This is a genomic window from Hyalangium gracile, from assembly GCF_020103725.1.
Lineage (GTDB): Bacteria > Myxococcota > Myxococcia > Myxococcales > Myxococcaceae > Hyalangium > Hyalangium gracile.
Map to the genome: position 1 here is coordinate 230687 of NZ_JAHXBG010000012.1, position 57671 is coordinate 288357.

The 57671-nt window shown below is 68.6% G+C and carries 46 protein-coding genes (1 of these 46 cut by a window edge); 24 read left to right on the forward strand and 22 right to left on the reverse strand.

The annotated features are described in order from the left end of the window. Positions 1-56 precede the first annotated feature (56 nt). Complete coding sequence (locus tag KY572_RS24995; protein WP_224245468.1) at positions 57-1139, reverse strand: trigger factor; 1083 nt, start codon at positions 1137-1139, stop codon at positions 57-59. A gap of 24 nt (positions 1140-1163) precedes the next feature. Next, positions 1164-2378 carry a hypothetical protein gene (locus KY572_RS25000; protein WP_224245469.1) on the reverse strand — a complete coding sequence of 405 codons (1215 nt, stop codon included), beginning with the start codon at positions 2376-2378 and terminating at the stop codon, positions 1164-1166. Positions 2379-2500: 122 nt separating this feature from the next. On the opposite strand from KY572_RS25000, the gene KY572_RS25005 reads away from it, so the two are divergent. Continuing rightward, complete coding sequence (locus KY572_RS25005; protein WP_224245470.1) at positions 2501-3409, forward strand: LysR family transcriptional regulator; 909 nt, start codon at positions 2501-2503, stop codon at positions 3407-3409. Here KY572_RS25005 and KY572_RS25010 read toward each other — a convergent pair. Then, positions 3406-3927, reverse strand: a complete 522-nt coding sequence (locus KY572_RS25010) for a GFA family protein (RefSeq protein ID WP_224245471.1) — start codon at positions 3925-3927, stop codon at positions 3406-3408. The genes KY572_RS25005 and KY572_RS25010 overlap by 4 nt on opposite strands. Before the next feature lie 493 nt (positions 3928-4420). Here KY572_RS25010 and KY572_RS25015 point away from each other — a divergent pair, with 493 nt between their 5' ends. After that, positions 4421-5008, forward strand: coding sequence for a Tll0287-like domain-containing protein (locus tag KY572_RS25015; RefSeq protein WP_224245472.1), 588 nt, complete (start codon positions 4421-4423; stop codon positions 5006-5008). A 29-nt stretch (positions 5009-5037) separates the two neighbouring features. Here the strand turns inward: KY572_RS25015 and queE are convergent, their stop codons facing one another. Continuing rightward, positions 5038-5685, reverse strand: a complete 648-nt coding sequence (gene queE, locus KY572_RS25020; RefSeq protein WP_224245473.1) for a 7-carboxy-7-deazaguanine synthase — start codon at positions 5683-5685, stop codon at positions 5038-5040. A 324-nt stretch (positions 5686-6009) separates the two neighbouring features. Here queE and KY572_RS25025 point away from each other — a divergent pair, with 324 nt between their 5' ends. Further along, on the forward strand, positions 6010-6657 hold the full coding sequence (locus KY572_RS25025) for a cyclase family protein (protein WP_224245474.1): 648 nt from the start codon (positions 6010-6012) through the stop codon (positions 6655-6657). Between the two features lie 377 nt (positions 6658-7034). Here KY572_RS25025 and KY572_RS25030 read toward each other — a convergent pair whose 3' ends face one another. Next, entirely contained in the window at positions 7035-8420 is a 1386-nt protein-coding gene (locus KY572_RS25030) for an aspartate kinase (protein WP_224245475.1), read from the reverse strand. A gap of 318 nt (positions 8421-8738) precedes the next feature. Between KY572_RS25030 and KY572_RS25035 the strand changes: the two genes are divergently transcribed. Both KY572_RS25035 and KY572_RS25040 read left to right on the forward strand, forming a co-directional pair. Further along, a complete protein-coding gene (locus KY572_RS25035; RefSeq protein WP_224245476.1) occupies positions 8739-9152 on the forward strand; it encodes a hypothetical protein in 414 nt (137 codons plus the stop codon). 140 nt (positions 9153-9292) lie between these two features. Next, positions 9293-10777: a serine/threonine protein kinase gene (locus tag KY572_RS25040; protein ID WP_224245477.1), complete on the forward strand. Its 1485-nt coding sequence runs from the start codon at positions 9293-9295 to the stop codon at positions 10775-10777. Positions 10778-10834: 57 nt separating this feature from the next. Here the strand turns inward: KY572_RS25040 and KY572_RS25045 are convergent, their stop codons facing one another. Next, a complete protein-coding gene (locus tag KY572_RS25045) occupies positions 10835-11713 on the reverse strand; it encodes an alpha/beta fold hydrolase (RefSeq protein WP_224245478.1) in 879 nt (292 codons plus the stop codon). A gap of 235 nt (positions 11714-11948) precedes the next feature. Between KY572_RS25045 and KY572_RS25050 the strand changes: the two genes are divergently transcribed. Beyond that, a complete protein-coding gene (locus KY572_RS25050; protein ID WP_224245479.1) occupies positions 11949-13277 on the forward strand; it encodes a family 16 glycosylhydrolase in 1329 nt (442 codons plus the stop codon). A gap of 43 nt (positions 13278-13320) precedes the next feature. Here the strand turns inward: KY572_RS25050 and KY572_RS25055 are convergent, their stop codons facing one another. From KY572_RS25055 to KY572_RS25065, 3 genes are all read right to left on the reverse strand, one after another. Continuing rightward, on the reverse strand, positions 13321-14634 hold the full coding sequence (locus KY572_RS25055) for a metal-dependent hydrolase family protein (protein WP_224245480.1): 1314 nt from the start codon (positions 14632-14634) through the stop codon (positions 13321-13323). 67 nt (positions 14635-14701) lie between these two features. Continuing rightward, the gene (locus KY572_RS25060; protein WP_224245481.1) at positions 14702-15835 is read right to left on the reverse strand and encodes a hypothetical protein; all 1134 of its coding nucleotides are present in this window, start codon (positions 15833-15835) and stop codon (positions 14702-14704) included. 118 nt (positions 15836-15953) lie between these two features. Further along, positions 15954-16685 carry a class I SAM-dependent methyltransferase gene (locus KY572_RS25065; RefSeq protein ID WP_224245482.1) on the reverse strand — a complete coding sequence of 244 codons (732 nt, stop codon included), beginning with the start codon at positions 16683-16685 and terminating at the stop codon, positions 15954-15956. Between the two features lie 251 nt (positions 16686-16936). Here KY572_RS25065 and KY572_RS25070 point away from each other — a divergent pair, with 251 nt between their 5' ends. Next, complete coding sequence (locus KY572_RS25070; protein WP_224245483.1) at positions 16937-17995, forward strand: hypothetical protein; 1059 nt, start codon at positions 16937-16939, stop codon at positions 17993-17995. Positions 17996-18005: 10 nt separating this feature from the next. After that, the gene (locus KY572_RS25075; protein WP_224245484.1) at positions 18006-18947 is read left to right on the forward strand and encodes a pentapeptide repeat-containing protein; all 942 of its coding nucleotides are present in this window, start codon (positions 18006-18008) and stop codon (positions 18945-18947) included. Between the two features lie 63 nt (positions 18948-19010). On the opposite strand, the gene KY572_RS25080 is transcribed toward KY572_RS25075, so the two are convergent. After that, positions 19011-21716 carry a Ca2+-dependent phosphoinositide-specific phospholipase C gene (locus tag KY572_RS25080; RefSeq protein WP_224245485.1) on the reverse strand — a complete coding sequence of 902 codons (2706 nt, stop codon included), beginning with the start codon at positions 21714-21716 and terminating at the stop codon, positions 19011-19013. Positions 21717-22035: 319 nt separating this feature from the next. Here KY572_RS25080 and KY572_RS25085 point away from each other — a divergent pair, with 319 nt between their 5' ends. After that, the gene (locus tag KY572_RS25085) at positions 22036-23112 is read left to right on the forward strand and encodes a TolB-like translocation protein (RefSeq protein WP_224245486.1); all 1077 of its coding nucleotides are present in this window, start codon (positions 22036-22038) and stop codon (positions 23110-23112) included. A 7-nt stretch (positions 23113-23119) separates the two neighbouring features. Here KY572_RS25085 and KY572_RS25090 read toward each other — a convergent pair whose 3' ends face one another. Further along, on the reverse strand, positions 23120-23464 hold the full coding sequence (locus tag KY572_RS25090; protein ID WP_224245487.1) for a hypothetical protein: 345 nt from the start codon (positions 23462-23464) through the stop codon (positions 23120-23122). A gap of 154 nt (positions 23465-23618) precedes the next feature. On the opposite strand from KY572_RS25090, the gene KY572_RS25095 reads away from it, so the two are divergent. From KY572_RS25095 to KY572_RS25110, 4 genes are all read left to right on the forward strand, one after another. Beyond that, the gene (locus KY572_RS25095) at positions 23619-25085 is read left to right on the forward strand and encodes a beta-1,3-glucanase family protein (protein WP_224245488.1); all 1467 of its coding nucleotides are present in this window, start codon (positions 23619-23621) and stop codon (positions 25083-25085) included. A 51-nt stretch (positions 25086-25136) separates the two neighbouring features. Then, a complete protein-coding gene (locus KY572_RS25100; protein WP_224245489.1) occupies positions 25137-28343 on the forward strand; it encodes a glycoside hydrolase family 3 protein in 3207 nt (1068 codons plus the stop codon). A 12-nt stretch (positions 28344-28355) separates the two neighbouring features. Next, complete coding sequence (locus tag KY572_RS25105; protein ID WP_224245490.1) at positions 28356-29717, forward strand: glycoside hydrolase family 16 protein; 1362 nt, start codon at positions 28356-28358, stop codon at positions 29715-29717. 108 nt (positions 29718-29825) lie between these two features. Then, complete coding sequence (locus tag KY572_RS25110; protein ID WP_224245491.1) at positions 29826-31553, forward strand: DUF3616 domain-containing protein; 1728 nt, start codon at positions 29826-29828, stop codon at positions 31551-31553. 41 nt (positions 31554-31594) lie between these two features. Here KY572_RS25110 and KY572_RS25115 read toward each other — a convergent pair whose 3' ends face one another. From KY572_RS25115 to cglD, 3 genes are all read right to left on the reverse strand, one after another. Then, positions 31595-32026, reverse strand: coding sequence for a hypothetical protein (locus KY572_RS25115; protein WP_224245492.1), 432 nt, complete (start codon positions 32024-32026; stop codon positions 31595-31597). 52 nt (positions 32027-32078) lie between these two features. Then, the gene (locus KY572_RS25120; RefSeq protein WP_224245493.1) at positions 32079-32714 is read right to left on the reverse strand and encodes a hypothetical protein; all 636 of its coding nucleotides are present in this window, start codon (positions 32712-32714) and stop codon (positions 32079-32081) included. Positions 32715-32918: 204 nt separating this feature from the next. Continuing rightward, positions 32919-35798 carry an adventurous gliding motility lipoprotein CglD gene (cglD, locus tag KY572_RS25125; protein WP_224245494.1) on the reverse strand — a complete coding sequence of 960 codons (2880 nt, stop codon included), beginning with the start codon at positions 35796-35798 and terminating at the stop codon, positions 32919-32921. 218 nt (positions 35799-36016) lie between these two features. On the opposite strand from cglD, the gene KY572_RS25130 reads away from it, so the two are divergent. The 4 genes from KY572_RS25130 (at position 36017) to KY572_RS47355 (ending at position 40867) form a co-directional block, all read left to right on the forward strand. Next, positions 36017-36268 carry a mersacidin/lichenicidin family type 2 lantibiotic gene (locus tag KY572_RS25130; protein WP_224245495.1) on the forward strand — a complete coding sequence of 84 codons (252 nt, stop codon included), beginning with the start codon at positions 36017-36019 and terminating at the stop codon, positions 36266-36268. A 99-nt stretch (positions 36269-36367) separates the two neighbouring features. Then, positions 36368-36574 (forward strand): hypothetical protein, encoded by a 207-nt coding sequence (locus KY572_RS25135; protein WP_224245496.1) that lies wholly within the window; start codon positions 36368-36370, stop codon positions 36572-36574. 49 nt (positions 36575-36623) lie between these two features. Then, a complete protein-coding gene (locus KY572_RS25140; protein ID WP_224245497.1) occupies positions 36624-39071 on the forward strand; it encodes a helicase-related protein in 2448 nt (815 codons plus the stop codon). A gap of 59 nt (positions 39072-39130) precedes the next feature. Further along, on the forward strand, positions 39131-40867 hold the full coding sequence (locus KY572_RS47355) for an LVIVD repeat-containing protein (protein ID WP_263451963.1): 1737 nt from the start codon (positions 39131-39133) through the stop codon (positions 40865-40867). A 19-nt stretch (positions 40868-40886) separates the two neighbouring features. On the opposite strand, the gene KY572_RS25150 is transcribed toward KY572_RS47355, so the two are convergent. The 3 genes from KY572_RS25150 to KY572_RS25160 form a co-directional block, all read right to left on the reverse strand. Further along, on the reverse strand, positions 40887-41594 hold the full coding sequence (locus tag KY572_RS25150) for a hypothetical protein (protein WP_224245498.1): 708 nt from the start codon (positions 41592-41594) through the stop codon (positions 40887-40889). Between the two features lie 13 nt (positions 41595-41607). After that, the gene (locus tag KY572_RS25155) at positions 41608-42717 is read right to left on the reverse strand and encodes a hypothetical protein (RefSeq protein WP_224245499.1); all 1110 of its coding nucleotides are present in this window, start codon (positions 42715-42717) and stop codon (positions 41608-41610) included. A gap of 89 nt (positions 42718-42806) precedes the next feature. After that, positions 42807-43799 (reverse strand): metal-dependent hydrolase, encoded by a 993-nt coding sequence (locus KY572_RS25160; RefSeq protein WP_224245500.1) that lies wholly within the window; start codon positions 43797-43799, stop codon positions 42807-42809. A gap of 84 nt (positions 43800-43883) precedes the next feature. Here KY572_RS25160 and KY572_RS25165 point away from each other — a divergent pair, with 84 nt between their 5' ends. After that, the gene (locus KY572_RS25165; RefSeq protein ID WP_224245501.1) at positions 43884-44699 is read left to right on the forward strand and encodes a nucleotidyltransferase domain-containing protein; all 816 of its coding nucleotides are present in this window, start codon (positions 43884-43886) and stop codon (positions 44697-44699) included. A gap of 91 nt (positions 44700-44790) precedes the next feature. Here the strand turns inward: KY572_RS25165 and KY572_RS25170 are convergent, their stop codons facing one another. Together KY572_RS25170 and KY572_RS25175 are read right to left on the reverse strand one after the other, a co-directional pair. Further along, complete coding sequence (locus KY572_RS25170; protein WP_224245502.1) at positions 44791-45681, reverse strand: hypothetical protein; 891 nt, start codon at positions 45679-45681, stop codon at positions 44791-44793. Positions 45682-45802: 121 nt separating this feature from the next. Beyond that, positions 45803-47449: a pilus assembly protein gene (locus KY572_RS25175; RefSeq protein WP_224245503.1), complete on the reverse strand. Its 1647-nt coding sequence runs from the start codon at positions 47447-47449 to the stop codon at positions 45803-45805. Positions 47450-47618: 169 nt separating this feature from the next. On the opposite strand from KY572_RS25175, the gene KY572_RS25180 reads away from it, so the two are divergent. From KY572_RS25180 to KY572_RS25190, 3 genes are all read left to right on the forward strand, one after another. Continuing rightward, positions 47619-48284 carry a LysM peptidoglycan-binding domain-containing protein gene (locus KY572_RS25180; RefSeq protein WP_224245504.1) on the forward strand — a complete coding sequence of 222 codons (666 nt, stop codon included), beginning with the start codon at positions 47619-47621 and terminating at the stop codon, positions 48282-48284. Between the two features lie 253 nt (positions 48285-48537). Beyond that, the gene (locus tag KY572_RS25185) at positions 48538-49422 is read left to right on the forward strand and encodes an MbnP family copper-binding protein (protein ID WP_224245505.1); all 885 of its coding nucleotides are present in this window, start codon (positions 48538-48540) and stop codon (positions 49420-49422) included. A gap of 9 nt (positions 49423-49431) precedes the next feature. Further along, positions 49432-50583 (forward strand): methanobactin export MATE transporter MbnM, encoded by a 1152-nt coding sequence (locus KY572_RS25190; RefSeq protein WP_224245506.1) that lies wholly within the window; start codon positions 49432-49434, stop codon positions 50581-50583. A gap of 3 nt (positions 50584-50586) precedes the next feature. On the opposite strand, the gene KY572_RS25195 is transcribed toward KY572_RS25190, so the two are convergent. Together KY572_RS25195 and KY572_RS25200 are read right to left on the reverse strand one after the other, a co-directional pair. Then, complete coding sequence (locus tag KY572_RS25195; RefSeq protein ID WP_224245507.1) at positions 50587-51678, reverse strand: cytochrome-c peroxidase; 1092 nt, start codon at positions 51676-51678, stop codon at positions 50587-50589. After that, a complete protein-coding gene (locus tag KY572_RS25200) occupies positions 51672-52790 on the reverse strand; it encodes an MbnP family protein (RefSeq protein WP_224245508.1) in 1119 nt (372 codons plus the stop codon). Before KY572_RS25200 ends, KY572_RS25195 begins: the two co-directional genes overlap by 7 nt. A 278-nt stretch (positions 52791-53068) precedes the next feature. Here KY572_RS25200 and KY572_RS25205 point away from each other — a divergent pair, with 278 nt between their 5' ends. Together KY572_RS25205 and KY572_RS25210 are read left to right on the forward strand one after the other, a co-directional pair. After that, the gene (locus KY572_RS25205) at positions 53069-53788 is read left to right on the forward strand and encodes a response regulator transcription factor (protein ID WP_224245509.1); all 720 of its coding nucleotides are present in this window, start codon (positions 53069-53071) and stop codon (positions 53786-53788) included. Continuing rightward, positions 53785-55227 (forward strand): sensor histidine kinase, encoded by a 1443-nt coding sequence (locus tag KY572_RS25210; RefSeq protein ID WP_224245510.1) that lies wholly within the window; start codon positions 53785-53787, stop codon positions 55225-55227. Before KY572_RS25205 ends, KY572_RS25210 begins: the two co-directional genes overlap by 4 nt. Here KY572_RS25210 and KY572_RS25215 read toward each other — a convergent pair. Beyond that, positions 55208-57136 carry a TolB-like translocation protein gene (locus KY572_RS25215; protein WP_224245511.1) on the reverse strand — a complete coding sequence of 643 codons (1929 nt, stop codon included), beginning with the start codon at positions 57134-57136 and terminating at the stop codon, positions 55208-55210. The genes KY572_RS25210 and KY572_RS25215 overlap by 20 nt on opposite strands. A gap of 299 nt (positions 57137-57435) precedes the next feature. Here KY572_RS25215 and KY572_RS25220 point away from each other — a divergent pair, with 299 nt between their 5' ends. After that, positions 57436-57671: the 5' end (the start) of an AAA family ATPase gene (locus KY572_RS25220; protein WP_224245512.1), read on the forward strand. Its footprint extends 1579 nt past the window's final position; the window shows 236 of its 1815 coding nt (coding positions 1-236); it begins with the start codon at positions 57436-57438; the stop codon falls past the right edge of the window.

Here is a 57671-nt window from a genome sequence, read left to right on the forward strand (position 1 = left end):
TGCTGCGCCTGCTGGAGCCGCTCAACGAGCAGACCAGGGCTGGCAACGTCCGGGACTCAGGCGCCCTCGAACTCGATCTTCGCCTGCTTCATGACGTGGTCCACCGCCAGGAGGTGCCAGGCCACCTGCTCGATACGGGCATGTTGCTGGGGCTCGGCCTTCAGGGAGGCAACGACCGCGGCCGGTGACAGCCCCTGGGATGCAGCCTCGTCGAACAGCAGCTTCTCCACGCGCTCGGGGGTGAGCGTCAGGTGGTCACGCTGGATGATCGCGCCCAGCGCCAGGGCGATGCGCAACCGGAACTGCATCTCCTGGCGCATCGACTCGTCCTGGAGCCATGTGTTGAGTGACTCCTCCTGCTCCTCGTCGGAGAAGTTCAGCTCGGCCACCGCGGCGCCCTCGGTGGCGCCCCAGCGCCGGCGGATCTCCTCGTCCACCACCTCGCGGGGAAGCTCCACCGCCGTACGCCGGGCCACCTCGGCCAGCACCAACTGTTGCGCCTGCAGCAGCAGCAGCTGGGTATGCTCCTCCTTCATCTGCGCGACGACGCTCTGGGTGGCCTCTTCGATGGTCTTGCCGCGGCCGAAGGCCTGGAGGAACCCGGGGCTGTCCAGCACCGGGTACGTCACCTCGCGCGCCGCCAGGATCTGAATCGGGAAGCGCGCGGAGGCGCCCCGGAGCGAAGCGACCGGGTAGTCGTCCGGCAGGGTGACGTCCGCCACGAGCCCCTTGACGGGCGCCTGACCCACGATGGCCTCGTACAGCCCGGGCAGCAGCGGCTCGGGCTCCATCAGCAGCCACTCCCTCGTCTTCACGCTGAAGGGGATGAGGCGCCCCTGGCAGTAGCCCGCCAGGTTGAGCAGCACCTCGTCTCCCCAGGCGAGCTTCTCGGTGGGCAGGCGCGCACGCTCGGTGGCCCAGGGGCGCGCCAGCTCGAGGAAGCGCTTGCGAACCTGGGCCGCCGTGAAGCCCTTGGGGGCAGGGACCTTGACGGCCAGTCCCTCCAACGAGGGGGCTTGCACCTGCGGCAGCTGCACCTGTCTGCCCTGCGCCGCCTTCTTCGCGGGGGAGACGTAGAGTGGAATATCGGAGGACTTCCAGCCGGAGAGGATTCTCGATGCGTTCTTCTTGGATTCCATTCCGTGCGCTCCCTGGCGTCGAGATTACCAGCCGCTGAAGAAGTTCTTGAAGCCTTCGGCGATGTCCTTCCCGATCTTCTCGAGAGCCGCGCCAGCTTGCTCGATGACGATCCCCACGACCGAGGAGACGGCGGAGATGACCGCCCCCACCTGGGACACGACGGGGATGTTGGTGGCGGCCAACACCGAGCCCGCGGCGGTGATGCCCGAGGTGACCTTCGCGGCGATGCTCGCGTTGGGGTCCGCGATGGTCTTGGCGGCGATCCCCACGTCCAGCGCGGCGGCGGCCACGTTGAGGCCCGGGGTGAAGCGGCCCACGGCCTTGGTGAGGGTGCCCACGCCCGTGGCGGCGGCGTCGGCGACCTTGGCGGCGGTACTCACGCCCGTGGTGGCGGCGTCGGCGGCCTTGGCGGCGGTGCTCGCGACCGTGGAGGCGGCGTCGGCGGCCTTGGTGGCGGTGCTCGCGACCGTGGTGGCGGCGTCGGCGGCCTTGGTGGCGGTGCTCGCGACCGTGGAGGCGGCGTCGGCGGCCTTGGCGGCCGTCTCGACCGTCTCGGCCGTCTTGAGCGCCGTGGTGCTCACATCACTCACGACGTCCGCGGACTTGGCCGCCTGGCTCAGCACGTCCACCTTGGTCAGGTCCGTGCCCGCGTCCACGGCGTCCGCGGCCTTGGTGGCGATGTCGCCGCTCAGCTTGCTGCTGTCGCCGATGGCCGTGGTGGCCGCCTTCTCGATGTTCACCAGGTTCGACTCGACGGCGGCGGCCATGGACACGGTACCCTTGGCGATGTCCAGCGCGCCCTTGGTGGTGTTCATCACCCCGCCAGCGATCTTGGACGCGTCACCCTCCCGGATGCCCTCGGCGGCTTCATTCACGCCGGAGTACATGCCGTAGACGCCGGTCCCCACGCCGACGCTGTTCAGCTTGAGGTTGTGCGTGCCCTTGGTGCCCGCGGCCAGCTCCTGGGTGGCCGTGTCCACCGCGCCCTTGTGCCAGTTCTTCGCCGCATCCTTGAGCCCGCTGAACGATTTGCCCGAGGAGGCAGCGGCGGAGAGCTTCGGGTCGGCCGCCGGGGCCTTGTCGAAACCGTCCTTCACCTGGGGGGGCTTGGACTCGATCCGCGGTGGCGCGGTGTTCGCGCGCTGGAGCTGCCGGGTGGACTCACGAGTCCTCACAGGGGAGGAATCGGCGCGGTGGAGGTTGGGACGGTGGCGGTAGTTGTTATCGACCTTGCTCATGGGAGGGTCCTGTGGGGTTGCGCGCGAGAGGGTGGAGGGGTTGCAGAAGTATCCGGGTAACCCTGGCGAGAGTTGTTTTCCAGGTACATTACGTCTGGCTATGGCTGTCATAGTGGAGGCCTATGGACCTGACGCACCTGCGCTACTTCCAGCTCACCGCCACCTGCCAAAGCATGTCCGCGGCCGCCAGGAAGCTCGGCATCAGCCAGCCCACGCTCACCGTGGCCATCCGCCAGCTCGAGAAGCATCTGGGCACCACGCTGTTCCTCCGCGAGCGCAAAGGCGTGCGCCTGACGAGCACGGGCGAGGTCCTCCTGCGCCACGCCACTCAGATCACCTCCCTGGTCGAGCACGCCGAGCAAGACGTCCGCGATCTGGAGTCCGACGAGGTGGGCAGCTTCGTCCTCGGCTGTCATGAAGCGCTCGGCGCGTACTTCCTCCCCGGCTTCATGCCCGCCTTCCTCCGGCACGCCCCCCGCATCGAGCTCAACCTGTGGAACGGCACGTCCCCCGCTGTCACGGAGGCCATCCTCGACCGGCGCGTGGACTTCGGGCTCGTGGTCAACACCCGCCCCCATCCCGAGCTGATCATCCTCCCGCTCTTCGAGGATGCCGTGGACTTCTTCGTCGCAGCTCCCCAGCCGGGTGAGCCCGAGGTGACGGAGGAGGAGGCGCACCGGCGCCTGCGCGTGGGCCCCCTCATCTTCGCGGCCCACATGGCCCAGTCCCAGAAGCTGCGCGATCAGCTCGCGGCGGAGAAGTTGCTCCCAGGCCGCATGCTGCCGTGTGGAGACCTCGAGCTGGTCAAGAGCCTCACCCTCGGCGGGCTAGGCGTTGGCATGCTGCCCCGGCGCGTGGCCGCCTATGGCCAGGAGGGCCGGCTGCGCAGGCTCCACCCCTCCCTGCCCTTCTTCCACGACGCCATCTCCCTCGTGTACCGCGCCGATGGCCACCGCACCCTGGCCGCGAAGCGACTCAAGGACGCCTTGGTCCGCTATGGCCGAGGCCTGGGTTTCTCCACGAGCTCTTAGGTCGGGTTCTTGAGCGAGGCCTGATACGCCTCGATCCTCGGTAGCAGGAGCTGCCGTCGCGACAGGCTCTCCGCGGGCCAGTGCTTCTCGCGCTCGTAGTACTCGGGCACGGCGGGGACGCCGGGCGGGAGCACCACCCAAGGCTGCTTGGACGCCGTGAAGATGTGGATGTCGGGCGGCAGCCTGTCCGGCTCATCGAGCGTCCCGACTCGCACGAACTTCACGAGCGGCCCGGCGCCCGCGTAGTGGCTCCAGACGGCGATGCGGCACTCGGGGCACCGGGCGATCCACTGCCCCTGGCCACTCTCCGAAGGAGTGCGGACGAGCGCGGGCTCGGCACTCAGGTTCGTCACCCGATCCGACTCGATCATGGCATTGAGAGCGAAGGAAGCGCCCGTCTCGCGCTGGCACCAGCGGCAATGGCAGCAATGCACGAAGAGCGGTCGGGTCTCCATGCGGTAGCGGATGAGGCGGCAATCACAGCCGCCTTCGAGCGGAAAGGGCGAGGTGTCGGTCATCGGTCGCGCATGGTACCCGGCGCGCTCTGGGCGGCAAGCCGGAGTCAGGCTCCGCCGCCCAGTGCGCGGTCCACCCGCAATCGGAGCGGCTGCGCGCCTGCGGCCGCTCGTGCGAGGCCCTGCAGTCGTCAGGCCCTGGTTTCGCGGCTCAGGGCGCGGGCGTGTGCGCGAGCTGCGCCTCGCGGAGGGCACGCGTGGGCGCCCCTGGCTCGTGGAGCGGGCCGCTGCCTGTCGGCCGGACAGGTTGCGAACTGGTATGACAAGCATACCAGTAGGCGGCGCTCTGGCCCGACACGGGCACCTCCCCGGCAGGCGGTGGGAGTTCGTAGGTGGTGTGTGCCTCGCGCACCGGGGCCCGAGGGTCGAGCAGCGGCTCATCGGCGGCCTTCCGCAGCGCCGCGAATCCTTTTCCGTGTGCCCTGGCTCTCAGACTCAGAGAGCATGATTTCTTCCCTCCTCTTTTCTCTCCAGGGGATGGCAAGGAGACTCATTCATGAAGATGGAAGCCTGGATGACGGGTGCGCTGCTGTTCCTCGGTGGATGCACGAAGCCGCCGACCGCGTCTGGCACCCCGAAGGTGGTGGACTCGCTGCCTCCCGAGCTCGTGGGGAAGGCCCAGGCCGCGGAAGGGGCGATGCAGGCGCTCCAGGTTCGCCTTTTCCAGCGCCTGACCCAGGAACTTGAGCGCGGGGGGCCTGCAGGCGCCGTCACCGTCTGCCGTGACGAGGCACAGGCCCTCACGGCCGAGGTGGCCAAGGAGCAGGGGATCGAGGTGGGGCGCACGAGCTACCGGCTGCGCAACCCGAAGAACGCGCCAAGGCCCTGGGCCGAGCCGTTCGTCACCGCCGCCGCCACCCGGAAGAGCTCGGAGGTGAAGCCGCTCTACGTAGACCTGGGGGACCGCCTGGGTCTCCTGAGGCCCATCCCCATGGGTGGGGTGTGCATGACGTGCCACGGTGCTCCGGACTCCCTCCCGCCGGAAGTCGTCCGCGTGTTGAAGGAGGGCTATCCCGAGGATCGCGCCGTGGGTTTCGCGCCAGGAGATGTGCGCGGCTTCTTCTGGGCCGAAGTGCGCAAATGAGCCCTGGCGCCTTCAAGCTGAGCGGTGTCCTAGGGGATGCCCAGCACCTTGTGGGTCTGGATGCCCAGCCGCCACTGAGGGTGCTTCAAGCAGTAGTCCAGCGCGAGCTCGGTGTTGCGGGCCCGGTCCGGTCCATCCCGGGGCTGGAGGAAGAAGTGGGAGAACTCCAGCTCGGCGAACTGGGCGGGCTCCAGCCCTGCTTGAGGAAAGACGAACTTCAGCTCGTTGCCCTTCTTCTGGACCAGCTGGCTCCCGGCCTTGGGGCTGACGCAGATCCAGTCCACGCCAGGGGGCACGGGCAGGGTTCCATTCGTCTCGACGGCGATGAAGAAGCCGCGGGCATGGAGCGCGTCACAAAGGGCAGTATCCAGCTGGAGGAGCGGCTCTCCGCCCGTGCAGACGACCAGGCGCACGGCGCGCCCTGGAGCCTGAGGCCAGGCCGCGGCCACGGCGTCCGCCAGGGCATCCGCATCCTGGAAGCGCCCACCGCCCGAGCCGTTCATTCCCACGAAGTCGGTGTCACACCACTGCGAGCAGCCGCCCGGCCCACGGGCGCGGTCCCGCTCGAGTCCACTCCAGAGGTTGCACCCGGAGAACCGCAGGAAGACGGCCGCCTTGCCCGCCTGAGCTCCCTCTCCCTGAAGCGTGTAGAAGATCTCCTTGACCGCGTAGCTCATGGCTGCTGCTCGTACTCCTCTACCTGAGGTGTCCCTATCTACCACCCGGTAGAGCCCCATGCTTCCATCACCAGCAGCCGCTGGCCTGCTCCCCCAGTGGGCCAGGGGCCTCGTCCATGCCATGGCTGGCGCGAGTGCGCTCCGCTGGCCGTGAGAGGGGACGGACAGCCGAAGAGTCCGCCAGCGGAAACGGCCCGGAGAACCTCCTGTTGCCGTGCGAGGCATGCTCTATCTTCCCGCCCGACGGTGGGGCCTGGTCGTCCGTGAGTGGATACCCGGGCCGCTGCCTGCTGCATCCTTCGCATGAGCCAGGGAGCCGACGCCATGAGCGCGGATTGGATTGACGTGTCCGTCCCCTTGCGCACCGGCATGGTGCACTGGCCGGACAACCCGCCGGTGAAGATCGATCGGGTGATGGACCTGGAGAGGGGCGATGTCGCCTCGGTCTCATCCATGTCGATGGGGGTTCATACCGGCACGCACATGGATGCGCCCGCGCACTTCCAGCGGGGAGGTGTGGGCATCGATCAGATGCCGCTGGATGCGACCCTGGGGCTCGCCCGAGTGATCGAGATTCGGGATCCGGTGTCCATCAAACGCGCGGAGCTGGAGTCCGCGAACCTCCAGGCAGGGGAGCGGGTGCTGTTTCGCACCCGCAACTCGGAGCGCTGCTGGCAGACCGATGCGTTCGTCGAGGACTTCGTCTTCATCTCCCGGGACGCGGCGGCCTACCTCGCGGAGCGGCGTGTGCGCACCGTGGGCGTGGACTATCTCTCCGTCGGCGGGTTCCGCGAGGACGCCGAGGAGACACATCTCGCCCTGCTCCAGGCAGGTATCTGGGTGGTCGAGGGGCTCAACCTCTCGTCCGTCCGGGCAGGGACGTACGAGCTCATCTGCCTGCCGCTGCGCATCGCGGGGGGCGATGGAGCGCCCGCCCGCGCGGTGCTGCGGCCATACCCCCAGGGGGGGTGACCGGCTCCGGGGGCGGCTCTGCAGGGTGGGCCCCTTGTCGGGACCACCGTCGGAGGCACGAGCGTGTTACCGGCACGTTGGGCATGGGCCGCCACAGTCGATGCCCGTCTCGGTGCCGTTTCTCACCGCATCCGTGCAGCTCGGAGCCGCGCACTTGCCGCCTGTGCACACTCCACTGGCGCAGTCCGCGGGGCTGGAGCAGCTCTTATCGGTGCCGCAGGGCGCGCAGGTGCCGCCGCAGTCCACATCGGCTTCCGTCCCATTCTTCAACCCGTCCACGCAGGTCGGCGGCTCTTCGGGGCTGGTACCGGTTCCACAAGCGCCGAGCACGGACGCGATGCACGACAACCACAAGAGTCGTCTCATGTGAAGAGGGCTCATGCCGCGGTGAAGAAGGCATCGTGCACGGCGTTCAGCCCGGCCACGGCCTGCTCCTCCTTGACCACGCAGCTGATGTTTATCTCCGAGGCTCCCTGGGAGATCATCTCGATGTTCACCCCGGCGGCGCCCAGCGTGGAGAACATCTTGCCCGCGGTGCCGGTGGCCAGCTTCATGCCCTCGCCCACGATGGCGAGGATCGCGTGTCCCGGCGTCAGCTCGACGGTGCCGAACTCCCCGAGCGCCGTGCGGACCCTCTCCGGCTCGCTGAGCCGCTCGATGGTGCAGGAGATGCTGACCTCACTCGTCGAGACGAGATCGACCACCACGCCGTGCTCCGCCAGGGCGCTGAAGACGCGCGAGAGGAAGCCATAGGCGTTGTACATGCGGTTCGAGGTGATGGTGAGCACGGTGACGCCCCGCTTCACCGTCACCGCCGTGATGCGGCCCGCCTTCTCGGCCGGCGTCGCGGCGATCACCGTGCCCTCGGCCTCGGGCCGGAAGCTGTTCTTGATCCGGATCGGAACGTTGGCCGAGACGACGCGCTCCATGGTGAACGGGTGGAGCACCTCGGAGCCGAAGTAGGTCAGCTCGGCGGCCTCGGCGGGCGAGATGCTCGAGAGCACGCGTGCGCTCGGCACCTTGCGTGGATCGGCGGTGTAGATGCCGTCGACCTCCTTCCACACCTGCAGCTCATCGACCTGCTCGCGGCCCAGGCCGGCGGCGATCATCGCCGTGGTGAAGTCGGTGTAGCCGCGGCCGACCGCGGCGAGCAGCCCTCCGGGCACCATGCCGAAGAAGCCCGTGACGACCGGCACCTCCCCCGCGCGCGGCCGGCACTTCTCGCCGAGCTGGCCCTGCAGCCGGCGGAAGAAGGCGGGGTTCACGGTCGTCTCATCGTTGGAGATGACGTGCGCCAGGTCGGTGAACACGGCCTTCACGCCGCGGTCGTTCAGCACCGCGGTGAGGATGCGCGCCGAGAGCTTCTCGCCCACCGCGAGCACGTTGTCCTGCGAGCGCGGCGACAGCTCGCGGATGACCGAGATCGCGTCGAGGAAGCTCTTCAGCCGGGTGAGCTCGTCGGTGACGAACTGCTTCGCCTCGTCGCGGATGGCTCCGTCGCGGACGCTGTCGCCCAGCGCCTTGAAGTGGTTCTGCTCGAGCAGCTCCAGCTCGCGCGCGAACGGAGCGCCCTGGCGCGCGGCGTCGGCTGCGGCGAGCAACAGGCTCGTGGTGCCTTCGCTCTTGGTGGTGCCGCTCATCGCCGAGACCACGGCGATCACCGGTTGCCTGGCCAGCGTGCGCTCGATGATGCCGGCGACGTTCCGCATCCGCTCGCCGTTGCCGACGCTGGTCCCTCCGAACTTCTGAACGATGATGCCCATGCTCGAACCGAGATCTCCCTTTCGGGTCTACTTCTACACGATCAATCGGCCGGGGCTACTGCCATCCGCCAGGAGCGAGTCAGTGGGTGACGTCCGCTGGCCGCATGCCAATGAGTTCCGCGACACACCGGCGGGTACGCTGCGCATCACCGCGTCAGAGGGCGCCGCGCGGCAGGTGTTCGCGCCGGGCCGCTGAGGCGAGCCCCCCAGGCCGGGTGTGGGGCCGTGAGTACCCGGTTGCGCGAGCGATGCCGCGACGGGGTAGCATGGGCCGTGCGGCCCAGGCTCTGGGGCCGTCGAGGAGACAGAGGGGACAGCATGGCCGTCCGACGCGAGTGGACGATCGGTTCGCACCGGGCTCACTTCGAGGAGCCGGATCTGCTGGTCATGAAGTACAACGGGAAGTTCAACCTGGAGGAGGCCCGGCTCGTGGTCGAGCTGTACCGCGAAGTGGGCACTCAGCGTCCGTTCTTCCTGCTCGCCGACATCACGGGTGCGGAGATCGCCTCGGATGCGCGCAAGCACCTCACCGATCAGATCAAACCGGAGTGGTTCCGAGGCATCGTCTACGCGGGCGCCAGCCCGGTGATGCGCGCGGTCGGCAAGGCCATGGCGGTGACGTTCTATTTCACGGGCAAATGGAGCACCCCGTTCGAGTTCACCGCCACGGCGGAGGAAGCGCGGGCACTCATTGCTCGCCTGAGAGAGAAGCAGCAGGCGAACCCCACGTGAGCTGAGCGGGCGCGCCGCCCCGGCCATCCGAAGCCGGCCGGCGGAGCATACGTGGTGCGGCGGCATGACGGCGCACGACTCCTTGGGTAGTCTGCGAGCGGGCGGAGCTGTCCGCCCCTGCTTGCACCCCGAGGTACGCGATGACGGACACGCCCACCCCAGACTCGCTTCGACCAGGAAGCCTGGTAGGTCCCTGGCGTGTGGAGGGCTATGGCGGTCGTGGCACCTACGGCGTGGTGTATCGCGCCCGCCGCGCGGGACATCCCGGCTCCTTGCCCGTGGCGCTCAAGGTCGCCGTGTTCCCTCATGACCCACGCTTCGGGCGCGAGGTGGAGCTGCTCTCGCGCGTCCGTCACCCAGGAGTGCCGCGGTTGGTGGACCGTGGCTGGTGGCATGCCGGCGAGGGGGAGGTGCATCCCTATCTCGTGATGGAGTGGATCCGGGGGCTGCCGCTGTACGAGTGGGCCCGTGTCCACTCCGCCACCCAGCGCCAGGTGCTGCGGGTGGTGGCGCAGGTCGCGTGGGGATTGGAGGTGCTGCACCGGGCGGGGGGGCTCCATCGGGACGTCAAGGGTGACAACATCCTGGTCGAGCCCGAAGGGCGTGCCCTGCTGACGGACTTCGGCCTGGGCACATGGGCAGGAGCACATCCCATCACCGACCGCACCATCCCTCCGGGCACTCCCGAGTACCGCAGCCCCGAGGCCTTGCGCTTCCAGTGGGAGCACTGGCGCGAGAAGGGCGCTCGTTACGAGGCTCGCCCGTCGGATGACATCTATGGGCTGGGCGTCAGCCTGTATCGGCTCGTGACGGGGGGATACCCCCCACCGGGGACGGATCCGGAGGCGCGCGAGTCTCCCGAGCGGACGCCGCTTCCGACGAGGGTGCCGGTGCGGGAGCGCGACGCGCGGTTGATTCCAGGGCTGGCGGAGCTCATCGAGCGGATGCTGACGCGGCAGCCGGAGGCGCGAGGAATGGCTCGCGAGCTGGCGGCGGCCGCTGAGTCAGTGGCGGAGCACGCAGGGCCCGAGGCGGATGTTCCAATCTTCGGTCCGGAGCGGCTGCCGTCCGAGACGGAGAGCGCTCACGTTCGATGGGAGCGTCACGCCCCTGTCTTGGAGCAGCCCGCGTCCGAGGGCAGTCGAGAGCCATCTCGAGAAAGCCCGCCGTGCTCCACGCCTCCGGCCCCCTCCTGGGATGCGTGGCCGTTGCTGGCCATCGCTGCCCTGGTCCTGGTGGCAGTGGCGATAGGGTGGGGGAGTCGCGAGCCTCAGGACGATGCGTCCGAGCTTGCGCGGGCTGAGCCTGTGCGTGATGAAGCGGCGCCCGACGCGGGAACACGAGGGCTCGGAGACGCCACTCCCACCGCTCGTGTGGCAGCCGAGGGGCTCCCAGCGGGACTGGAAGTGCGAGTCATCGCCATGGATTTGCCAGAGAAACCCATCCCTGGTCAGCGGCGCGCTCCCTGCCGAGGTCATGAACAGGTCGAGATCAACGGAGGGTGTTGGCACCTGCTGACGAATACTTTTCCGCCCTGTGGAGAGGACGCCTATGAGTGGAAGCGCGCCTGTTACTACCCCATTCTCGAGCGAGCGAAGCCGCGCACCTCGAAGAAGCCGAGGTAGTGCCGTCGTTACGGGAGCGCCCGCTGTCCCAGGGCGGGCGCTCCGCGGACGCCTGGACTACTTGCCTTCCTGCAGGAAAGGCAGCGCCACGCTCACCATGAGCGGGTCGGCGAAGATGTTGTAGTGCGTCAGCCCCGGCAGGATGGCCAGCCGCGACTTCGGGCGCCCCGAGCCGTCCCAGCCAGCGTCCTTCTTGCCGCCGCCGAGCAGGCCGTAGAACTCCACCGCGTGCGAGGGGGGGAACAGGTCCGCGTCCGCGGCCATGACCAGCGTGGGCGCCTGAAGCGCGGAGATCTGCTTGGAGAAGTCGAAGTCCTGCTTCATGGCCGCGCCGATCTTCGTCAGGAGCTTGGGGAAGTCCTGGGGGCGGGGCGCCACGGCGACGTAGCCCTGGTACATGGGCGTCTGCTTCATCATCTCGGCGGCCCCCTCGTTGACCTGCGCCTGCTGGGCGAGGATCTCCGGGTAGAAGGCGTTGCGGCGGAAGGCCGTGGAGACGATGACCAGCTTGTTCACGACCTCCGGGTGGCGAATGCCTACCAGCAGCGCGACGCCACCGCCCAGGGAGTAGCCGAACACGTCGGCCCGCCCCAGCTTGAGGTGCTGGATGAGGGCCGCGACGTCATCCGCCATCAGCTCGACACTGAGCGGCCGGTCGATGTCGGCCGTTCGCCCGTGCCCCTGCAGGTCCACCGCGATGACCTGGTAGTGCTTCGCCAGGGCCTTGAGGTTGTCGCCGAACATCGAGCTCGACCCGAGCCCACCGTGCAGGAGGACCAGGGGTCGGCCCTTGCCATGAATCTCATAGTAGAGCTCGATCCCGTTGACCTTCGCGTAGCTGCCGGGCGCCTTCTGCTTGGGTTGCGCGAAGGCGGAGGCTCCCAGGGCAACGAGTGAGAGGACGACGAACGAGAGGTTCTGGCTCAGCAGGGTCATGGTGGCTCCGAATGAGAGGTGGAACACCCCATGGACGCCCCAGGCCTTCGAAAATCATCGGTCCGTCGATCTCGAGGAACCGCCGCCCCTGGCGCCCGTGCGTCGATGACGCTCAGTGTCTTCTTCCTGATAATCCAGAATTCACTTGATTGGCTGGGTATCCTTGTTGTAGCGAAAGCGCTTTCAACTCGCCCGCCCGACGGGTGGCGGAGCGAGCAAACCCTGGGAGCGCCACGTGAGCCTGGACTTCATGAGAGCGATGCAGAGCAGCCGTTGGTTTCTAGCGCTGGGCCTGGGAGGGCTCTTGCTGGGCGCTCCCGGCTGCGCGCCCGAGAGCGATGGCGCCCTCGACGTGGCTCCCGAGGAGACGGAGTCCGCGAAGCAGCCTCTCGCGGCCCCCATCGGGCAGACGATCTGGCTGAAGTCCTGTCAGACGCAGAAGTTCGTCTCGGCGGATGGAAACCTGGGCGCGACGGCGCCGCTGGTGGCCGACCGGGCCTCGACGCTGGGCTGGGAGCAGTTCCAGATCCAGGACGCGGGCAGCGGCACCATCGCCCTGCGCGTCGCCGAGACAGGCAAGTACATCTCCGCCGACACGAACCTGGGCGGCCAGCTCGTCGGCAACCGGACGACGATCGGCGACTGGGAGCGCTTCACCTGGGTGGACTTCAACAACGGCACCATCGGCCTGATCGCCAAGAGCACCGGCAAGTACGTGTCCACCGACCTGAACCGCGGAGCGAACGCGCCGCTGTACGCGGACCGCGCGACGGCCGGGTGCTGGGAGGCGTTCTCCTGGGGCGCGGTGGGCGCCACCGGCGGCTGGAGGCAGATCTGGAGTGACGAGTTCAACGGCACCAGCCTGGACACCTCCAACTGGAGCATCATCACCGACATCCATGTGAACAACGAGCAGCAGCAGTACACGACGTCGGCCAACAACATCCAGGTGAACAACGGCACGCTGAAGCTCATCGCCCGCCGCGAGTGGAACAACAACTACCCGTTCACCTCGGGCCGCGTGGAGAGCGCGGGCAAGCGCGAGTTCCGTCACGGCGCCATCGAGGCGCGGCTCAAGATGCCCGTGGGGCCGGGCCTGTGGCCGGCGTTCTGGCTGCTGGGCAATGACATCAACTCGGTGGGCTGGCCCGCCTGCGGCGAGCTCGACATCATGGAGAACGTCGGTTACGCCAACTGGACGTCCGGCGCGCTCCATGGCCCGGGCTACTCGGGCAACACGCCCATCAACGGCCAGTTCTCGGTGGACTCCGTCGCCAACTGGCACGTGTACCGCACCGAGTACTCCCCCAACGACATCAAGTGGTTCGTCGATGGGCAGCTGGTGAAGACGACCCTCAAGTCGGACGTCACCCGCTACGGCAACTGGGTGTACGACAAGCCGTACTTCATCATCCTGAACCTGGCCGTGGGCGGTGGCTATCCGTTCGGCATCAACGGCGCGACCACGCCGTACTACGGCGTGCCGCAGTCGACGGCGGACCTCATCGGCCGGACGCCGCAGGTGTTCGAGATCGACTGGGTGCGCGCCTATCAGTGGCAGTAGGAGGGTGGCGCGTCAGCGCCATGGGACGCGGCCTCGGACCGAGTCAGGGCTTCGGAGCCGGGGCCGCCGCATCCTGGCGGTAGATGCGCCCGTCCTTCATCACGAAGAACACCCGCTGCACGGCGGTGATGTCGCGCAGCGGGTCCCCCGGCACGGCGATCACGTCCGCGCGGCGGCCCGCCTCGAGCACGCCCACCTCCGAGCCCAGGCCCAGCAGCTCCGCGTCCACGGTGGTGGCCGTGCGCAGGGCGTCCGCTGGAGACATGCCCAGCTCGACGAAGAGGGCCAGCTGCTCGGCGTTGCGCCCGTGCTTGAAGACGCCTGCATCCGTGCCGAAGCCGATCTTCACCCCGCGCTGGATGGCACGCCGGAACATGTCTCGCCCGGTCTGACCCACCTGCTTCATCTTCTGCAGCACCTTCGGGGGGAACTGGGCCCCGCGCTGGAGCTGCTCCTGCCGGACGCGATCCAGGAAGATCGTGGGCACCAGCACCACGCCCTTCTGCCGCATCAGCGTGAGGGCCTCGTCATCCAGGAAAGTGCCGTGCTCGATGGAGTCCGCGCCGGCGCGGATGGCTCTCTTGGCCCCGGTGTTCCCGTGGGCATGCACCGCCACCTTCCGGCGCAGCGCATGGGCCTCTTCCACCACCGCGTCGAGCTCGGCCTGGGTCAGCTGTGAGGTGTCCACGTCATCGCCGGCGGACAGCACTCCCCCGGTGGCGCACACCTTGATGACGTCCGCCCCGTTCTTCACCACCCAGCGCACGCGCTCGCGCAGCGCATCCGGACCGTCCGCCACGCCCTCGCCTCGGTCCTGCACCAGGACGCCCTCGCGGAAGCCCATGATGTCGCAGTGCCCGCCCGTGGCGCCCAGCTGGGGGCCCGAGGCGATGACGCGTGGGCCCTCGGCGACACCCTTCTGGATGGCTCGGCGCAGGCCGACGTTGATGAAGTACTCGCGCTCATTGCCCACGTCGCGCACGGTGGTGAAGCCGGCACGCAGCGTCCGCCGGGCGCGCTCGGCCGCCTCCAGCGCCAGCTCCGGCACGGTCTTCTGGAGGGCCTCCAGATCGTAGTCCTGGTAGTTGTCCGTGAGCTCGAGCCGCAAGTGCACGTGCGCGTCGATGAGGCCGGGCAGCAGCGTCGCGTCGCCGAGGTCCACCACCTGGGCGTCGGCGGGCGCCGCCGTCTTGGGGCCCACCGCCTCGATGCGCTCGCCGCGCACCAGCACGCGTCCCGGGGTGACGAGGGTGCCGCCGCGGCTGTCGAACATGCGCGCGGCGGTGAGAAGGACCGGGCGTTCAGCGGGAGCAGCAGCGGAGACGACCAGCAGCAGGAGAGCGGACGGAGCGAGCATGGAGGCGGCGCAGTATATGTGATGCTCGAGCCGGCGGAGGGGCGGCCACCGGCACCGGGCGGCGCGCTCACGCCGCCGAGAGCTTCAGGTCCTTGTTGAGCCCGGCGTCGCGGCTCACGCGCCAGATCTTCTGATCCAGGTAGTAGTGGTGCAGGGCGAAGCCCCAGATGAAGCCCGAGGTGAGCTCCCTCAGCGAGAGGTTCGGGCCGAGCATCACCTTCGCGTCGAAGGCGCCGCAGCCGGGGTGGACGCCGAAGCCGCAGCCGAGCGCGCGGTAGAGCAGGGTGAAGGCGATGCCGCAGGCGGCGTAGATGAGGAAGCGCTGGCTGATGCGCGGCGCCAGCCCGAACGCGGCGCGGTCCACGTTGGGGCCGTGGTAGCGGTTGCGGTGATAGAACCAGACGATGCCGTGGTACTGGACGTTGTGGAACGCCGTCACCACCACGGCGACCATGAGGAAGTCCACCCGGCGCGACACGGGAGGGTAGAAGAGGAGCGCCGTCAGCCCGAGCGCCGCCGCCAGCAGCAGCACCTTGGGGGTGTTCACGCCCAGGCCCGCGCGCCACCGCTGGAGCTGCCGCGCGGCGAAGAGCGCCACCACGGCGAGCGTCACGGCCCAGGCGGCGCGGGCCAGGAGCTGCTCCGGCCCCGGGTCCGCGGGCATCCCCAGCATGCGTCGCGCCACCGGGTGGGTGAGCGCGAAGGCGATGAAGGGCGCCAGCAGCCCCACGTACAGCGTGAGGCTGTCCACCCGCCGGTCCACCGGGTGCGTGTCCCCGTTCTTGCGCTGGTAGAGCGTCATCACGCCGTAGTGCTGGCGCACCACGTGCCAGTACGCCCAGAGGCTCGTGAGGGTCAGGAAGAGGTCGAACGGCAGCCGTCGGCCCAGCAGCACGGACACGCCGAAGAAGAGGGGCCCGGCGGCGAACCAGCCGAGGCTGCCCACCAGCAGCCGCGCCCGTGCCGAGCGCTCCCGCCGGTCCAGGTAGGTCCTCGAGAGCGTGGCGAAGATGTGCGGCCCGTCCAGCGCCAGCACCCAGGCCCACCACAGCACGAGCCCGCTCACCCCCACCCAGGCATGCAGGCCCAGCAGCGCCAGGCTCGCGCTCAGCCCTCCCACCGTGGAGAGCAGATCATGCCGGCGATCGACCAACCAGCCGGCACGCACCGGCACTGCGGCACTCAGGGAAGCGGCGTTCATTCCAGGCTCCTGCCTTGCGAGAAGGCGGGGCCAGGATGCCACGGGGGGCGTGGAGCCGCTGGGTGAGGGATGGGCCTACACACTCCCGGCCGAGGTGCGGCCGGGCAGGCAATCGAGCTCAGCCCGCGGCTCCGGGCTCGAAGCGCGCGAGGAAGACCTTGAACTGCAGCGAGACGAAGATCGGCCGCGGCGCCACCAGTCCGACCCGGGCGAACATCGCGAACAGTGCGGCATCGGACTCGATGGGCCGCATCTGCGCGAAGCGCTGACGCAGGTTCTCCAGCTGTTCCTGGGTGACTCCGTACGCCCGCAGCCGCCGGAACTCCACGTTCGTCAGCTCGGGGTCCTTGCCGACACGGCAGCCCAGGACGAGCGGGGCTCCAGGCTTGAGCCGCCGGGTCACCTCTCGCAGCAGCTCGAGGCGGGCCTCCTCGCCCTCCACATGGTGCAGGACGCCCATCATCTGCGCGCCGTCGAACGGAGGGCCAGCAGGCAGGGTGCGCAGCTCGCCCACGTGCAGGTGCGTGCGCGAGAGCATTCCCTCGGCTTCCAGGCGCTGGCGGGCGACGGCGAGCATGGGCTCGGAGGGATCCACGCCCGTGAAGCGCCAGCCTGGCACGTTGAAGCGAGCGTAGGGCATCAGCTCGGCACCCGTGCCCAGTCCCACGTAGAGCAGCGACGCCGAGTCCTGGCCGTCGAGCTGGGCAGTCAGCGCGCTGACGCCGAGCTCATACATCGCCTGGACGCCAGCGAGGTTGATGGACGCCTGGGCGTCGTAGTGGACGGCGCGGTCGGCGCCAAAGCCCTGCACGACGTGGTGGACGGCGTGGGCGGGGTGTTCGTGAGTCATGACGCATCCTCGGGAAGCCCGCGAGAGGCGGGAAGTTCGATTGGAGGATGCGTCGGGCCCTCGATGAATGGCAGAGCGGGGATTCGGGCCGGATCGGCGCAAATTTCGGTCCCGCCCGTCGCCCGAGCCACCCGGCACGAGCGGCCGCGTACCCTTGGAGTGGTATCGATGGGCCTCGGGGGGAGGCCTAGCCTGCCGTCGCATCCAGCCATCGCGTGATTCACACGCCGGGAACTGGAGGCGGGGCACCTATGTCCTCTTCAGAGAGCCGGCTCCTGGACAGACTCCAGATGCCCATGGGCTTCCAGGCCGGACAGCCCTTCGCTCGAGCCGTCTCGGGGCACGGAGCCGGTGCGGACCCGGTCGCTCGGATGAGCGCCACGGAGAAGCTGCGCAAGGTGGTCTGGTACGCCCTCTCCTCGCCGGAGCTCCCCAATGAGGTCAAGCGGGCCCTGGCGGAGCTCTTCAGCCCCCAGAACCTGGCGATTGCCGCGGCAGTGCTGGGCGTCTGGGGCGCCTCGCACTTCTTCGGGGTCGGAGAGGTGGTCGATGTCATCCTGGTCGGGACGGCCTACGCCACGCTGGGCGTCCAGGCCGTGCAGGGGCTCGTGGAGCTCTCGGAGTTTGGCCTCGCGGTCGTCAACGCGAAGTCCGATGCGGACCTGCGCAGGGCGGCGTCCAGCCTGACACGGGCCATCGCCCTGCTGGGCGCGGAGGCGGCACTGGCGCTGTTGACCCGCAAGGCCCGGATCGAGCTGCGCGGCCGCAAGAACGCTCCTTCCTCGCGAGGCCAGGCCCCGACCTCCACCTCGACCCAGCCTCCGCGCTCCTCGAGCGGAGCGGCCCCACGGCCCGTCTCTTCCACGGCCCTGAGAGACAGGGTGATGCCCGTCCACAGGGCGAAGGTCCAGCAGACGCAGCAGGAACTCCAGAGGATCGTCCAGCAGGCCGTTCAGCGGGTCGACTCAGGGCAGGGGCAAGGCAAGTGGGCAAGAAACCTCAGTCGCCTTCCCACGACCGATCCGAAGTACCCGATGTGGAGGGGCAATGCCATCGATCAGGAAGTTCGCACCCTGATCGAACAGGCAAAGCGAGGGCCCAACCCCACCTTGCCGGCGAACCTCAAGACCAACGTCGGTGGACCGTTCGCTCCCGGGCGCCCGGACATCCAGCTCCCGCTCGGTAATGGCCACTACGCGATCTGGGACGTCACGTCCCAGCGGCAGCTCGGGCACGCCGTGAAGTACGTGGACAAGGCGAACAAGACACCGGCAATTTCCTTGGACTACCTTGCAGAGATTACCTACTAGCCAGGCGCGTATGGCATCCACCCGCAAGCAACTCAAGAAGCGATGGGAAGAGCCGCCAGGCCGAGCCATCCTGGAGCGGCTTCACCAGCGGATTCTGGCGCTGGACTCCCCTGACTCTCGCGAGCCCCGTGAGCTCTTCTCCCTGCTCGAGGGACTGCCTTTCCGGGATGAAGTGGCCGGAGGGCGAGACCTGCGCGGCGTCCCGCTCGAGGGCGGCGTGCGCGGAGTGGACTTCTCGGGGTGGGACTTCTCGTACGCGAAGCTGGAGTTCAGCCTGGTGGACTGCGACCTGCGCGGGGCTCGCTTCGATGAGGCCGTGGTCAATGGCTCGATCACGAACGACCTGCGGGGCGCCAGCTTCCGCAAGGCCAACCTCCGGGGCGGCTTCTTCCAGGGCGTGGATGCTCGCAACTGCTGCTTCGATGGGGCGAAGCTCATGAGCGCCGGGTTCCAGGGAGCCAACCTCGAGGGCTCCTCATTCCAGGGAGCCAACTGCAATGGGGCGATCTTCGTCGGCGCCAACCTGGTTGGCTGCAACTTCCAGGGCGCCATCCTCGATGAGGCCTCGCTTCAGGAGGTCCGGCTCGACAAGACGACGGATCTGCGAGGGGCCTCCCTCATCAACCTGTTCAACGAGGACCACCGGGACAACGCCGGCCGGCTCCTCCACGCGGGGACGGACTGGCGCTTGGCGACCTATGACGAGACCACCCGGTCCGGAGAGGACTCCTCGGCTCAGGCGATCGAGGTGCTGGGTGCGCTCGTGAAGCGCTTGGAAGGGGAGCGTGAGCCCCGGGGACAGCGCTTGCTGGAGCTCACGAACCAGCTGCGGGGAGAGCTCCGTCAGCACTACCAGGACAGCTGGTATGAGCAGCTGCTCGCGCGAGTGCCGGCGGACGAGCGCGGCTGGGCGGAGGAGCGAGTGGCCGAGGCTGTTCGCAGCCTCGTGTAGTCCTGCCTGACGGAACGAGGCGGTTCCGCCAGGCAGCCACAGGCTTCGTCGTGGCTGGGGCCCTCAGGGCGCCGCGACGAGAGCCCCTGGGGCGCAGGTCCTGCCTTGCATGCCCCAGAACTCCCGCCCGCCGTCGCGGTTGTTGAGCTGGTCCAGCCAGCCGTCGCCGTTGGTGTCCACGAACCACTCGGAGTTCCCGTTGTAGCCCACGCCCCAGTTGCGCACGCCCCACGGCATGTCCCCCTCGAAGGCACTCCCCGTGGAGCGCATCATCCAGTACTCCCGGGTGCCGTCGGAGTTGTAGAGGTGGTCCACCTTGCCATCTCCATCCACGTCGACGAGCCACTCACCCCGGCCGTCGAAGCCGACGCCGTGCTTCCGCGTGCCCCACCTGCTGTCGGGGTTGAAGCCCTGGCCCGTGCTCGTCATCGCCCAGAGCTCGGGAGTGCCGTCGCGGTTGTAGACGTAGTCCGCCCGGCCATCGCCGCTGACGTCCACCCACCACTGGGACTGGCCGTCGTACCCCACGCCGTGGGTCCGCTCGCGCCACAGCCGGTCCGTGCCGAAGGACGAGCCGGTGCTCACCAGTGCTCTCATCTCCCGCGTGTCGTTCCGGTTGTAGACATAGTCCGCCCGGCCATCGCCGCTGACGTCCACCAGCCACTCGGAGCCTCCCGCGTAGCCCACGCCGTGCGACCGCTCGCCCCAGTTGCTGTCCGTCTTGAAGCCCGCCCCAGTGCTGATCCGGACCCGCAGCTCGCGCGTCCCGTCACGGTTGTACACATGGTCCGCCCGGCCATCCCCGTTCACGTCCGCCAGCCACTCGGAGCGGCCGTCATAGCCGACCCCGTGCGCGCGGGAGCCCCAGGTCTGCTCGGAGGCGAAGCTCGTCCCCGTGCTGAGCAGCACGTGCACCTCGCGCGTCCCGTCGCGGTTGTAGACGTAGTCCGCCCGGCTGTCGCCGTTCACGTCCGCCAGCCACTCGGAGCGGCCGCCGTAGCCGACGCCATGCTCCCGTACTCCCCACAGGCGCTCGGGGCCGAAGCCCGTCGCGGTGCCGGGCAGGACCCGCAGCTCGCGCGTCCCGTCACGGTTGTAGATGTAGTCCGCCCGGCCATCCCCGGTGACGTCCACCATCCACTCGGACTTCCCGTTGTAGCCGACACCATGCGTCCGGGAGCCCTGGTCGGCCTGGTAGGCAAAGCCCTCCCGCGCCGGGAACATCCCATCTCCCGCCGAGGCCTCGGCGTGGACCGTGCCGATGTTGGCCAGGGTGAAGTCCGTCCTCTGGTAGAGCCGCGCGGGGTTCTGCCCGGCCTGGTGCGTCGTGCGGGCGAACAGGAAGCGCACGGGCAGGCTGCTCGCGGAGGGCGACGCGGTGTGCGAGCTCGCGCCAACGCCCTGCAGCGGCAGCGGTGCCGCGAAGCACTGCCGGTGGATGAGGGTGCCCGGCGCATGGAGCGGATCCAGCGCGGCGTAGCCCTCGACACAGGTGCCACCGCCGTTCGGGCGGGTGATGAGCGTCAGATAGAGGGACTGCAGGCTCTCCTGCGCGTCCAGCGAGAGCTCATGGCTCGTGGTGGCTCCGCCCGCGGCGAGCCGATACTGGACCCGGATGGGGTGCTCATCGGCCGGGCGGCAGACCGCGAAGTAGGGTGAGCCGGGCGTGGTGCTCTGTCGCGCCATCAGGCAGCCCTTCGCCCAGGGCTCCACATGGCTGTCGGGGATGGAGACGAAGGCGGACCACGTATGGACGTCGTTCGTCTGCGGCTCGTACAGGAAGGTGAAGCTGTCGGCGGTGCCCGCGATGTCCTGCGAGAGCGCGTTGATATGGAGGAGGGAGGCGCCCTCGTCCGTGCAGGTGCAGTCCGTGGTCATGCACCGGAATGGCCAGCCCAGCAGATTGCTCGTGCGGGCCCAGGCGTCCTGGGAGTCGTTGATCTTGTCCGTGCCGAGGAACTGGACCTGCTTCGCCACGGCTCCGCTCCAGGTGTCCTGATCATTGGCCGTCGTCAGCCGGGTGACGTAGCCGCCGGCGGTGACCTCATCCGCCTGCGACGCGTCCGCCGTGTTGAAGAAGATGCCGCCCGCCGACGCGGGGTTGTCCGGATCGAAGCTGCCGGCGCCCACCTGCCGGAAGGCGAGGCGCTGGGAGGGGTACTTCGCGTCCTGGTAGGCGCTCGCGTTCGCCAGGACCACGAACACGAACTTGCCGCGCAGGCTCGACAGCTCGGGCCACGCGCAAGGCGGGAGCACGCTGCGCGCGAGGTTGCCACCGGCGCTGGGGCATGCGTCGAGCAGATCCTTCGGCTCGAGGATGCGCTCCTTGCCGAGCTTGGACTCCAGCAGCGCGTCGAGCTGGTCCGGCGTGTGGTCCGGCCTGAAGGAGTCCTCATCCTTCAGCTCGAGCCAGACCGTCACCACCTCGTGCTGGGGGAGGGCCTGGGAGAAGGCGGCGAGCCGGTCGAGGCACTCCGAGAGGTGCGCGCAGTTCGTCTCGCGATCACCGTTCGTGTGATAGACGGCCCACTCTCCGGCAGCGACGGGAACTTCGAACCCCGACAAGGGGTCCCTCAGGTAGACGCTGTGGATGTCCAGCTCGATCGAGCGGACGGAGTAGTACAGCAGCTGCTCCACCAGGCTCTCATGGCGCTGGTACGTGTTGTGTGAGTGCTTCTGCTGGACCTGGTTGTAGAGAGGCGCGGCCTGGGCGTTGGTCACCGCGGAGAGCGAGACGGCGGCCAGCAGCGAGAGGAGAAGGTTCTTCATGGCGTCGAGGACCGGGGATACGGCGGGACCATCCCCGCGCGTCACCGGCTCCGAGGAAATGGACGCATGCCACGTGAGGTGTGAAATCCGGCCAGCGCCCCACGGGCAGCTCCGGGCGGCTGGCCTCGGCAAACCTTGCCGGCGGATCCTGCCGGTCCGGCGGTTCTTGCCGGTGAGCTCGGACCGCGCTCCCAGGGGCCTGCTCGGAGCTCCTGGCACCACGGTGGCCACGTCCTTGCAACCCGGTCGCTGAAACCCCCCATGGTTGGAGGCACATATGGTGGACGTAGCTCGCTTCACTCACGGCCCGCGGAGCCGCATGCTCCCTTCCGCATGGTTCCTGGTAGGGATCATCTGTCTGTCGGGGATGTTCGGAGGATGCTCTGAAGGAAACTGTGAGCCCGAGGGAGAGCTCTTCGCCGAGGCCTCCGGGCTCGGGACGATCGCCTTGGACGAAGAGGCGGTCTATTGGACGGCCCGCGCTTCATCTCCCGAGAACCGGGCCGGGCAGGTCTGGAGGAAGGCCAAGAGCGGGGGAGAGCCCGAGCTGCTCTATCAAGGGGAGAGGGATCCGATCTTCGACCTTCCCGTGCTGGCCGTGGACGCCACGCACGTGTACTGGCTGGAGCGCTGTGGCACCCGCTTGGGAGATGTCTGCGCGGAGGTACGCCGGGTCCCCAAGGCCGGAGGGCCGAGCCAGCTCCTGGTGCGAGACGATGTCTACGCGTTCGCCGTGGACGGCGGCAGGCTCTTCTTCTCCACGAGCAAGGAGCGCAACACCGCCCCTGAGGTGCCCACCGCGGGCTCCAAGGGAACCCTGTGGTCGATGCCGAAGGATGGCAGCGGTACGCCCGTGGCGCTGGTGACGGAGCTCGAGAAGCTGCGAGACGTCGCGCTGGATGACACCCACGTCTACTTCGTCGCCGACCGCGGTCTTGAGGAGGGGAGCGAGGGGCGTGAGGCCTGGGTCTCCCGCCTCCCCAAGGCGGGCGGCCCCGTGGAGACCGTGGTGTGGGCCGACGGCTACCCAGGCCACCTCGTGCTCACGGAGCAGGCGATGGTGCTCACCAGCGGCACGGTCCTGTACAGGGCGAACCGGGGCGACGCCATGCCCGTCTTCCTCAAGCAGGTCGAAGGACGCGTGGAGGACTTCGCTGTCTCCGGGGACACCGTGTACTTCGGGGATGAGGGCGACTACGAGGACGCGATGCTGTCCGATGATCCCAAGTATGTCTGCGGCGCCATCCGCTCGATGTCCCTCGAGGAGAAGGTGGTGAAGACCTTCTCGCAGGGGCAGGTCAGGCCCCACTCCCTCATGACGGATGGCACCATGCTCTACTGGGCGAGCGGGAGCACCGACTCCGCGGTGACGACGCTCCGGCGCTCCAGGCTCTGAGAGGAGCTCAGCCTGTATGCTCGGAGGGTGACTGCTCGGGTCCTCCGAGCTCCCACGCTCCGTCGTGCCAGAAGGACTCGGAGAGGATGGTGTCCACCTCGGGGAACGTGGGCCCATCCGACAGCGGCAGCCCGCGCAGCGCCAGGAGCGGGGTGAGCCAGGGATGCGGCAGCGGGCGCGAGGGGGACTCATCCCCCCGCCACTGTACCCAGCACCACCCGGAGCACGTGCGCGAGCGTCTGTGCTCCTCCCCACCAGCCTGCTGCTCCAGGTCCATCCCGAGCAGCCACGCCGGCCTGCGTACCCACTTCGATTCCTGACGCAGCGCGAAAGCGCTTGCGCACGGCGTCAAGACCTTTCTCCTTGGAGAGCGTCGGATTTCACACTTCCGTCACTCAGGATTGTGAAAGCGCTTGCTCATCATGGAACAAGCGGATAGCTGAGGCAGCCCTGTGAGCCCTGGAAAGCAGGGCTCGACACTTCCGCTCTTCCTCAAGGAGGACCTCATGCCGCTCTCACTCACTTCGAACGTCAGGCCCGCCTCTGCGACATGGAAAGCCCTGTGGTGCGCGAGCGCCGCGGGCCTTCTGCTGACCACGGGCGTGGCTTGCGACAGCAGGCCCGAGGACACCGAGCTCGACTCTCTCGAGGAGTCCTCGCAGTCCGTCCGTATCGGCAACCGGATCCAGGCGGAGAGCTGGTCCGCCAGCGGCACGACGCCCGGCGGCGTCTTCAACGAGGGAGGAGGGGAGGGGCAGTCCGTCGCGGGCTTCCAGGTCAACGAGCAGATCCACTACCCCTCGGTGAACTTCGGTGGCGCCAACCAGATCCAGTTGCGTCTCGCGGCGCCTTATGGCGGCGGCAGGGCGGAGCTCTGGGCGGACGCGGTGGGCTCTGGGACGAAGCTGGGGACGGTGGCGCTCAGTGCCGCCACGGGCTCGGACTGGAACGCCTTCACCACCCAGACGGTCTCCATCCCGAAGACGAGCGGCACCCACTCGCTGTACCTCAAGGGCGTCGCCACGGGCGGAGACTGGCTCTTCAAGCTCGACTGGTTCGAGCTGCATGACACGGGGACGACCAATCCGCCGACGAATCCGCCGGGCACCGTGCCGGTCCGGGTGACCAACAACTGCCCGTTCACCCTGAACGTGACGCTGACGGGCGTGGGCAGCGTCGCGCTCGAGCGTGACGGGGCGGGCAACCCCATCTACCGCGCCCTGGGCGCCGGCCAGAGCTACACCTACGCCACGCCGGAGAACTACCCCAGCGGCCGCGTGAGCGCGTACAAGGTCCTGCCGTCGCCCGCCTCGCCCCGCGAGCTGGAGAAGGCCGAGTTCACGTTCGAGAAGCCGAACGGCGGCTCGCAGCTGCTCCACTACAACCTCACCTACGTGGATCACGTGGGCCTGCCCATGCGCATCACCGGCACGGGCTCGGGCGGCGGCTGTGTCCAGGTGCAGTGCAACAAGTCCGCGAGCGCCATGCAGGCGGCCATCGACACCGGCTGCCCGGACGGCCTGCGCTACAGCATGGGCGGAGGCACCATCTGTCTGGCCCCGCGCTCCTTCTGCCTCGACGGTGAGTACGCGAGCGACTCGCGCCGCGGGACGGTCTGCACGCGGCTGGACTCCGAGATTGCCCGCTGCGCCAGCCTCTATCCGGGCCAGTGCAACCCGGGCACGGCGAAGACGCCGCAGGTGTACGCGTGCTCGCCGCCGTTCTTCGACCAGAGCGCCAGGTGGTGCGCCGCGCTGAACCGCGGAATGGTGGACGCGCCGGACAGCACCACCGTGTCGCAGTACTACAACACCGGCCGGCCCTATAACCCGTACGCCAGGTGGGTCCACCAGCAGTGCGGCGCCGTGTACGCGTTCGCGTATGACGACTACCCCATGGCCGCCAACCAGGCGGGCTTCTACACCTGCACCGGTGGACAGCAGCTCAGCGTGACGTTCTGCCCGGCCGGGTGAGCCTCGGCGGCAGTCCCGGCCAACCCCTCTCTCCCGATTGAAGGAGCTGACATGAGACGTTCATCGACCTGGCGGAAGCCCGCCGCTCACGCCCTGCTGGGGCTGCTGATGCTCACGGCGTGCAAGGACGACAAGCCCGACAACAAGCCCCCCGAGGAAGTCCCGGTCGATGACTGGCCTCGGGTGGAGAGCGCCATCCCCCGGGACGAGGCCCTCGAGGCCCGCGTCGACGCCCTGCTCCAGAGCATGACGCTCGAGGAGAAGGTCGGGCAGATGATGCAGGTGGAGATCCAGGAGGTCACTCCCGCCGAGATCAAGCAGTACCACCTGGGCTCGGTGCTGAACGGGGGCGGGTCGTTCCCCGGGCAGAAGAAGGATGCGCCCGTCCAGGACTGGGTGACGCTGGCGGATCAGCTGTGGGAGGCCTCGATGGATCCGGCCAACCCGCACCAGATCCCCCTCCTCTGGGGCACGGACGCCGTCCACGGGCACAACAACGTCAAGGGCGCCACGATGTTCCCGCACAACATCGGGCTCGGGGCGGCGAATGATCCGGACCTCATCTTCCGCATCGCGGAGGTGACGGCCCGCGAGGTGACTCGCACCGGCATCGACTGGGCCTTCGCGCCCACGCTGGCCGTCGTGCGCGACGACCGCTGGGGCCGCACCTACGAGGGCTACTCGGAGGACCCCGAGATCGTCGAGGCCTATGGCGCCAAGGTCGTGGAGGGCCTGCAGGGCGCGCTGGCCAAGGATGCCAAGGCCAACGAGAAGGTGATCGCCACGGCCAAGCACTTCCTGGGGGACGGCGGCACCACCAACGGCAAGGACCAGGGCATCACCGACGTCACCGAGAGCGACCTGCGCAAGATCCACGGCCGCGGCTACTTCACGGCGCTGCGCGCGGGCGCGCAGACGGTGATGGCGTCTTTCAGCAGCTGGAAGAACAAGGAGCAGGGAGAGAACGCCAAGGCCCTCAAGATGCACGGCAACGGCTACCTGCTGACCGACGTGCTGAAGACGAAGATGGGCTTCGATGGCTTCGTCATCTCCGACTGGAACGGTCACGGCCAGGTCAACCGCAACACCAGCGAGTCGACCATCGACTGCACCAACAGCAACTGCCCGCAGGCCATCAAGGCCGGCATCGACATGGTGATGGTGCCCTACCGCGCGGACTGGAAGGCGCTGATCACCAACACCCTCGCCTCGGTGCGCAGCGGCGAGATCCCCGAGGCGCGCATCGACGATGCGGTGCGCCGCATCCTGCGCGTGAAGTTCCGGGCGGGCCTCTTCGAGAAGCCCAAGCCCTCGCTGCGCACGCCCTCGCGCGAGGTCGGCACGGCCGAGCACCGGGCGGTGGCGCGCGAGGCGGTGCGCAAGTCGCTGGTGCTGCTGAAGAACAACGGCGGCACGCTGCCGCTGTCGCGCACGGCGAAGATCCTGGTGGCCGGCAAGAGCGCCGACAGCCTGCAGAACCAGACCGGCGGCTGGTCCCTCTCCTGGCAGGGCACGGGCAACGCCAACGCGGACTTCGGCGGCGGCACCACCTTCTGGCAGGCGGTCCAGAAGGTGGCTCCCAATGCCACGCTCGACACCAGCCCCGATGGCGCGCTGGGAGACGCCACCTATGACGTCGCAGTGGTGGTGATCGGCGAGACGCCGTACGCGGAGGGGCAGGGCGACATCGGCAACATCAAGACGCTGGAGCTCGCCAGGCTGCGCCCGGAGGACCTGACGCTCATCAACGGCCTGAAGGCCAAGGGCGTGAAGAAGATCGTCACCGTGCTGTTCTCCGGCCGGCCGCTCCATGCGAACAAGGAGCTCAACCGCTCGGATGCCTTCGTCGCAGCCTGGCTGCCCGGCACCGAGGGCGAGGGGCTCACGGACGTGCTGTTCCGCAAGGCGGACGGCTCGGTCGACTTCGACTTCAGCGGCAAGCTCTCCTTCTCCTGGCCCAGGAGCGCCTGCCAGACGCCGCTCAACCGCGGCGACGCCAGCTACGACCCGCTCTACGCCTACGGCTACGGCCTCACCTACGCCAGCGGCGGCGCGGACCAGGGCGCCTATGACGAGGCGAGCCCGGACGTCGGCTGCGGCGTGACGGGTGGCGGCGGCACGACGACGACGCCCCTGCCCATCTTCGATCGCGGCAACCAGGACAACTGGGTGATGCGCATCGGCGGGCCCTCCAACTGGAGCGGCGTCGACGTGGCCCAGGCCAGCAGCAGCAGCACCGCCACTCCCGCCAAGGAGATCTCCGTCACCCCGGTGGATGACCGCAACGGCATCCAGTGGGGCGCCGTCAAGGCCACGTGGAGCGGCACCGGCCAGCTCTACATGCAGAGCAAGGCCAACGATGGGACGGATCTGCAGTCCTACCTGAACTCGAACGGCGCGCTGGTGTTCGACGCGCGGCTGGGCGCCGCTCCGAGCAGCGCGGTGAAGGCCCGCGTGGACTGCGTGTATCCGTGCGGCGGTGAGATCGACGTCACCCAGGCCCTCAAGGCGCTGCCTGTCGGGGCCTGGACCGAGGTGGCCATCCCGCTCCAGTGCTTCTCCCAGAAGGGCGCGGACTTCTCCAACGTCAACACCCCGATGCTGCTCTACACGGAGGGCACGATGGAGCTGTCGGTGGCCAACATCCACTGGGCCCCGAACAAGGCTGGCAACGTGAGCTGCGATGGCGGCTCTTCCGGCTCCACGGTGCAGATCAGCGCCGACAAGGATGCCTATGTGAACGGCGCGACGGACGCGTTGCTCGGCGCTCCGGCCGGCTGGTCCTATGGCTCGGGGAGCGTCACGGTGAACCCGGCGCTGGAGACGGCCAACGGCAAGGTCGTCGACGTCGTCTTCAACAACGTCACCGACGGCGGCGGCAACGGCGGCGTCTTCCTCAAGGTGAAGGACTCCTCGACCCTGCTGGATGTCTCCCCCATCGCCGCGACGGGTGGCGTGCAGTTCGAGCTGCAGGTGCTCGACTACGGCGGCACCACGCAGGGCTTCTGGGTGAAGCTCGTCTGCGACAACAAGCCCGACACCTGCGCGACCGGGGACTTGAAGACCCTGCTGGGCCGCCCTGCGACGGGGACCTGGACCACGGTGAAGGTGCCGTTCTCCCACCCGGACTACACCCAGGCGGGATGGGACGCGACCAAGGTCAGCTCGGTGCTCGAGCTGCTGCCCGCCTGGGATGACCAGCGCGGCAACATCCACTTCCAGCTGCGCAACATCCGCATCCTCAAGCAACTCCCGTAACGAGGTCAGCACATGAACCGAAAGAACCTGGGCCGTGGACTGGCGGCCCTCTGCTGTGCCGCGGCCCTCTCCGGCTGTGGCGACGCTGAAGTCCCCCTCTCTCCCGTGGACGGGCCCAGCCTGGACCAGCAGGAGGCCGGCCTGGACTACTCGCCGGGCGCTGGCTGGAACCTCGCCTGGCAGGACGAGTTCGAGGGCTCCAGCCTCAACTCGGCCAACTGGACGGTGCTCACGAGCAACTACGATCCGGTCACCGGCAACTGCAACTTCGGCACGGGCGAGCTGGAGTATCCCCGGGCCCAGAACGTCACCGTCGGCGGCGGCAAGCTCATCCTCACCGCCGAGCGGACGGGTGACAACCCGATGGACTCGCGCTGCACGGGCTACGGGCCCCGCTCGTTCTACTCCGGCCGCATCCACACCAAGGGCAAGGTGGAGCGGCGATACGGGAAGATCGTCGCCAGCATCAAGGTGCCCTCCGGCTACGGCATGTGGCCGGCGTTCTGGACGCTGGGCGCCAACATCTCCAGCGTGGGCTGGCCGGCCTCCGGAGAGATCGACATCCTGGAGTGGAAGTCCACCGAGCCCACGTGGATGAAGTCCGCCGTGCACTGGCACAACGGCGGGCAGGCGGACTGGGGCACGGGGGCCAACCGGGGCTACAGCCTCGCCGACAGCTTCCACATCTACGAGGTGGAGTGGACGGCCAGCAGCATGGTGTTCCGGCTGGACGGGAACATCGTGGCCACCAACACCTACTTCCACAACGAGACCGAGTTCCAGCAGAACCACTACCTCATCCTGAACCTGGCGCTCGGCGGCAACTGGTACGGCAACCCGAGCCCGGCCAGCATCGATCTGCCCTCGGGGGTGAGGAAGACGATGGAGGTGGAGTGGGTGCGCTGGTACCAGCAGGGCACCACCTCGCCTGCCACCGTCACCAACCCGAGCTTCGAGTCCGGGATGACGGGCTGGTCCACCTGGAGCCCCAACGGCACCGAGGCCGCCGACTTCAGCGAGACGCACAACGGAGGCCGCACGGGCGCCTACCACCTGACGCACTGGACTAACGGCACGCCGTTCGAGGTGTGGACGTACCAGGTGGCCTCGGGGCTGGCCTCGGGCAACTACAAGGTGCGGGCGTGGATCCGGAAGGGCGGCGCCTTCGACATCTCCCGTATCCAGGCCAAGACGTGCGGCTCCTGCGCCCCCGTCTATACGAACCTGGGCACGTACGGGAGCTGGACGCTGGTGGAGACGCCGAGCATCTCCGTCACGGGAGGCTCCCTGGAGTTCGGCTTCCACACCAAGGCCGCCACGGGCAACTCCGCCAACTTCATCCACATGGATGATGTGGAGCTGATCAAGCTCTGAGCGGCGGACTCCGTTCCCTCGGGAGTGGATTCTACCGAAACGTGACGCCGCGCATGGCTCGGACCGGGATAGCGGTGCCCTCGCGCTTCAAGACGCGAGGGAGAAGACATGCGCGGTTGGATTTCACTCCTGGGGATGGTGGCGTTGGGCTTCCTGCTCGCCCAGGGATGCGGGCAGGAACCCTGGGAGGAGCGTGACGCCCTGCGCGAGGGCGGGCTCGGCTCGCAGGCGTTGGCGGGCGCTCAGAGCACGTCGTTCCAGGATGGGCTCCTGCCCTCGTCGAGCTACGCGGGCACCCGCGACTCGATGATCGAGGAGGAGCACCCCAGCGCCAACCATGGCGGCGCCACCAGCCTGTCCGCGAGTGGCGACACGCCTGCTGGAAGCGGCAACGAGAACTACATCCTGCTGCGGTGGGACGTGTCGAGCATCCCGCCGAACGCGATCGTCCGCTCCGCCTCGATCGTCGTGACGGTGTCCGACAAGGCGGACCAGACCTACGACTTCTACGAGCTGACGCGCTCCTGGACCGAGAGCCAGGTCACCTGGCAGGAGGCGGACAGCAGTCACGACTGGGACTCCAATGGCGCGGATGGCCCGGGGGACCGGAGCACGACGTCGCTGGGGTTCATCAGGGCCGCCGCGACGGGCACATACACCGTGACGCTGAACGCCAGGGGCGTCGAGGCGGTGCAGAGGTGGGTCGGCACGCCCTCCAGCAACCACGGCGTCATCATCGCCAACAAGGACAACGACAACCGGCTGGAGCTCCGCTCGAGTGAATACTCGACCAAGTCTTCCCGACCGAAGCTGACGGTGACCTGGGACGTGTCCGTCGCGGATGGGGGCACGGGCGGCGGCGACGGGGGCACTCCGCCGGTTCCGGCTCCGGGGACCTACAAGGGCACCTGCGACGGCTCTGGAGGAGTGGCGCTCGACGCCACCCACTTCCTGAACTTCAACGACGAGTCGCAGACCGCGCGCATCTTCGCCCAGGGCACCAGCGCCTCCGCCGTGCAGAGCAGGGACCTGGGCAGTGCGCTGGGCCTCTCGTCCTCGGACGAGGCGGACTTCGAGGATGCCGCGCGGGTGGGCAACCGCATCTACGTGACGACCTCGCACGCGCGGAACAAGGACGGGGAGCTGCAGGCCTCCCGCTACAGGTTCTTCGCCATCGACGTGTCGGGCACCGTGCCCTCCGTGGCGCTCCAGGTCGTGGGGACGTCCTCGAACCTGCTGAGGGACATGTTGGATGCGTCCAACTGGATCAACCCGAACACCTCGGTCATCTCCCTGCTGAATGAGCGCTCGCGACTGTCCGAGGCCACGGTGGCGGAGCTGGCGCCGAAGGACAAGGGGACCAACATCGAGGGGCTGGCGGCCCTGCCCACCGGAGGGCTGGTGGTGGGCTTCCGCAACCCGCAGTCCGGCTCGAGCGCGCTGATGGTCACGCTGACCAACCCGGACGCGGTGCTGGGAGGAGCGAAGGCGAGGTTCGGTCAGGCGATCCTGGTGAACCTGGGCGGGTACGGCATCCGGGGCATGGCCTGGTCGGAGGCCCATCAGGCGGTGTTGATCCTCAGTGGCCCGCGTGACGAGAGCAGCGGCCCGTTCGCGCTCTGGAAGTGGAGCGGCGATGTGAGCAGCGCGCCGGTGAAGGTGATGGAGCTCACCGCGCCGTCGAGCTCCGCTCCCGAGGTCATCATCCCTCGAGCCGGGACGAAGAACGTGCAGATCCTGTTCGACATGGGCTCACACCTGATCGGCGGAGCGAGCTGCAAGGACGTGTCGGCCTCCAGCCAGTACTTCAGTGACGTGACCGTCTATCTGGACTGAGCGCTCCGGGCGCAGGGGGAGTGCCAGTCCCCCTGCCGTGGCTAACGCGTGACGGCGAGGATGCGCCACGTCTTCGTATCGATGATGTAGTTGGCGCCGAGGTCGAGGATCGGGCCCATGCCCATCTCGCACGTTCCGGGGCGTGGCCAGATCTGCACGTAGACCACGCCGTCGGTGCCGGGCGCCGCGATCATGTCATACGACTCGCGCTTGTAGAGGCACTCCTCGCTCGGCGTGGCGCCCTTGTGCGGTCGGGCATCCCAGGGCAGGAAGTCCTCCATGGCCAGCTGCATCGCCACGAACAGGGGGCCCGTGACGGTCACGCTCCCTTCCAGCGCGAGCGGCTCCGTCGGGAAGGAGAGCCCCGCGGCCGCGACCTCTTGAGGCGGCGCATGCACGGGACGCGGTGGGCGTCGGAAGAGCGCGCAGGCGGGGAGCAGGGCGCAGAGCACCAACAGCAGGGAACGCTTCATAAAGTTCCTCGGGAGCGGCGAGGGCGCAGGCGCCGGGCCGCGTCGGAGCGGTTCATTCGGTGACAAGGGTGACCCGTCCGTTGGCTTTGTTTGCAGGCTCGATGTGGCCGATGAGCTTCCAGCTCTTTCCTCGGCGCTCGTACAGCTCCCCGGGGCGATCCTCTTTCAGGTAGGGGATCAGCTTCTGGAGGCGACAGGCCTTGTCGAACTGGACGCGGATGGAGAACACCTGCGTCGCGCCGAGCCGATCCGCTCGGCTCTCGCTCATGGGCGAGGGGGCCCAGGGGTGGCCGTGGTAGTCGGCGAGCGGCTCCGTCTGGCCACGGGTGTCCTCCACCCGTCGGGGCACGAAGCAGCTCTGATGCCGGGTGGGGCCGACCATGCGGGTTCTGCCGAGGGGAGAGGGATGGCTCGCGTAGTACATGCCATCACCCAGCGAGTAGACGAGGCCACAGTACTCCCGGCCATAGTCGCCCAGCTGCGCCCCGGGCAGCTGCATGACGGCCGGGCAGAGCTGGTCGATCACCTCGTCGGGATCCTGCGAGGGCTTGATGACTTCCCACGGGCCACGGACCCAGACCTGGCCATCCTGGAGGCCATAGTTGGGACTCTCACCGATGGTTTCCGGACCACTGGCGCACCCCACCAGCACCCCGCACATCAGCGCCAGTCCTTGGAGAAGCCGCATGCGCGCACTCCGGGAATTCGAGGAAATCCAAGCTTATGCTAGCTTAGGACGAATTCCGGAATTCGCGCAATGCCTGACCACGTGTGGGGTAGGGCATTTTCCTCACTCATCAGGTCGGTGACTTGAACAGTCCACTCCAGTCTACCCTACCTGACAGGTCAGGCGCTACCCAAAGCGTTCACCGTCATGGACCCCGGCCCGGTCTCACTGACACGAGCAGGTCGCCATGTTGCACTGCGTACCGCTGGCGCAGGCGTTGCCGCAGTTGGGCTTGCACACGCACTGGTCACCCGTGGCGTTGCAGCCCAGCGTCGGGCCGACGCAGTGGTCCGGCTCGGTGGGGCTGTAGTTCGGGTCGTCCTCGCACGGCACCCCGCCGTTCGGGTCGCTCACCGTGTTGCGCCAGGACTGGTAGGACACGACGGCCAGCGCGCCCGAGCCAGGCGGCCGGCACGCTCCGAACAGCGAGATGGTCTGGGCGCTGCCGTCGAAGTTGAAGCCATTGACGGTGCTGCGCGGGACGTTGCTCGCCAGGCAGAGCGCCGGGTCGCTGACGGCGTCCATCGCCACCTTGATCGACACCCCGATCGGCGGCTTGAGCGTCTTGTAGCCCGCGTTGGCGATGGTCTCGGTCGTGATCGCCACCATGGAGGCCTGGATCGAGTTGGCGTCGAGGATGGAGCCGAGCACGCCGCCCGTGGCATTGACCACGGACGCGTGGCGCTGAGGCCCGGAGCCAGGCTGAGGGTTGAACTCCCGCGTCGTGTTGCTGGAATCGCAGGGGCCCGAAGAGCAGCCACAGAAGGATCCCGCCGGGCACACGATGCCGTGCACGGGGATGCGCTTGCCCGTCTTGTTGATGGGCGTCGTGGGGGAGGAAGCGCTGCCGAAGAAGTTGACGAAGTTCTGGATGGACTCGCAGCCAGGGCCCGCCCTGTCCGAAGTGCCGCCCGTGCCGCAGTTCACCAGGGTCGTGGTGGCACCGGAGGTCTGATCATCCGCATCCCCGAGGATGACCACCACGAGGCTGGCATCCTGGCGCGCCTGGGTGGGCGACTCGATCCCCGTGGGCGGCGTTCCGGGAGTGATGTCGTCGATGGCCTTCCGGGCCGCGCCCAGCACGCCCTCGCTGCCGCTGCCACCCACGGAGACCCAGCACCCCCCGTACGAGCCTTGCGTGGCATCTCCAGGGCAGGTGGCGGCCTCGGGGAACGTGGGGACGTTGGTGCAGACGCCCGCGGTGCAGGTGCTACCTTCGGTGAGCCACGCCTTCACCTTGTTCACGTTGCGGGTGAACGGCCGCAGCCTGCCCGTGTTGGCGTACGTCGCGACGTGGTAGCTGGAGGTGACCATCGCCATGCGCCAGTCCAGCACCGAGGCGTTGAGCGCATCGACCACGGCCTGCGCGGTCGTGGCCAGCGCGCCCTGGGACGCTGCCATCGAGCCGCTGTCGTCCACCACGAAGAGGAAGTCCACCTTCGGCGAGGACGTCGGCGACGCGACCTGGAAGCGCTCGCACTGGGTGAGCGTGGGCTCGCCGAACTGCGCCAGCGCGGCTCCATCCGACAGATCCCTCGCGGAGAAGGCCGCCACCGAGTTCCGGTTCGGGCCCGTGACCGCCGCCAGGTTCGTCACCGCCACGAGCACCACGAGGCTCTGCGCCGAGCGGTGGACGAAGAGCGTCTGCAGCCGGAAGTCGCCGGTGATGCCCGACGCGGCGGAGCTCAGGCGGCCCGTGCTCCCGGGCAGCAGCGCATTCACGAGCTCGTCGGTCCGACGCTTGAGGTCCGTGGTCGCGCCCGCCTGGTCATAGAAGGCCTCGACGGCGTCATGGCCATCCCACGTCTTGAAGCGCTGGGCGGTCCGGTTCGACAGCGCGCCCCTGCTCGCGATGGCCGGTCTCAGCGCCTCCTCGTCGCCGAGCGCGTCGCTGGCCCCTACGGGCGCGGGCTGACGGTAGACGAGGAAGGCCACCTTGTTGTCCGGGTCGTAGCCGATCATGCCCCGGACGTCGCTGCCCAGCTGGATCGGGGTGACCTCGGCGAACGAGGGCGGCAGCGCGAGCTTGATGTCCGCGCCGCTCTCCGCCTTGAACATCACCGGGCGCAGGTTGGCGCCGGCGCACACCTGTCCCACGGGGCCAGTGGAATCCCCCTCGTCGGTGGGGTCCAGCTCTCCGTCGTCCACACCGCCGTTCTGGTTGGAGTCCTCGGCGCCATCGCTCACGCCGTCACCGTCGGAGTCCGAGTCGGTCGGATCGGTGGTCGTGTCGGGGGCGACGTCCGGGATGAACTGGGTGCAGGTGACGGGATCCGGGTTGATGATGACGCCCAGCTCGACACCATCCAGGATGCCATCTCCGTCGGTGTCCGGGAGGCGCGGGTCGGTCTCGGTGATGTCCTTGAGGCCGTTGGCGTTCTGGTCCTCGCCCCGCGTGGTGCTCACCGTGGGCCCGTCGATGAGGCCGTCGCAGTCCGAGTCCAGGAGCAGGGGATTCGTCTCGCCCTCATCCACCTTGCCGTTGCGGCTCGCGTCCTCCACGCCGTCCAGCAGGCCGTCGCCGTCCGTGTCCGGCCGGGTGGGATCCGTGTTCATGAGCACGCTGTCGTCCTGCAGCAGGGTGCACGTGGTGCCGGGCACGGGGGTGTCGACGCTCAGCTCGAGCCCGTCCGGCAGCCCATCCTGATCCGTGTCCGCCAGGTTGGGGTTCGTCTTCCTGCCGTCGCCTCGGTTCGTCTCGAACTCCACCTTGTCGCTCAGGCCGTCACAGTCCGTGTCCTTCGTCGCGTTGTTCGGATCGCTCGGATCGGAGCCTCCATCCGGCATGCCAGCGTCCCAGGGGCCGGCATCCGGGGTGCCGCCATCCGTGGGGCCAGGGTTCGGGGTTCCGCCATCGGTGGTGCCGCCGTCCGTCGTGCCGCCGTCCGTCGTGCCACCATCGGAGGGACCAGGGTTCGTGGGGCCACCATCCGTGGTGCCCGCGTCTGGCAGGTGAGGATAAGGCGGCAGGTGCTCTCCGCACGCTGCCGCGGTCGCGAGGACCGACCCGAGCAGTGCGGTGTAAAGCAGTCGTTGGACGTTCATCGCCATGCGCCTCCACGTCGGAAGTATTTGCGTGCTCAGAGCCAGCGCTCGAGCGCCGCGGGCCATGAACGATATGGTCATATGGTGACATGCGCCACCCAGTGGACCCAGTCAGGCCACTCCTACCCCTCCGCTGGTGGAGCTTCACGTCACAAGCCTGCCCGTGGGGACTCCTTCTGGTGGGGCCACTTCCTTCTTTCGGCCCCCAGGAGCGCCCCATGAACAACAGAATGATCGTCCAGGCCTGGAAGGATCCGGAGTACCGGGCCCGCCTGTCGCTCGAACAGCGAGCCGTCCTTCCGGACAATCCCTCCGGCCGACCTCTCACGGAGCTCGATGACTCGGAGTTGGAGGACGTCACAGGTGGGGAGAGTGTGAAGCTGAGACACACCGATCCGGCCATCTGCTGTTTCTTGACCTACGTGCAGTGCCCCACGTTCTCGGTGGCCTGCCGCGACCTGGAGAGCTGAGCCTTCGCTCAGATCGTTCTGGACGTGGGCGCTCCCTGGGAGCAATGACTCCATCAGGGGAGCGCCGCGGCCCCCGGGCTCGCCGGAGAGCTGTTCCAGGTGGGGCCGCTGCCGCTGACCGACAACGCCACGCGGCGCAACATCGTGGCGCAAGCCATCGCCAATCGGCTCCCGAGCATCGCACGCCACTTCCAGGTGCTCACGCTGAAGCACGCGCCGTTCATCGAGGCCGTGGGGGCCTTGAAGCAGCGAGTCGATCCCCACCGGGTGTTGACGTCCCGACTGCTCGAAGCGCTGGGGCTGTGAGGGGCGATCCCCCAGGGCAGAGGGCGCTGCCCGGGGTTACACTTCGCCAATGAACGCCAGCCCATCCAGCCGCTCGTCCGTCGTCGTGGCGGAGCTGGGGCCCACGAACACGGGGAAGACCCACCGTGCCATCGAGCGCATGCTCGAGTACGACACGGGCATGATCGGTCTGCCGCTTCGCCTGCTCGCTCGCGAAGTCTACGACCGGGTGACCGCTCGGGTGGGCGAGGGCCGGGTGGCCTTGATGACGGGGGAGGAGAAGCGCCTGCCGCCCCGTCCCGACTACTGGATCTGCACGGTCGAGGCGATGCCGACCGATCGAGCGGTCGACTTCCTCGCCGTGGATGAGATCCAGCTCGCCGCCCACCGCGAGCGCGGGCACGTCTTCACCGATCGACTGCTCCATGCGCGGGGGCTTCGGGAGACCTGGTTCCTCGGCGCGGACACGATGCGGCCGATGGTCCAGGCGCTCATCCCCCAGGCCTCGTTGAAGCGCGCCACCCGGCTGTCCCAGCTTCGCTACTCCGGGACGCGCTCCCTGAAGAGCCTGCCGCCTCGCTCCGCCGTGGTCGCGTTCTCCGCGGACCGCGTGTACGAGCTGGCCGAGTCGCTGCGCCGACTCCGGGGTGGAGTGGCCGTGGTGCTGGGCGCGCTCTCTCCGAGGACGCGCAATGCCCAGGTGGCGATGTACCAGGCCGGAGAGGTTCAGTACCTCGTGGCCACCGATGCCATCGGCATGGGGCTCAACCTCGATCTCCACCACGTGGCCTTCGCGGCGCTCTCCAAGTTCGACGGCGCCGAGCAGCGGGAGCTCTTTCCGGACGAGCTGGCGCAGATCGCGGGCCGCGCGGGGCGCCACCTGAATGACGGGAGCTTCGGAATCCTGAACACGCTCCCCGAGCTGCCTCCGCGGGTGATCTCCGCCATCGAGTCACACCGGTTCCCGGCCGTCCGGAGTCTCATCTGGCGCAACTCCTCGCTCGACTTCTCGAGCCCGGAGGCCCTGCTGGACTCGCTGTCGCGCGCTCCGCGCCACAACGCCTTCGTCCGGGTGGAGCGCGCGGATGACTTCGACGCGCTCAAGGAGCTCTCGCGCGTTCCGGCCATCCGAGAGCTCAGCACCGACCGGGCCATGGTCGAGCTGCTGTGGCAGGTCTGCCAGATCCCGGACTTCCGCAAGGGGCTCTTCGGTCAGCACGTCGCGCTGCTGCGTGAGACGTTCCTCCAGCTCACTGCGGGTGACGGGATGCTGGAGCCGTCCTGGCTGACCCGGCAGGTGTCGCCGCTCGATGACATCTCCGGAGACATCCACACGCTGATGGACCGGCTGGCCGCCATCCGCATCTGGACGTACATCAGTCATCGCTCGAGCTGGCTGCACGACGCCGAGCACTGGCAGGAGCGCACCCGCCGCATCGAAGACGCGCTGGGCGATGCCCTTCACGAGCGGCTCGTGGAGCGCTTCGTGCAGCGGGCCGCCCGGAGGAGCGCACGCCGCTTCGTGAGAGCCGCCGCGCAGCCTCCCGTCGCCCCGGACAGCCCCTTCGCCCGCCTGGGGCTCCTGCTGGGAGAGGTGCCGGGCGACGGCTCCACGATGACCGAGGAGCAGTTCGTCCAGCGGGTGGTCGACGCGACGCACGAGGCCTTCGAGGTGGACACCTCGGGGAGCATCTCGTTCGAAGGGCAGCCGCTGGCCCGGCTGGTGCGTGGGAAGGACCGCCGCTCGCCGCAGATCGCGCTGGCGGAGCCCGAGGTCTGGACCGGAGGCGCGCGGCAGCGGCTCGAGCGCCGTCTGGTGGCGCTGGCGCGGGATCTCGTCACCGAGGCGATGGGAGGCTTTCCCGCCGAGGCCCTCGCGGGAGCAGGGCGCTCCGCGGCGACGCGGGGCATTGCCTACCGTCTGGCCGAGGGGCTGGGGGTGACCTCCCGAGGCGAGGCGCACGAGCAGTGGCGGCTCCTGGACGAGGAGTCCCGCGAGCGCTTGAGGGCGCAGGGCGTCCGCGAGGGACAGCGCTTCCTCTATGTCGTCGACGCGCTCGCGCCGCAGGCGCTCGAGCGGCGCTGCATGCTGACGGCGCTGTTCCACCAGAGTCTCCCGCCCAAGGGCGTTCCGCGAGAGCCGGTCCTCGAAGCCTCGGAGCTGGGCAGATGGGATGCGCGCGCCTTCGGCTATGAGGTGCTGGGGCCGGTGGCGCTGCGGATCGACATCGTCGAGCGGCTCAGCGAGGCGCTGCGCCAGGGGCAGGGCGGCGCCGGCCAGGTGCACACGCTCATGCAGCAGCTGCGTCTGGAGGGCGGTGTTCGCGGACGGATCCTGCGGGAGCTCGGGGGACGGCCCGAGGGCGCTCCCCTGAAGCGGAGGCGGCGGCGAAGGCGGGGAGGGAAGGCGCCAGGGGCCACTCCCGACAAGAGTGGAGCCCATGGGCAACCGGGGCACGCCAGCTCCCATCCGAAGCCGCGGAGGAGCGGCGAAGGGGGAGGGCCGAGGCCCGATTGAAGGTGGACGGGCCTCGCAGCGCGCTCCCGTGTAGCATGGAGCTCCGAGGTCCTCATACCATGAAGAACCTGATCCGCTGCGCCCTGACGGTTTGGATGATCGCTGTCTGCGGGCTGGGGTGCGATGACGGCACCCCGGACCCCACGCCCGATGCGGGCAACCCGGACGTCGAGTCTCCGGACGCTGGGACTCCCGATGCTGGGACTCCGGACTCGGGCACTCCCGATTCAGGGACGCCGGACTCGGGCATCCCCGATTCAGGGACGCCGGACGCCGGCTATGAGTGGGATGGCACGTACGTCCCGCTCGAGGAGCGAGGGGACAACATCGACACTGGCCCCCTGGCCTCCTGTACTCGAATCCTCATGGATGATGCGGGGGTGGCCGTCCCCTGTGGCAGCCCACAGTCGTTCGACCTGTCTCCCTGCAACCGCGGCACGCTCTCCCAGATCTCGCCGGACGGCATCTACTCCGTGCGGGAGCGTCCCAACGGGGCCACGCTCGTGAGTGGCTTCCTCTCCAGTGGCTTCCAGATCTCCACCAGCGGTGGCGTGGAGACAGCCCACGGCTACCCCCTCGTCCAGAAGCAGGTGGACAGCCAGACCCTGTACCTGACCAGCCTGCGCACCCTCACGGATGGAGGCACCCAGCTCTACGCCTTCGCGGGCTGCGAGGCCCAGAGCGCGGAGCACCTCACGGGCTGCTACCAGACGTGCACCAACGGTGGGCAGCGGCGCTCGTTCGGCAGCTTCGATGCCGTGCGCACCCAGCGGCTCAGCGAGCCAGAGATGTCGGGCATCCAGTTCGTCTCGGAGCAGAAGGTGGCGCTGGGCACGCCCATGGACATCTACGTCACCAAGGGCCACGCCTACGTCGTGTCCTCGGACCATGGCCCTGCCACCGAGGGCGGGCTCACCGTCATCGATGTGAGCGACAAGGCCCATCCCGTCGTGAAGAAGGTGGTGACGCTGTCGGGCGACAACTACTGGAACTCCGTCTGGGCCAAGGGAGATGCCCTCTATGTGGGCAGCGCGAAGCACGGCGTGCTCGTCTACGACATCTCCAACCCCGCCGATCCGCAGCTGGTGCGCGGCGTCCCAGGTGACGCCTTCGACGTGCACACCATCTACGTCGATGGGAACCGGATGTATGCCCAGGCCTCGGGCGCCAACCAGGTGCTCATCTTCGACGTGAGCAACCCGTTGGATCCGGTGCTGCTCACCCGCTACACCGTGCCCGCGGACGGCAACGGCTTCGGCTACCCGCACGACGCGTTCGCGTACCAGAACCGGCTCTACATCAACCAGATGGGCCAGGGGTACTACGTGGTGGACGTGACGGACGGGTTCAACCCCCTGCCGCTCGGCTCGTACACGTATGACGTGCAGCCCTTCAACCCCACCCACGCCAACGCGGTGGGCACCTTCGCGGGCCGCACCATCGCCTTCGAGGGCGGCGAGAACACCAACGCCCACCTGCGCGTGCTGGACGTCACCGATCCGGCCCACATCGTGAAGATCGGCGAGTTCGCCATGCGGCCACAGACGTCCATCCACAACATGGTGCTGGTGGGCAAGCGGCTGTACGTGGCCTGGTATGCCGAGGGCCTGCGCGTGCTGGATGTGTCCAACCCCACCCAGCCACGGCAGATTGCCTACGCCAACACCTTCCGGGACTCGGACCCTGGCCGCGGCGAGGGCCTCTTCGTCGGCGCCATCGGCATCCGGGTGCCCGGGGATGGCTACGTCTACGTGGTGGACATGACGCGCGGGCTGCTCATCTACCGCGAGCCCTGAGGCTCTCGGCGTCTCGGGCTCAGAACCGTCCGATCAGCCCCGCCATGGGCACTCCCTCCCGGCTCTGCCCCATCATGGGCATGAGCCGGAGGCTCGCGCGCGAGGAGGAGGGTTCCACTCGCTCCCCCCGGCTGGAGAAGGCGGCGGACAGCTCGTAGCCCAGGACGGCGCCCAGGGTGGGCAGCACCGCGGCGGCCACCATCCCCGGGACGGACTCGTCATCCTGGGCGACGGAGAAGAGTGCCAGGGCCGCCCCTGTTCCCAGGGCACTTCCGCCAATCGTCGGAAGGAGCCGCCCCTCGCCGCCCGCCAGCGCACCGGCGCCGTAGACGCCCAGCGTCTCGCCCGCGGTGAGGGTGAGCATCATCAGGATGTAGCCCCGCGTCGTCGGCCCTGGATCGCAGTCGCCGTTGTTGTCCGAGAGGACGCAGATGATGCTCGCCTGGGCTGGGATGCTGAGCGGAAGCGAGGCGATGAGCCCGCCCAGCTCTCCCGCGGTGCCTCCCACCGTCTCCAGCGCCACCCGCGCCACCGGATGCCAGCCATCACGCCGCGGCTCGGGCTGAGGCGCTTCAGGAGGACTGTCCTGGGGCTCCGGCGGGGCAGTGACGAGGGGAGGGGTCGCGAGCGGCTCGTTGCGAGGAGCATCGCCTGGCAGCTGCGCGCGCGCCACGCACGGGAGCACGGCGCAGAGGAGGACCGGAATCAGGAGGAGTGAGCGTGTCATGAGCGGAATGAAGTCACCATCGGAAGCGGGTGCCCAGCCCGAAGGTGAGGAACTGCTGCTGGGGCTCGGACCCGTTGTCATCGAGCTGGTAGAGGTAGCGCACCTCGAGGGCGAGCGGAGGGGCGCGCTCCCACGGGCTCACCTCCACGTCCGCACCCACCGAGCCCCCGAAGTGACTGGACCGGTTCTCGTGCAGTCCCAGCCCCACCAGCAGCGAGGTGCTCGCCCGGCCCAGCTGGAGGGAGCCGCGCAGCAGGCCGCCGAGCTGAACGAGCTTGCGATCCGTGTGGCGCGACCCGCTGTCCTCGTCGCCCACGTCATTGTACAGGGCAAGCTCCGGGCCGAGCGCGAGGTGGCGGCCGAGCAGCAGGAACAGGTGGGCCCGGCCTCCAAAGCCGACCGTCATTCGAGGCCTGCCGAGCTCCAGCGCGGGGCCGAGCAGCAGCCCGAACTCCGCCCGATGGCCCACGTTGGCGAACCAGCGGCTGAGCACATCGGGGTCCTCGAGCGTGAGGGACAAGGGCCCCTGCTTCCTCTCGTACACGGTGGCCCAGTGGATGTTCGCCAGTCCCGCCACCAGGCCGAGTCCCGCTCCGAGCGCGCCCACCACCAGGGCTCCGGTGCCCGCGCAGCCCGCGACGTCGACAGACCCTTCCGTCGACGCCAGGAGGCAGAAGGAGCCCACGAGGAGCCCTCCGACCACCCCTCCGACGCCTCCACCGATCAGCCCTCCCTTCAGCAGCCAGCGCTTCTCCAGGTCCAGCTTCTCCACGTCCGCCAGCGGCAGGTTCACCACCTGCCGGGTCCGGAGCTCCAGCGAGAGCTCTCCCGGCATCAGGCTCAGGAGCCTGCCGGAGTAGCTCCGTCCTTCGCTCATGTGGACGATCAGCGCGTCTCCCTTGTCGAGCACGAGCGGCTGGTTCTCCTGGGTGCCGGGAGGCGGCGGCGCTGGCTTGACGTCGGCACCAACCAGGGGAGGCGCCGTCACGTCTGAAGAAGGAGCCTGCGCGGGAGTGGGAACCTCGGCGGGTGCAGGCGTCCCGGCGGGAGGTGGCACCTCGGCTTGCGCGAGCGCGGCTTGGACCGGCACCAGGAGCAGCAGCACGACCCGACAGAGGCGCATGGCATCCCTTCGAGAGAGCTTCCCGGGCGGCATGATGTCACGCCCGCCCCACCTCCGTCAGGTTCAGCTCGCGCTCGGGCCCGGCCGGGTCAACGGCCTCGGGTCCGCCAGCGTCGCAGCAGCTCCCCGGCGCTGCCTCCCCGCTCCAGGCGCGCCTCGCGCAGCACTCCCTCCGGGCTGAGCTCCAGGACGAACTGAAGCGTCGGCTCGCCGTGCAGGTGGTACCGCAAGTCACTGATGCGGAGCTCGGAGCCCCCGTCCTGCCGTGGAGCCGTGGACACGAGGGGAAAGCGCGCCCAGGCGAGCGCCTCGCGTGCGGTGGGGAGGTTCCTCAGGCGCTCCGGTAGCGCGTCGGGCGAGGGTCGAGGCCACTGCCGCTCCTCCTGGGGACCGCTGCCCAGGGAGATAGTGCCGACCCTGTATTCTCCCGGGAGCACGGTCACGTAGCGCCAGGTGGTGACCGACAGCCAGGCGGGGAATACCTGCACCCGCTCCGCGCCTGGAGAGGCCGCCCGCACGCGCTGGCTCAGCACTCCCTGGAGTGTGATGCGCAGGCCCAGGTAGGCCACCGAGAGCGCCGCCCCCACGAGCAGCGCCCGTCGCCACAGGGCCTTGCGGCGCCAGGCCCAGACAGCCCCCGCGAGCAGCGGCAGCGTCACCCACGGATCCACGACCATCGTCCAGTCCAGCGTCCAGCGCCGGTCCGAGAAGGGTAGCAGCACGCGGGTGCCCCAGCCCGTCCACAGGTCCGCCAGCAGGTGCGCGAGGTGGACGGAGAGCAGGCTGTAGAGGAAGACAGGCCCGGTGCGCGCCGTGCGGAAGACGAGCCGCGCCACGGCGGTGGCGGCCAGGGCAATCACTGGGGTGAACACCAGCGCGTGCGAGAGCCCCCGGTGCGCCTGCAGCGCATGGACGACGGAGTTCTCCGCGGGCAGCAGGTTGTCCAGGTCCGGCAGCTCGGCGGCTAGCGCGCACCCGAGCAGCACGGCCTTGTCCGTGGCGGACAGCGGTCCTCCCACGGCATCAGGTCGGCGCAGCGCGCCGATGGCGAGTCCCAGCAGTCCGTGCGTGAGGTTGTCCATGAGAGCACTCCCTCCATAGCAGACGTTCCGGCCGGTGCCGCCGGGTGCCATGATGATCGGATGGAGGATTCAGTCCTTGTCCGTGTGGTCGATGCGCTCCGGCCCGTGAGCGGCCTGTCGGCCATCGTCCTCGGGGGCTCTCGTGGACGGGGAACGGCGGGCCCCGCGTCCGACTACGACATCGGCCTCTACTATGAGCCGGAGGCCCCCATCGACGTCGAGGCGCTGCGCTCGGCCATCGTCCCGCTGGTCGACGATCCCTCCGCGACGGTGACCCGGATCGGCGAGTGGGGTCCGTGGATCAACGGTGGCGGCTGGCTCCGCATCGACGGCGCCAAGGTCGACCTTCTCTACCGCGACCTCGGCCGTGTGCGTGCCGTCATCGCCGAGGCGCGGCAGGGCCGCTTCACGATGAACTACCAGGTGGGGCACCCTCACGGCTTCTGCTCGGCCATCTGGATGGGGGAGGTCGCCACGTGCCGGCCGCTGTTCGATCCGGCTGGCCTCATTGCCGCGCTGAAGGGCGAGACGTGGCCGTATCCGAAGGCTTTGAAGGACGCGCTGGTCGCCCGCTTTGGCTGGGAGGTGGACTTCGCCATCGACAATGCCGAGCTTGCGGCCCGGCGTGGCGAGCGCACCCACATCGCGGGATGCGCCTACCGGGCGCTGTGCTGCCTGGCCCAGGTGCTGTTCGCCCTGAATGGCCGTTACCTGATCAACGAGAAGGGAGCCGTCCCCGAGGCCGCGACCTACCCGATCACGATCGTGGGCCTGGTGCAGGCGCAGGACGAGATCTGGAAGGCCATCGGTGACGGCGAGCACGAGCGCGCGCTGCGCCGCCTGCGCGACCTGTCCGGCAGTCTGCGGGCCCTCCTCGAGCGGGCGGGAACCGGGGATTGAGGCGTGGTGAGGCGCCGACGCTACCGTGGCTGGTACAGGGCAGCCAGCGTCACACGAGGATGGAGAAGAGCCGGACGAACCTGCGCGTCCGCTATATCGCGAGCTTGACGACGACCGCGGGGTAGTAGTCCTCCTGGCCAACGAAGTAGTCCCAGAAGTCGAACTCCTTTCCCCACGACCAGACCTTGAACTCTCCCGAGGCGGGGGGCTTGTTGGGCTTGACTGGCACGTACACCCAGTGGGTCACGTTGTTGTAGGCCTGGAACTTCGTGTCGTTGGGCTTGTCGCCCACCCCGAGGATGATCCCGCTCCAGGTGCGCGAGGACGTGGAGCCGCCGCTTTGTACCTGCTGGATCTCTCGCGTGAGTGCCGCCTGGTTGCGCTGCTTCTGCGCCAGGGAGGTCTGCTTCTGCGCCTGGATGAACTCGGTCGTCGGAATGACGGTCTGTCCAGCCACCGTCACGCCGACGAGCTGGAGCAGGTTCGGCAGGACATCCGACGGCAAGGCCAGATCGCCGCGCTTGTAGGAGAGCCCTTGCGCGAACGATGCGTTCACCTTGGCATTGGCCGCGAGGAGCTCCTTCACCTTCGTGGCTGGCTGGGAGAGCGCCGTGTCCGTGGTGAGATTGCTGTGGGCCCAGCTCCAGAGCTGCGAGTAGGTCTCGCACTTCGCCCAGTCGCCATCGCTCTTCTCCTTCGAGCTCTCCTTGAAGAGCATCATCAGCCCGTGGCAGAGCATCCAGTCCTCTCGCGCGTCGATGTCGAGGATGCCCGCATCCTGGCGCTTGAGCAGGCGCAGGGTGATGCGCGTGGACTTGGGGACGCCGGGATATGCCTTGCAGGAGAGGAGACAGTTGAGGAAGTCCTTGAGTGCCGTGCTCTTCGTGACGAAGAGGTGCATCAGCGTCGCCGCGAAGCCACAGCAGCCGCTGTTCTGGTCGAGGATGGAAGGATCCTTCTTGCACTCTTCGATCGTGGGCATGGGAATGGCTCCTTCGTGAGTCATTCCTGGGTAGCACGCACGCCTCGAGCGAAAAAATGACCATGATCGGCGCATGCGATGGCCGGGAAATGGCCATCACCTCAGCGGTGGCGGCAGGCCACTACCGGGGACTGGTCTGGGGACTCGAAGAGAAGACGGAGCGAGACCGCGAGCTCTGGATGATGTCCAGCAGGGCCTGTCTCAGGCTGTTGGAGTCGTCGGCTGTGTAATACATGCCGCCGCCTACCTGGGCGGTGTGCTTCAGCAGGTTGCTGTTGATGCCGAAGCCCACCGTATAGGTGATGACGTTCTGCTTGCCGGTGGTGTCGAAGTCACCGACCTGGGGAGGTGCGCTCTCCTGCAGGTCCTGCTCGTAGAGCATCTTGGCCACGTCATCCAGGTAGTAGTTGGGGTTGTCGTCGGTGAAGCTGGTTTCGCTGGTGCCCTTGTCTCGGCTGGAGGCGCTGGTACCCGAGGTGCACGGCGCGGAGTCCGGACAGTACACGGGGCCACCATTCACCGTGCGCAGCTGGGCCGCCTGCGCGGAGGTGAAGCTGTCGCTGCTGGGCTCACCGTCGGTGATGATGATGACCGTGGGGGCCTGGCAGCTCCAGCAGATGCTGCGGCCCTGCGTGTCGAGCGGGCTGTTCTTGAACTCGGGCGGGTAGGTGTAGCTCGAGCCGAAGTTGAACCGCGTCTGGTAGATGCTGTCGTCCGAGGTGAAGTAGTAGCCGATGTTGAGCAGCGACCGGCCCAGCGGCGTGCCCGTGGTGAACTGCAGGCCGTTGATGGAGTTGATGTAGCTGGCGCGGTAGGCGTCGAAGGCGCTGGCGTCCGCGGCGTGCTGCTGGCACGAGGGGTTCTGGCGCTGGAGCACCGTGCTGTAGGGGCTGCTGTTCGAGAAGTGGGTGATGCCCACGCGCACCTTGCTCAGATCCTTGATGATGGACTTGAGCACGGCCTTCGCGGTGACGTACTTGGGCGGGTTGAAGTTGAGGAAGCGACCCCAGAAGATGAAGTCCAGGTTGCTCAGGGGCGGGGTGTCGCGCCCAGTGGCGCCTGGCAGCTTCCAGTAACCCTTGGTGCCCAGGCACTGGAGGCACTGGTTGTAGGTCGGGGCGTTGGTGGTGTCCCAGCTGGGTACCTGCGACTGGCAGGCCTGCTCTTTCGTGGTCCACTGGAAGGCCGGCTCGCTGCTGTCGTTCCAGTACATGTACGCGTAGAACTTGTCGTCCTGGAACAGGTTGGGGAAGCCGTTGTCCGAGCCGAGTCCGGTGCCTGGATCCGGGAGGGGATAGCGAAAGCTCGGATCCCAGCCTCGGCTGGTCGAGAACGCGTCGAGGCGTGGGTTGACGCAGCCGTCGGCGGTGATGTTGAAGAAGGAGCTGTGCTCGCTGTTGCTGATCTGCGGCAGCTCCCGCATGGAGCCCGACGTATCGAAGAGGATGTGGAGGTGGGTGCTTCCGGTGAGGGAGGGAGGGGTGTTGCCAGGCACGCACGTGTTGAGGGGACCCCCGTCGGGAGTCCCCCCGTCCGGAACTCCCGCGTCGGGGTCTCCCGCGTCCGGCACCCCCGAGTCCGGCAGCCCTGAGTCCGGCACTCCCGCGTCCTCGACTCCCGCGTCAGGAGAGGGCCCGGCATCCGGCGCCTCGCCACAGCGATCCGGGTTGCGTCGGCAGAACGCGTCCACCTCCTGATCGAAGTTGGAGCAGGCGCAGAGGAGCAGCAGCAGGCTGGCGAGAGCGCCGCGCAGGACCTTCGATGTCATGGTTTCTCCTGGGGAAGTCCTTGGAACTCAAAGGCCCGGTGTTCCTATATGCCCGATTTTACTCAGGATACCCCGGTCTGGAACAGGGATTCCATGCGATTCCAAGAGCCTGAGAAATTCCGGCGCAACTCCTCAGGGGCTGATTCGATAATCAGGCCAGGAGATACACATGGCCAACTACCGCATCCGTCGGGGCGACACCCTCTCTGCCCTGGCCACCCGCTTCAAGACCACCGTCTCGGCGCTCGCTCGCGCCAACAAGATCGCCAACCCCAACCTCATCATCGCTGGCAAGACCCTGCGCGTTCCGGGCGCCGGCGGTGACAGCTTCGAGGGCCCCAAGGGCACTGGCGGTTCGAAGGGCACTGGCGGTTCGAAGGGCACCGGCGGCTCGAAGGGCACAGGCGGCACGAAGGGCACCGGCGGCGCCGCGGCCCCGGGCAATGCGACGCCCGCGATGCGCAAGCTGGCGGAGGCGGGCCGCAAGGCCGCGCTGGGCATGGGCGGCTACAACAGCCAGGGCCTGTGCGCCACCGGCGTGAGCCGGGCCATCCAGAACGCCTTCGGCTTCAAGGTCTGGGGCAACGGCAACCAGATCGACAACAACCTGCCGCGCGACAAGTTCAAGCAGGTGAACATGTCGCTCGCGGAGGCGCTGAAGATCCCCGGCCTCGTCCTCACCTGGGAGAAGACCCCGTCGCGCCTGGGCAGCATCTATGGCCACACCGCCATCACCACCGGTGACGGCAAGTCGTCCGTGAGTGACTTCATCGAGCGCAACACGCTCGGAGCCAGCGGCCGCAGCGGCCTGAAGATCTTCATGCCGACCATGTAGTTTCCGCCTCGTTGCGGAGCACCTGCGCCCCCGGGGTCGTCGACCGGGGGCGTTGTCGTGTCCGCGCCTCGATGCCTGAAGCGTGCGCTCTCGGCTCAGGGCACTCGAGCGTCACGCGCGTGTCACGAGGCAAGACATGACGTTTTTATGTCTTCCTGGCATTCGAGTAGTGCCATTGGAATGACATCCATGCGGGTGCAATGGCGCGCGTGCGTCATTATGTCCACGGCTCCTCATCCCCCAGGAGCCTGACATGGCGTTGTCTCTTGCTCGATCAACTCTCCTCCTGTCCTTCTTCTTCCTCGGTGCCACCGGCTGCGGCGACGAGGAGAGTCCGCCCCCCGAGACGCCTCCTCGCGAGGTCAGCATCCCCTTCGAGGTGCGCGTCGGCGGCCAACCGTTCGCTTGCGGACAGCGCTACACGGGGCTGGGCACGACGGGGACGACATACGAGCCTCTCGATTTCCGCATGTACCTCCACGACGTCCGGCTCGTCTCGGACGGTGGAGAGGAGGTGCCCGTCACCCTGACGAATGACGGCGAGTGGCAGGCCGAGGGCGCCGCCCTCCTCGACTTCGAGAACAAGACCGGTTCGTGCACCAATGGCACGGCGAAGACTCGCACGCGCGTCGTTGGCACCGTGCCCGCGGGGAACTACCGGGGGCTGCGCTTCCGGCTGGGGCTGCCTGCCTCGCTCAACCACCAGGATGTCTCCACCGCGCCGGCGCCCTTCAATGATCCCACGCTCTTCTGGGGCTGGCGCACCGGCTATGTCTTCCTTCGCGTGGATGGTCGCACCACCGGCCTGAAGGCCGGCCACTTCATGCACCTGGGCAGCATCGACTGCGAGGGCCCGCCTCCTGGACAGACCACGGGCTCCGCCGGGTGCGCCTTCCCCAACCGTCCCGAGATTGCCCTGGATGCGTTCGAGCCCGACACGGGCAAGGTCGTCCTGGACGTGGCCTCGCTCTTCGCCGACACCAACCTGGATGCCAACTCGGAGGTGAGCAACACCTCGATCGGGTGCATGTCGCAGAAGCAGGATCCGGACTGCACTCCCATCTTCCACCGGCTGGGACTCTCCCTGAACAGCGCGGCGCCCGCGCCGGCCCCTCAGTCCTTCATCCGGGCGGAATAGGTGAGCGCCATGACTTCACACACGCATCGGTGGACGGGAGTGCTGGTGGCGATGGCCTGGCTGGGCTCGGGCTGCGGAGACTCGGAGCATGAGCATGAGCCGGTGCCGGACACCTACGAGTGGCGGCTTCCCGTGGGCTTCCCCAAGCCCCGGGTTCCGGCGGACAACCCGATGACGGAGGCGAAGGTGGAGCTCGGCCGGCGCCTCTTCTATGACAATCGCCTGTCGCTCAACGGCACCCAGTCCTGCGGCTCGTGCCACCTGCAGTCCCTGGCCTTCACGGATGGCCTGAAGAATGCCGAGGGCAGCACCGGGCAGATCCACCGTCGCAATGCCCAGGGGTTGGCCAACGTCGCCTATGCCACGAGCCTCACCTGGGCGAACCCCTCCCTGACCACGCTGGAGCTCCAGGCCCTGACGCCGCTGTTTGGCACCGAGCCGGTGGAGCTGGGGTTCGCGGATCGGGAGGAGGAGCTGCTCGAGCGCCTGCGCGGAGACGCGGAGCTCGTCGGCCGCTTCGCGGAGGCCTTCCCCCAGAAGGCCGAGCCCGTGGTCCTGTCCTCCATCACGCACGCCCTGGCCTCCTTCCAGCGCGCGCTGCTCTCCGGCAACTCCCCGTACGACCGCTACGTCTACCGGGGGGAGTCGAACGCCCTCTCGGAGTCGGCGAAGCGTGGCATGGAGCTCTTCATGTCCGAGCGCCTGGAGTGCAACCACTGCCACTCCGGCTTCAACTTCATGGATGCGTCGGCCTCCGTGCTCACCGACACGCCCGTCCAGGCCTTCCACAACACCGGCCTCTACAACGAGGACGGGGAGGGGGCCTACCCCACCGTGGATCCGGGGGTCATCGAGCTGACGGGGAAGGACTCGGACATGGGGCGCTTCCGCGCCTCCTCGCTGCGCAATGTCGCCGTCACGGCCCCCTACATGCATGACGGCAGCATCGCGACGCTCTCCGAGGTGATCGACCACTACGCCGCCGGAGGCCGGGCGCGCATGATCCAGGGAGGCCAGCTGAGCCCGCTGCAGAGCGGCTTCGTGCGAGGCTTCACGCTGACGCAGGAGGAGCGGGCGGACCTCCTCGCCTTCCTGGAGGCCCTCACCGACACGGAGTTCCTGAGCGATCCTCGCTTCTCGGATCCCTTCGCGAAGCCCTGAGCCCTACTCGGGCTCGGGTGGCCCCAGCCTGGAGTCGGTGAGGAAGGACTCGTCCGTCAGCGCCTCGAGAAAGGCGAGGATGGCGGCCTTCTCACCGTCCTCCAGGCTCAGGCCTGGAGCGCCGTCGCCGCGCTGGAAGAGCGGATCCAGCGTGGCCGACGGCACCATGCCGTGGCGGTAGTGCTCCAGCACCGCGTCGAGCGTGGCCAGGCGCCCGTCGTGCATGTAGGGCGCCGAGCGAGTCACGTTCCGCAGCGTGGGAGTCTTGTAGCGCCCGTCATCCTCGGTGCTCAGGGTGATGCGGCCTCGTCCCCGCGTCACCTCCGTGTCCGAGCCGAACCGGGAGTCCAGGCCGTTGTTGTGGAAGGCGTTGTCCGTGAAGAGCTCCGTGCCGTGGCACGGCGCGCAGTGCCGCTGCACGAGCGCGAGCCCGGCCTCTTCCTGGGCGCTCAGCGCCTCGCCCGGCTCACCGCGCCGCCAGCGATCGTAGCGCGAGTCCGCGGACACCAGCGTCCGCTGGAACTGGGCGAGCGCCCGCAGGAGGTTGCTCAGCGACAGCCCGCCAGGCCCGAAGGCCGCCTCGAAGCGCCTCACCGCCTCGGGCTGCGCCGCCAGCCGCTCCATCAGCGCGGGGAGGTCGGCCTGGCCCAGCTCGTCGGGGTGGGTGAGGGGCGCGAGCGAGAGGGACTCGAGGTTCTTCATGCCCCCGTCCCAGAAGAGCTCTCCCACCCAGGCGAGGTTGACGAGCGGCGGGGTGTGCCGCGCGAGCGGCTGGCCCGTCACCCCGCGCCGCGACAGGGCCGCGTCATCCGAGAAGGCACGCGCCTGGTCGTGACAGCTGGCGCAGGAGACCTGCCCGGTGCTCGAGAGCGAGGGGGAATGAAACAACCACCGCCCCAAGGCGACCCCCTCGGGCGTGAGGGGATTTCCCTGAGGCGTTGGAAGGGAGGAGAAGCCCGCCGGCAGGTGCCGCGGGCCGGGCTCATCCTCCCCAGGGTGAAGCGGCGGTCCTCCGGGCTCCTCGCCGCACGCGCCCAGCAGGACGGGCAGCAGGAGCCCGGCGACCGCTCGCCGGAGCGCGCGAGGGCTCACCACCGATTCGGATTCTCCACCGACACCACCGAGAACATGTCCTTGAAGCCGTTGGACAGCGTCGCGCGAGCGGCGGCCTGCCCGGCGTTGATGGTGGGGGTGGTGGCGGGGCTGAGCTCACCGAAGAGGCGGGACACGTCCGCGCGCAGGTTCACGCTCAGGCGCTTCTTCGCGCTCACGGTGACCGGCGTGGTGAAGGTCTGCCGCGTGGTGCGGTAGTCGGCGTTGGTGCCCGTCTCCCACGCGAAGGTGCCGGTGCTGCCGTCCGTGGCGATGAACTCACCCTTGGTCTTGGTGAAGATGTAGCTGGTGAACCACATCCAGGTCAGCGTGGTCATGTTCCGGAGCATGTGCAGCTCTCCCGCCTGCAGGCTCAGGTCGTCGTTGTGGGTGGGATCCACGCCCACGCTGAACTCGATGGCGGTGTAGACGCCGGCGGGCACCGAGGACACGCTCAGCTGCTCGCGACGGTTGGCGGGGAGCTTCGGCCGAGACGGGCCGGACTCGGAGCCGCCCTCGATGGCCTGCTCCTTGATGACCTCCATCAGGTAGTAGCTGTCGGGCAGCGGCACCGCGGTGCCGTCCTGCTTGATGAGCTTGATGTTGGACAGCCAGTAGCGCAGCTCGGTGAAGGTGACCTTCTCTCCGGCCGCGGTGGTGTACTGCTGATCCAGCGCGAACGGCGCGCCGCCGAAGCTCAGCGCCGCGGAGAGCTCCAGGCTGCCGTCCAGGCCCGCGATGCGCGTCTCGAGGGCGGAGATCTCCGCCTTCGCCTTGTCGAGCTGCACGAGCACGCCCTGCCAGTCCTGGCTCGCCAGCAGGGCCTTCGCCTCGGCCAGCTGCGTGCGCAGCGAGTCCATCTGCGCGGTCATCTCCGCCTTCTCCTCCTGCGAGGCGTTGGCGTCCTGCTGCTGCCGCGCGACCTGGGCCTCCAGCTCGCGCACGCGGCCTTCCAGCTCCGAGACGTGCTGCTCGAGGCGCTGCTTCTCTTCGGCGGTGAGCGCGGGATCGGTGGTCTCGCTCTCTCCGCAGGCGGGAACGACGGTGAAGATCAATGCCGCGAACAGAAGCGCGCGGCCGATGGAGAAACTCGGCGTCGTGAGGGGGATGGTCATGGTGGCGCCATTGTTAACGAGGTCTCCGGCGACCTCGCCACGGCTAATCGCTTGCTACAGCGTCACCGTGCCATCGAGCGTGTCGCTGGAATCGAGGTGTTTCCCTGGAGATGAAATTTACAACTCCGTTACGAAAGGCCGAGCCTGGGAGGAAGGGTGGCCCGCGCCAGGCCGGAAATATTTCGTCATCTCGCGGAGGCAGGCCTGACATGCGCGCGTGTTAGGCCGCGGGCTCCTGCCGTCCCCGGCAGCGTTCCCTCCTGACAACGAGATGAAGCATGACCGCGTCCGCCACTCGCGAGGAGCCACTCCAGGCGCTCCTGGTCGAGGATGATGAGAAGCTGGCTCGACTGACGGCCCGCTACCTGGAACAACGAGGCGTCACCACCATCGTGGTCCGCTCGGGACCGGAGGCCCTGGTCGAGACGGCGCGCCGTCCTTTCGACGTCGTCCTGCTGGACATCATGCTCCCGGGCCGTGATGGGCTGGAGGTGTGTCGGGAGCTGAGGCAGCGCTCGCACGTGCCGATCATCATGGTGACGGCCCGGGATGAAGAGGCCGACCGCGTCCTCGGCCTGGAGCTCGGCGCGGACGACTACCTGTCCAAGCCCTTCTCCTCGAGAGAGCTGCTGGCGCGGATCCACGCTCAGGTCCGCCGGGCTCGGGGCAAGGCGGGGCCGGAGCAGGGCACGCTGCGCGTGGGCCGGCTGACGCTCGACACGCGCGGCTTCCAGGCCAACCTGGACGGAAGGCCCCTGAGCATCACCTCCCACGAGTTCTCCCTGCTGCGCGTGCTGGCCGAGCGGGCCGGGCAGGTGCTCACGCGCGAGAAGCTCCTGGAGCTCGCCAGGGGCAGCGCGGAGGAGGTGTTCGATCGCTCGGTCGACGTGCACATCTTCCGCATCCGCCAGAAGCTCGAGGAGAACCCGCGCCAGCCCCGGCTCCTCAAGACGGTGCGCGGCGCGGGCTACGTGCTGGTGGCGGGGGAGGAGCCATGAGCGAGCGTCCCGCGGCCTGGTACCACCGGCTGTTGCCGCGCATCTATCTCATCGGCGTGCTGCACTTCTCGCTCATCATGGGCGCGCTCACCCTGGCGAGGAACCTCCTGCTGCCGCCGCCCGATCAGCGGGAGGTGCAGCGGCAGGCCTCTCATCTGGCCCTGGAGCTGGCTCCGCTGCTCCATGCCTCTCCGGGATTCGAGGAGGGGGCCGCACGGGCCCGCCAGCGGCTGGGCGCACGCATCACCCTGCGTGACGCCCGGGGAGCGCTGCTGGCAAGCAACGTCGACGTACCCCACGCCCCGCTGCACGCGGCCGCCGTGGCGAGGCTCGAGCGGGAGCGGGTGCTCACGGTCGATGCGACAGCCACGGTCGGGGTGGCGATTCCAGAGCAGGGGGCCCTGAGCGCCTACGCCCTGGTCACCCTGCCCCGACGGGCGGCGACTCCGGAGCGGCTGGTGCTCCTGGGCTTCATCGTGCTCGTCTGCACGGCGTTGATGTCGCTGCTCATGGCTCGCACGCTGGTTGCGCCCTTGGAGCGGCTGGTGACGACGGCCCGGCGCTTCGGAGCGGGGGCCCTGGAGTCGCGCACGGGGCTGCATCGGCGTGACGAGCTGGGCCTGGTGGCCGAGGCCTTCGACGAGATGGCCGAGCGCATCACTCGGCTGCTGCGCTCCCAGAAGGAGCTGATCGCCAATGTGTCGCATGAGCTGCGCACCCCGCTGTCTCGCATCCGCGTGGCCCTGGATCTGGCCGCCGAGGGCGACGCGGCCGAGGCCCGGGAGGCGCTCGCGGACATCGCGGGGGACCTCGTCGAGCTGGAGCGCCTGGTGGGAGACGTGCTGACCATGGCGCGGCTCGAGCTCTCCCATGGCGCCGCCACCGGGGCCACGCCGCCCCTGCGCCGGGAGCCGGTGGAGGCCCGGGAGCTGCTGGACAGGGCCGCGGAACGCTTCCGCTCCGCGCGCCCGAACCACCGGCTGTCGGTGAGCGAGGAAGGGCCGTTGCCCGTCCTGCGGGCGGATCCGGTGCTCTTGCGTCGTGTGCTCGACAACCTGCTCGACAACGCGGGCAAGTACTCCGAGCCGGGGACGGAGGTTGCCCTGCGGGCCCAGGTGCGCGCGGGGTGCCTGGAGGTGGTGGTCATGGACGAGGGGATTGGCGTCGGAGAGCAGGATGTGCCGCATCTCTTCACTCCCTTCTTTCGAAGTGACCGCAGCCGGGCGCGCGATACCGGCGGAGTGGGCCTGGGGCTCACGCTCGCGCGTCGCGTCGCCGAGGCCCATGGAGGCAGCCTCGTGTTGGAGCGTCGCTCCGAGACAGGACTGCTCGCGAGGCTGCGCCTGCCCGTGGATGGCGCCGTGACGCGGGAGGCGGCCGGCCCCCCCCGCCTCGAGGGGACCGGCCCCGCGGCGGAGGTCAGGGCGAGTCGACGGTGACAGCCGCCGCGGTTGGCTTGAAGCTGCCCGCGCGCGCGCTGAGGTGCAGCACCTCTCCGGGCGTGGCGGGGAGGGCCAGAAGCGCCACGCCCTCCGCGTTCGTCTCCACCTCCCTGCCTGCGATGGAGACGGTGGCGCCGAGCACCGGCCTTGCCGTCGGGTCATCCGCCACTCGCGCCGCCACTCGCACCGTCACCTCGGCCCACCCGGCGGTGGAGCCGGTGGCGCGGGCCTCCAGCAGCTCGAGCGGCGGCTGGGGTGTGAGCGGGCAGGAGTCCTGGGTCGGCACACCCTCCAGCCGGTGTCCGTTCACCTCACTCACCACCTGGCCCTGGAACGGGATGCGCTCGTGCTCCGCCAGCGCTCCCAGGAGGGTGAGGGTGCCGCGCAGGAAGCCGGTGTTCCTGCCTCGCACCGTCAGGTCGGCCTCCCAGCGGCCCAGCAGGATGGGGGAGGGCGTGGTCAGCGACTCCGTCCCGCTCAGGAAGCTCTCCCCATCATCCGAATAGTCGCTGTAGCGCACCCGCCAGCTCCCGCCCGAGAAGCTCCCCAGGAAGGTGAGGGTGGCCGTTCCAGAGTGCTGGCCGTGGATGGTTCGACCTGGCACCTGACGCGCGGCCAGGCCGGTATACGCGTCGTAGGGCACCGTCGTGCGTTCCAGCTCGAGCGTGGAGATGTCCACGATGGGAACGGGTGGGGTGGGGGCCCGAGCGGGGAACCGGAGGATGCGCAGCCGCTGCCAGGTTCCCGGTTTCCCCTTGCCTCCCACGCGCTCCTCCTTGATGAGCGCCCGGGTCCCATCCGGGAACCAATCGAACTTGCGCGCCAGCGTCCAGCCCTCCTCCAGCAGGAGCGGCTGTCCGCCGTAGGTGCCGCGCTCGCCCTGGCGATCCATCAGCCACATCTCGTTGAGGCACTGGCGGTTGTTCCAGAGCGCCAGCCGGCCGAGCTGGGACCAGGCCACCATGTCGATGAGAGAGGGCCGGACCACCTGCGTGAAGACGTTCGTGCGCTCCAGTCCCCTGGCGGAGGTGTAGGCCAGGCGTGTCCCATCGGGAGAGGGGAAGCTCAGCTCGCTGTAGTCCAGGTGATGGGTGACACGCCGGTGGAGGCCGGTGGCCAGGTCGAACTCGAAGACGTCTCCGTTCAGCGCCGAGCCTTGGGACTGATACATCACCGTGCGGCCCCCGAGGCCGATCTCGTTGGCCTCGAAGTGGCGCCCGCCGAGCGTCCAGCCCTCGGGGCCCTCGCCGAGCTGATACGGAGGATTGAAGACACGCGGCTCGATGACGACGTACTCGCTCGCGTGGCGGACCAGCTGGCCCAGGATCATCCGGGGCCCATCGAGCACTCCCACTTCCGTCCACAGCACGTGCCTGTCATCTGGGAAGAGGCGGTGCTCCCGGTTCTGGACGCCCTGGAGAAAGCCGTCGGCGGGGTGGCGGACTGGCAGCATCGCGCGCTGCTGGCAGTCGAGGAGGCTGGGGGCACACTCCAGGATGTACGCCTGGATGTCACCCTTGCCGAAGAGAGGGCGCAAGGCCTCGACACCGGCCGGCGCTTCCTGGGTGCTGATCATCAGCCTCCGCATGTCCTGGAAGGGGGCGACATCCCCGAGGGCCCCTCTCGAGGAGAGCTCCAGGCCACACGTCAGGCATTGAAACCCGCCGCCATCCCGCCTCAGGGTGGCCAGCTGGGACAGGCCATCCGCCTGCCGGAACGTCAGGAGGACATGCCGCGCATCCGGCAGCAGCCGCGCGGCGTAGTCGGACGCGGAGACCTCCGGTGGCACCGGGATCTCCTGCTCGACTTCGATGGGCTCCAACGGAGGGGGCTCGCCCGCCGTGGCCGGAAGGGCCAGCAGGGTCAGGAGGGCTGCCAGGTGCCACGGTGCAGGCGTACCTGGCAAGCAGGGACGTGCTCCTCCAATGGTTCTCGGTTGCGATCGGCTCATGTGTCTTCTCCCGTGAGAGGGCCCCGGTTCGGAGATGCCAGGAGTCGCGGAGTCGCGAATCCCAAGGGGCCTGCACAGGGTGCAGCCACGAGGCGACGTGGGAATGTCTCGCGTATTTCAGCAGATGTCCGCGGACAGGCCGAGAGCCACCGGCCAGGGTGGCGGCTCGGGAAAATTCAAGCCCGAGATGAAATCAGGTTGCATCCAGAAGGAGTGACTCCGTCAGCCTCGAGTCGGGCATAGACTTGGAGCGCTTGGGCGCAATACGCATCGAACTCCTGGGTGGAGCGCGCATCCGCGCGGAGCAAGGTGAGACGCGGTCGCTGGAGAAGAAGACGGCGGCCCTGCTGGCCTATCTGGCGCTCGAAGGTGAGACGTCGCGCCCCATCCTCGCCGGCCTGTTCTGGCCTGACTCTCGAGAGATGACCGCGCGCAACAACCTGTCCCAGGTGGTGCGGCGTCTGCGCGAGCTGACGGGAGAGGCGGGCAT

Coding starts and splice junctions, on each gene's coding strand:
- KY572_RS25110 (WP_224245491.1), top strand. CDS start 29,826: ATGCGCGGTTGGATTTCACTCCTGGGGATGGTGGCGTTGGGCTTCCTG.
- KY572_RS25200 (WP_224245508.1), bottom strand. CDS start 52,790: ATGACCATCCCCCTCACGACGCCGAGTTTCTCCATCGGCCGCGCGCTT.
- KY572_RS25190 (WP_224245506.1), top strand. CDS start 49,432: ATGACTTCACACACGCATCGGTGGACGGGAGTGCTGGTGGCGATGGCC.
- KY572_RS47355 (WP_263451963.1), top strand. CDS start 39,131: ATGAAGAACCTGATCCGCTGCGCCCTGACGGTTTGGATGATCGCTGTC.
- KY572_RS25015 (WP_224245472.1), top strand. CDS start 4,421: ATGAAGATGGAAGCCTGGATGACGGGTGCGCTGCTGTTCCTCGGTGGA.
- KY572_RS25065 (WP_224245482.1), bottom strand. CDS start 16,685: ATGACTCACGAACACCCCGCCCACGCCGTCCACCACGTCGTGCAGGGC.
- KY572_RS25055 (WP_224245480.1), bottom strand. CDS start 14,634: ATGCTCGCTCCGTCCGCTCTCCTGCTGCTGGTCGTCTCCGCTGCTGCT.
- KY572_RS25160 (WP_224245500.1), bottom strand. CDS start 43,799: ATGGACAACCTCACGCACGGACTGCTGGGACTCGCCATCGGCGCGCTG.
- KY572_RS25025 (WP_224245474.1), top strand. CDS start 6,010: ATGAGCGCGGATTGGATTGACGTGTCCGTCCCCTTGCGCACCGGCATG.
- KY572_RS25155 (WP_224245499.1), bottom strand. CDS start 42,717: ATGCGCCTCTGTCGGGTCGTGCTGCTGCTCCTGGTGCCGGTCCAAGCC.
- KY572_RS25070 (WP_224245483.1), top strand. CDS start 16,937: ATGTCCTCTTCAGAGAGCCGGCTCCTGGACAGACTCCAGATGCCCATG.
- queE (WP_224245473.1), bottom strand. CDS start 5,685: ATGAGCTACGCGGTCAAGGAGATCTTCTACACGCTTCAGGGAGAGGGA.
- KY572_RS25205 (WP_224245509.1), top strand. CDS start 53,069: ATGACCGCGTCCGCCACTCGCGAGGAGCCACTCCAGGCGCTCCTGGTC.
- KY572_RS24995 (WP_224245468.1), bottom strand. CDS start 1,139: ATGGAATCCAAGAAGAACGCATCGAGAATCCTCTCCGGCTGGAAGTCC.
- KY572_RS25130 (WP_224245495.1), top strand. CDS start 36,017: ATGAACAACAGAATGATCGTCCAGGCCTGGAAGGATCCGGAGTACCGG.
- KY572_RS25030 (WP_224245475.1), bottom strand. CDS start 8,420: ATGGGCATCATCGTTCAGAAGTTCGGAGGGACCAGCGTCGGCAACGGC.
- KY572_RS25045 (WP_224245478.1), bottom strand. CDS start 11,713: ATGACCCTGCTGAGCCAGAACCTCTCGTTCGTCGTCCTCTCACTCGTT.
- KY572_RS25170 (WP_224245502.1), bottom strand. CDS start 45,681: ATGCCCACGATCGAAGAGTGCAAGAAGGATCCTTCCATCCTCGACCAG.
- KY572_RS25035 (WP_224245476.1), top strand. CDS start 8,739: ATGGCCGTCCGACGCGAGTGGACGATCGGTTCGCACCGGGCTCACTTC.
- KY572_RS25080 (WP_224245485.1), bottom strand. CDS start 21,716: ATGAAGAACCTTCTCCTCTCGCTGCTGGCCGCCGTCTCGCTCTCCGCG.
- KY572_RS25115 (WP_224245492.1), bottom strand. CDS start 32,026: ATGAAGCGTTCCCTGCTGTTGGTGCTCTGCGCCCTGCTCCCCGCCTGC.
- cglD (WP_224245494.1), bottom strand. CDS start 35,798: ATGAACGTCCAACGACTGCTTTACACCGCACTGCTCGGGTCGGTCCTC.
- KY572_RS25085 (WP_224245486.1), top strand. CDS start 22,036: ATGCTCCCTTCCGCATGGTTCCTGGTAGGGATCATCTGTCTGTCGGGG.
- KY572_RS25005 (WP_224245470.1), top strand. CDS start 2,501: ATGGACCTGACGCACCTGCGCTACTTCCAGCTCACCGCCACCTGCCAA.
- KY572_RS25185 (WP_224245505.1), top strand. CDS start 48,538: ATGGCGTTGTCTCTTGCTCGATCAACTCTCCTCCTGTCCTTCTTCTTC.
- KY572_RS25180 (WP_224245504.1), top strand. CDS start 47,619: ATGGCCAACTACCGCATCCGTCGGGGCGACACCCTCTCTGCCCTGGCC.
- KY572_RS25010 (WP_224245471.1), bottom strand. CDS start 3,927: ATGACCGACACCTCGCCCTTTCCGCTCGAAGGCGGCTGTGATTGCCGC.
- KY572_RS25105 (WP_224245490.1), top strand. CDS start 28,356: ATGAACCGAAAGAACCTGGGCCGTGGACTGGCGGCCCTCTGCTGTGCC.
- KY572_RS25095 (WP_224245488.1), top strand. CDS start 23,619: ATGCCGCTCTCACTCACTTCGAACGTCAGGCCCGCCTCTGCGACATGG.
- KY572_RS25075 (WP_224245484.1), top strand. CDS start 18,006: ATGGCATCCACCCGCAAGCAACTCAAGAAGCGATGGGAAGAGCCGCCA.
- KY572_RS25175 (WP_224245503.1), bottom strand. CDS start 47,449: ATGACATCGAAGGTCCTGCGCGGCGCTCTCGCCAGCCTGCTGCTGCTC.
- KY572_RS25060 (WP_224245481.1), bottom strand. CDS start 15,835: ATGAACGCCGCTTCCCTGAGTGCCGCAGTGCCGGTGCGTGCCGGCTGG.
- KY572_RS25140 (WP_224245497.1), top strand. CDS start 36,624: ATGAACGCCAGCCCATCCAGCCGCTCGTCCGTCGTCGTGGCGGAGCTG.
- KY572_RS25100 (WP_224245489.1), top strand. CDS start 25,137: ATGAGACGTTCATCGACCTGGCGGAAGCCCGCCGCTCACGCCCTGCTG.
- KY572_RS25210 (WP_224245510.1), top strand. CDS start 53,785: ATGAGCGAGCGTCCCGCGGCCTGGTACCACCGGCTGTTGCCGCGCATC.
- KY572_RS25120 (WP_224245493.1), bottom strand. CDS start 32,714: ATGCGGCTTCTCCAAGGACTGGCGCTGATGTGCGGGGTGCTGGTGGGG.
- KY572_RS25000 (WP_224245469.1), bottom strand. CDS start 2,378: ATGAGCAAGGTCGATAACAACTACCGCCACCGTCCCAACCTCCACCGC.
- KY572_RS25040 (WP_224245477.1), top strand. CDS start 9,293: ATGACGGACACGCCCACCCCAGACTCGCTTCGACCAGGAAGCCTGGTA.
- KY572_RS25150 (WP_224245498.1), bottom strand. CDS start 41,594: ATGACACGCTCACTCCTCCTGATTCCGGTCCTCCTCTGCGCCGTGCTC.